Source organism: Nocardioides sp., assembly GCF_030019515.1.
Lineage (GTDB): Bacteria > Actinomycetota > Actinomycetes > Propionibacteriales > Nocardioidaceae > Nocardioides.
On the sequence record NZ_JASEEQ010000012.1, the window covers coordinates 1 to 55,984 of the forward strand.

Annotated in this window: 55 protein-coding genes (1 of these 55 cut by a window edge); 31 read left to right on the forward strand and 24 right to left on the reverse strand. The window is 73.8% G+C overall.

The window, feature by feature from the left end:
- Window positions 1-130: 130 nt before the first annotated feature.
- Window positions 131-694: a TetR family transcriptional regulator gene (locus tag QMC84_RS16220; RefSeq protein ID WP_300376443.1), complete on the forward strand. Its 564-nt coding sequence runs from the start codon at window positions 131-133 to the stop codon at window positions 692-694.
- 91 nt (window positions 695-785) lie between these two features.
- Here the strand turns inward: QMC84_RS16220 and QMC84_RS16225 are convergent, their stop codons facing one another.
- The gene (locus QMC84_RS16225) at window positions 786-1,631 is read right to left on the reverse strand and encodes a GTP-binding protein LepA (RefSeq protein ID WP_300376445.1); all 846 of its coding nucleotides are present in this window, start codon (window positions 1,629-1,631) and stop codon (window positions 786-788) included.
- 229 nt (window positions 1,632-1,860) lie between these two features.
- Here QMC84_RS16225 and QMC84_RS16230 point away from each other — a divergent pair, with 229 nt between their 5' ends.
- The 3 genes from QMC84_RS16230 (at window position 1,861) to QMC84_RS16240 (ending at window position 3,968) form a co-directional block, all read left to right on the forward strand.
- Window positions 1,861-3,294, forward strand: coding sequence for an MFS transporter (locus QMC84_RS16230; protein WP_300376447.1), 1,434 nt, complete (start codon window positions 1,861-1,863; stop codon window positions 3,292-3,294).
- A gap of 119 nt (window positions 3,295-3,413) precedes the next feature.
- Window positions 3,414-3,596, forward strand: coding sequence for a hypothetical protein (locus tag QMC84_RS16235; protein WP_300376449.1), 183 nt, complete (start codon window positions 3,414-3,416; stop codon window positions 3,594-3,596).
- A 105-nt stretch (window positions 3,597-3,701) separates the two neighbouring features.
- On the forward strand, window positions 3,702-3,968 hold the full coding sequence (locus tag QMC84_RS16240) for a hypothetical protein (RefSeq protein WP_300376451.1): 267 nt from the start codon (window positions 3,702-3,704) through the stop codon (window positions 3,966-3,968).
- 184 nt (window positions 3,969-4,152) lie between these two features.
- On the opposite strand, the gene purU is transcribed toward QMC84_RS16240, so the two are convergent.
- Complete coding sequence (purU, locus tag QMC84_RS16245; protein ID WP_300376453.1) at window positions 4,153-5,001, reverse strand: formyltetrahydrofolate deformylase; 849 nt, start codon at window positions 4,999-5,001, stop codon at window positions 4,153-4,155.
- 101 nt (window positions 5,002-5,102) lie between these two features.
- Between purU and QMC84_RS16250 the strand changes: the two genes are divergently transcribed.
- The 4 genes from QMC84_RS16250 (at window position 5,103) to QMC84_RS16265 (ending at window position 9,855) form a co-directional block, all read left to right on the forward strand.
- Complete coding sequence (locus QMC84_RS16250; protein ID WP_300376455.1) at window positions 5,103-6,329, forward strand: M15 family metallopeptidase; 1,227 nt, start codon at window positions 5,103-5,105, stop codon at window positions 6,327-6,329.
- A gap of 68 nt (window positions 6,330-6,397) precedes the next feature.
- Window positions 6,398-6,775, forward strand: coding sequence for a DUF5655 domain-containing protein (locus QMC84_RS16255; RefSeq protein WP_300376457.1), 378 nt, complete (start codon window positions 6,398-6,400; stop codon window positions 6,773-6,775).
- A 34-nt stretch (window positions 6,776-6,809) separates the two neighbouring features.
- Window positions 6,810-7,772 (forward strand): NADPH:quinone oxidoreductase family protein, encoded by a 963-nt coding sequence (locus QMC84_RS16260; protein WP_300376459.1) that lies wholly within the window; start codon window positions 6,810-6,812, stop codon window positions 7,770-7,772.
- A gap of 133 nt (window positions 7,773-7,905) precedes the next feature.
- Window positions 7,906-9,855: a M13-type metalloendopeptidase gene (locus QMC84_RS16265; RefSeq protein ID WP_300376461.1), complete on the forward strand. Its 1,950-nt coding sequence runs from the start codon at window positions 7,906-7,908 to the stop codon at window positions 9,853-9,855.
- Between the two features lie 117 nt (window positions 9,856-9,972).
- Here the strand turns inward: QMC84_RS16265 and QMC84_RS16270 are convergent, their stop codons facing one another.
- Window positions 9,973-10,545 carry a hypothetical protein gene (locus QMC84_RS16270; RefSeq protein ID WP_300376463.1) on the reverse strand — a complete coding sequence of 191 codons (573 nt, stop codon included), beginning with the start codon at window positions 10,543-10,545 and terminating at the stop codon, window positions 9,973-9,975.
- A gap of 125 nt (window positions 10,546-10,670) precedes the next feature.
- On the opposite strand from QMC84_RS16270, the gene QMC84_RS16275 reads away from it, so the two are divergent.
- Both QMC84_RS16275 and QMC84_RS16280 read left to right on the forward strand, forming a co-directional pair.
- Window positions 10,671-12,830 carry a DEAD/DEAH box helicase gene (locus QMC84_RS16275; RefSeq protein ID WP_300376465.1) on the forward strand — a complete coding sequence of 720 codons (2,160 nt, stop codon included), beginning with the start codon at window positions 10,671-10,673 and terminating at the stop codon, window positions 12,828-12,830.
- A 155-nt stretch (window positions 12,831-12,985) separates the two neighbouring features.
- On the forward strand, window positions 12,986-13,657 hold the full coding sequence (locus tag QMC84_RS16280; protein ID WP_300376467.1) for a hypothetical protein: 672 nt from the start codon (window positions 12,986-12,988) through the stop codon (window positions 13,655-13,657).
- On the opposite strand, the gene QMC84_RS16285 is transcribed toward QMC84_RS16280, so the two are convergent.
- The 4 genes from QMC84_RS16285 to QMC84_RS16300 all read right to left on the reverse strand — a co-directional run bounded on the left by QMC84_RS16285 (window position 13,641) and on the right by QMC84_RS16300 (window position 19,385).
- Window positions 13,641-14,957, reverse strand: coding sequence for an acyltransferase (locus QMC84_RS16285; RefSeq protein WP_300376469.1), 1,317 nt, complete (start codon window positions 14,955-14,957; stop codon window positions 13,641-13,643). The two genes, QMC84_RS16280 and QMC84_RS16285, sit on opposite strands and share 17 nt — an antisense overlap.
- Window positions 14,954-16,909 (reverse strand): glycosyltransferase family 2 protein, encoded by a 1,956-nt coding sequence (locus tag QMC84_RS16290; protein ID WP_300376471.1) that lies wholly within the window; start codon window positions 16,907-16,909, stop codon window positions 14,954-14,956. Before QMC84_RS16290 ends, QMC84_RS16285 begins: the two co-directional genes overlap by 4 nt.
- A gap of 389 nt (window positions 16,910-17,298) precedes the next feature.
- On the reverse strand, window positions 17,299-18,798 hold the full coding sequence (locus QMC84_RS16295; protein WP_300376473.1) for a DHA2 family efflux MFS transporter permease subunit: 1,500 nt from the start codon (window positions 18,796-18,798) through the stop codon (window positions 17,299-17,301).
- Window positions 18,799-18,896: 98 nt separating this feature from the next.
- Window positions 18,897-19,385, reverse strand: a complete 489-nt coding sequence (locus QMC84_RS16300; protein ID WP_300376475.1) for a glutathione peroxidase — start codon at window positions 19,383-19,385, stop codon at window positions 18,897-18,899.
- Window positions 19,386-19,532: 147 nt separating this feature from the next.
- Here QMC84_RS16300 and QMC84_RS16305 point away from each other — a divergent pair, with 147 nt between their 5' ends.
- Complete coding sequence (locus QMC84_RS16305) at window positions 19,533-22,265, forward strand: DEAD/DEAH box helicase (RefSeq protein ID WP_300376477.1); 2,733 nt, start codon at window positions 19,533-19,535, stop codon at window positions 22,263-22,265.
- On the forward strand, window positions 22,265-22,924 hold the full coding sequence (locus QMC84_RS16310) for an SWIM zinc finger family protein (RefSeq protein ID WP_300376479.1): 660 nt from the start codon (window positions 22,265-22,267) through the stop codon (window positions 22,922-22,924). Before QMC84_RS16305 ends, QMC84_RS16310 begins: the two co-directional genes overlap by 1 nt.
- Window positions 22,925-22,941: 17 nt before the next feature.
- Here the strand turns inward: QMC84_RS16310 and QMC84_RS16315 are convergent, their stop codons facing one another.
- The 4 genes from QMC84_RS16315 to trxA all read right to left on the reverse strand — a co-directional run bounded on the left by QMC84_RS16315 (window position 22,942) and on the right by trxA (window position 24,707).
- The gene (locus QMC84_RS16315; RefSeq protein WP_300376481.1) at window positions 22,942-23,490 is read right to left on the reverse strand and encodes a TetR/AcrR family transcriptional regulator; all 549 of its coding nucleotides are present in this window, start codon (window positions 23,488-23,490) and stop codon (window positions 22,942-22,944) included.
- A gap of 155 nt (window positions 23,491-23,645) precedes the next feature.
- On the reverse strand, window positions 23,646-23,909 hold the full coding sequence (locus tag QMC84_RS16320) for a metal-sensitive transcriptional regulator (RefSeq protein ID WP_011753637.1): 264 nt from the start codon (window positions 23,907-23,909) through the stop codon (window positions 23,646-23,648).
- 1 nt (window position 23,910) lies between these two features.
- Window positions 23,911-24,306 (reverse strand): DUF302 domain-containing protein, encoded by a 396-nt coding sequence (locus QMC84_RS16325; protein ID WP_300376485.1) that lies wholly within the window; start codon window positions 24,304-24,306, stop codon window positions 23,911-23,913.
- Window positions 24,303-24,707 carry a thioredoxin gene (gene trxA / locus QMC84_RS16330; RefSeq protein WP_300376487.1) on the reverse strand — a complete coding sequence of 135 codons (405 nt, stop codon included), beginning with the start codon at window positions 24,705-24,707 and terminating at the stop codon, window positions 24,303-24,305. Before trxA ends, QMC84_RS16325 begins: the two co-directional genes overlap by 4 nt.
- A gap of 124 nt (window positions 24,708-24,831) precedes the next feature.
- On the opposite strand from trxA, the gene QMC84_RS16335 reads away from it, so the two are divergent.
- The 9 genes from QMC84_RS16335 to QMC84_RS16375 all read left to right on the forward strand — a co-directional run bounded on the left by QMC84_RS16335 (window position 24,832) and on the right by QMC84_RS16375 (window position 37,021).
- A complete protein-coding gene (locus QMC84_RS16335; RefSeq protein WP_300376489.1) occupies window positions 24,832-26,988 on the forward strand; it encodes an MMPL family transporter in 2,157 nt (718 codons plus the stop codon).
- 24 nt (window positions 26,989-27,012) lie between these two features.
- Entirely contained in the window at window positions 27,013-27,180 is a 168-nt protein-coding gene (locus QMC84_RS16340) for a hypothetical protein (RefSeq protein WP_300376491.1), read from the forward strand.
- A 158-nt stretch (window positions 27,181-27,338) separates the two neighbouring features.
- Window positions 27,339-28,928: an HYR domain-containing protein gene (locus tag QMC84_RS16345; RefSeq protein ID WP_300376493.1), complete on the forward strand. Its 1,590-nt coding sequence runs from the start codon at window positions 27,339-27,341 to the stop codon at window positions 28,926-28,928.
- A 167-nt stretch (window positions 28,929-29,095) separates the two neighbouring features.
- A complete protein-coding gene (locus QMC84_RS16350; protein WP_300376766.1) occupies window positions 29,096-30,616 on the forward strand; it encodes a carboxyl transferase domain-containing protein in 1,521 nt (506 codons plus the stop codon).
- Window positions 30,617-30,624: 8 nt separating this feature from the next.
- On the forward strand, window positions 30,625-32,547 hold the full coding sequence (locus tag QMC84_RS16355) for a biotin carboxylase N-terminal domain-containing protein (RefSeq protein WP_300376494.1): 1,923 nt from the start codon (window positions 30,625-30,627) through the stop codon (window positions 32,545-32,547).
- On the forward strand, window positions 32,547-33,494 hold the full coding sequence (locus QMC84_RS16360) for a hydroxymethylglutaryl-CoA lyase (RefSeq protein WP_300376496.1): 948 nt from the start codon (window positions 32,547-32,549) through the stop codon (window positions 33,492-33,494). Before QMC84_RS16355 ends, QMC84_RS16360 begins: the two co-directional genes overlap by 1 nt.
- A gap of 99 nt (window positions 33,495-33,593) precedes the next feature.
- Entirely contained in the window at window positions 33,594-34,691 is a 1,098-nt protein-coding gene (locus tag QMC84_RS16365; protein ID WP_300376498.1) for a hypothetical protein, read from the forward strand.
- Window positions 34,692-34,709: 18 nt separating this feature from the next.
- A complete protein-coding gene (locus tag QMC84_RS16370; protein WP_300376500.1) occupies window positions 34,710-35,810 on the forward strand; it encodes a hypothetical protein in 1,101 nt (366 codons plus the stop codon).
- Window positions 35,807-37,021 (forward strand): hypothetical protein, encoded by a 1,215-nt coding sequence (locus QMC84_RS16375; RefSeq protein ID WP_300376502.1) that lies wholly within the window; start codon window positions 35,807-35,809, stop codon window positions 37,019-37,021. The genes QMC84_RS16370 and QMC84_RS16375 overlap by 4 nt, the downstream gene beginning before the upstream one ends.
- Here the strand turns inward: QMC84_RS16375 and QMC84_RS16380 are convergent.
- Window positions 36,982-37,686: an EcsC family protein gene (locus tag QMC84_RS16380; protein WP_300376504.1), complete on the reverse strand. Its 705-nt coding sequence runs from the start codon at window positions 37,684-37,686 to the stop codon at window positions 36,982-36,984. The two genes, QMC84_RS16375 and QMC84_RS16380, sit on opposite strands and share 40 nt — an antisense overlap.
- A 151-nt stretch (window positions 37,687-37,837) precedes the next feature.
- On the opposite strand from QMC84_RS16380, the gene aat reads away from it, so the two are divergent.
- Window positions 37,838-38,521, forward strand: coding sequence for a leucyl/phenylalanyl-tRNA--protein transferase (gene aat / locus QMC84_RS16385; RefSeq protein ID WP_300376768.1), 684 nt, complete (start codon window positions 37,838-37,840; stop codon window positions 38,519-38,521).
- The gene (locus QMC84_RS16390) at window positions 38,518-39,081 is read left to right on the forward strand and encodes a hypothetical protein (RefSeq protein ID WP_300376506.1); all 564 of its coding nucleotides are present in this window, start codon (window positions 38,518-38,520) and stop codon (window positions 39,079-39,081) included. Before aat ends, QMC84_RS16390 begins: the two co-directional genes overlap by 4 nt.
- Before the next feature lie 132 nt (window positions 39,082-39,213).
- Here QMC84_RS16390 and QMC84_RS16395 read toward each other — a convergent pair whose 3' ends face one another.
- Genes QMC84_RS16395 through QMC84_RS16405 form a run of 3 tightly spaced genes read right to left on the reverse strand, consistent with a single transcriptional unit; the run spans window position 39,214 to window position 40,688 of the window.
- Window positions 39,214-39,549: a rhodanese-like domain-containing protein gene (locus tag QMC84_RS16395; protein ID WP_300376508.1), complete on the reverse strand. Its 336-nt coding sequence runs from the start codon at window positions 39,547-39,549 to the stop codon at window positions 39,214-39,216.
- Between the two features lie 19 nt (window positions 39,550-39,568).
- Complete coding sequence (locus tag QMC84_RS16400; RefSeq protein ID WP_300376510.1) at window positions 39,569-40,435, reverse strand: DNA-formamidopyrimidine glycosylase family protein; 867 nt, start codon at window positions 40,433-40,435, stop codon at window positions 39,569-39,571.
- Between the two features lie 52 nt (window positions 40,436-40,487).
- Window positions 40,488-40,688, reverse strand: coding sequence for a hypothetical protein (locus tag QMC84_RS16405; RefSeq protein ID WP_300376512.1), 201 nt, complete (start codon window positions 40,686-40,688; stop codon window positions 40,488-40,490).
- Between the two features lie 93 nt (window positions 40,689-40,781).
- On the opposite strand from QMC84_RS16405, the gene QMC84_RS16410 reads away from it, so the two are divergent.
- From QMC84_RS16410 to QMC84_RS16430, 5 genes are all read left to right on the forward strand, one after another.
- Window positions 40,782-41,036, forward strand: a complete 255-nt coding sequence (locus tag QMC84_RS16410) for a hypothetical protein (RefSeq protein WP_300376514.1) — start codon at window positions 40,782-40,784, stop codon at window positions 41,034-41,036.
- Between the two features lie 143 nt (window positions 41,037-41,179).
- Window positions 41,180-42,382: an ATP-binding protein gene (locus tag QMC84_RS16415; protein ID WP_300376516.1), complete on the forward strand. Its 1,203-nt coding sequence runs from the start codon at window positions 41,180-41,182 to the stop codon at window positions 42,380-42,382.
- Window positions 42,383-42,503: 121 nt separating this feature from the next.
- Window positions 42,504-42,872 carry a VOC family protein gene (locus tag QMC84_RS16420; protein ID WP_300376518.1) on the forward strand — a complete coding sequence of 123 codons (369 nt, stop codon included), beginning with the start codon at window positions 42,504-42,506 and terminating at the stop codon, window positions 42,870-42,872.
- Entirely contained in the window at window positions 42,869-43,663 is a 795-nt protein-coding gene (locus tag QMC84_RS16425; protein ID WP_300376520.1) for a glycerophosphodiester phosphodiesterase family protein, read from the forward strand. Before QMC84_RS16420 ends, QMC84_RS16425 begins: the two co-directional genes overlap by 4 nt.
- Window positions 43,664-43,863: 200 nt before the next feature.
- The gene (locus QMC84_RS16430) at window positions 43,864-44,802 is read left to right on the forward strand and encodes a DUF5926 family protein (RefSeq protein ID WP_300376522.1); all 939 of its coding nucleotides are present in this window, start codon (window positions 43,864-43,866) and stop codon (window positions 44,800-44,802) included.
- A 126-nt stretch (window positions 44,803-44,928) separates the two neighbouring features.
- On the opposite strand, the gene QMC84_RS16435 is transcribed toward QMC84_RS16430, so the two are convergent.
- The 8 genes from QMC84_RS16435 to QMC84_RS16470 form a co-directional block, all read right to left on the reverse strand.
- Window positions 44,929-45,825 (reverse strand): hypothetical protein, encoded by an 897-nt coding sequence (locus QMC84_RS16435; protein WP_300376524.1) that lies wholly within the window; start codon window positions 45,823-45,825, stop codon window positions 44,929-44,931.
- Window positions 45,826-45,845: 20 nt separating this feature from the next.
- Window positions 45,846-46,865, reverse strand: coding sequence for an adenylate/guanylate cyclase domain-containing protein (locus QMC84_RS16440; protein WP_300376526.1), 1,020 nt, complete (start codon window positions 46,863-46,865; stop codon window positions 45,846-45,848).
- Window positions 46,866-47,008: 143 nt separating this feature from the next.
- A complete protein-coding gene (locus QMC84_RS16445; protein ID WP_300376528.1) occupies window positions 47,009-47,383 on the reverse strand; it encodes a cyclic nucleotide-binding domain-containing protein in 375 nt (124 codons plus the stop codon).
- Window positions 47,384-47,657: 274 nt separating this feature from the next.
- Window positions 47,658-48,881 (reverse strand): arginine deiminase, encoded by a 1,224-nt coding sequence (locus tag QMC84_RS16450; RefSeq protein ID WP_300376530.1) that lies wholly within the window; start codon window positions 48,879-48,881, stop codon window positions 47,658-47,660.
- Between the two features lie 18 nt (window positions 48,882-48,899).
- Window positions 48,900-49,490, reverse strand: coding sequence for a TMEM165/GDT1 family protein (locus QMC84_RS16455; protein WP_300376532.1), 591 nt, complete (start codon window positions 49,488-49,490; stop codon window positions 48,900-48,902).
- Entirely contained in the window at window positions 49,490-50,692 is a 1,203-nt protein-coding gene (gene larC, locus QMC84_RS16460) for a nickel pincer cofactor biosynthesis protein LarC (RefSeq protein ID WP_300376534.1), read from the reverse strand. Before larC ends, QMC84_RS16455 begins: the two co-directional genes overlap by 1 nt.
- Window positions 50,689-51,375 carry a nickel pincer cofactor biosynthesis protein LarB gene (gene larB, locus QMC84_RS16465; protein ID WP_300376536.1) on the reverse strand — a complete coding sequence of 229 codons (687 nt, stop codon included), beginning with the start codon at window positions 51,373-51,375 and terminating at the stop codon, window positions 50,689-50,691. The genes larC and larB overlap by 4 nt, the downstream gene beginning before the upstream one ends.
- A gap of 143 nt (window positions 51,376-51,518) precedes the next feature.
- A complete protein-coding gene (locus QMC84_RS16470; RefSeq protein ID WP_300376538.1) occupies window positions 51,519-52,382 on the reverse strand; it encodes a prephenate dehydratase in 864 nt (287 codons plus the stop codon).
- Window positions 52,383-52,526: 144 nt separating this feature from the next.
- On the opposite strand from QMC84_RS16470, the gene QMC84_RS16475 reads away from it, so the two are divergent.
- Entirely contained in the window at window positions 52,527-52,931 is a 405-nt protein-coding gene (locus tag QMC84_RS16475) for a DUF4446 family protein (RefSeq protein WP_300376540.1), read from the forward strand.
- Between the two features lie 20 nt (window positions 52,932-52,951).
- The gene (locus tag QMC84_RS16480) at window positions 52,952-53,419 is read left to right on the forward strand and encodes a nitroreductase family deazaflavin-dependent oxidoreductase (protein ID WP_300376542.1); all 468 of its coding nucleotides are present in this window, start codon (window positions 52,952-52,954) and stop codon (window positions 53,417-53,419) included.
- A 311-nt stretch (window positions 53,420-53,730) separates the two neighbouring features.
- On the opposite strand, the gene QMC84_RS16485 is transcribed toward QMC84_RS16480, so the two are convergent.
- On the reverse strand, window positions 53,731-55,305 hold the full coding sequence (locus QMC84_RS16485; protein WP_300376544.1) for a diacylglycerol kinase family protein: 1,575 nt from the start codon (window positions 55,303-55,305) through the stop codon (window positions 53,731-53,733).
- A gap of 134 nt (window positions 55,306-55,439) precedes the next feature.
- On the opposite strand from QMC84_RS16485, the gene serS reads away from it, so the two are divergent.
- Window positions 55,440-55,984, forward strand: partial view of a serine--tRNA ligase gene (gene serS, locus QMC84_RS16490; RefSeq protein ID WP_300376545.1) — the 5' portion only. The gene runs 730 nt beyond the window's last position; only the first 545 of its 1,275 coding nucleotides appear in the window; it begins with the start codon at window positions 55,440-55,442; its stop codon lies beyond the right edge, outside the window.

Below are 55,984 nucleotides of genomic sequence, written 5' to 3' on the forward strand. Positions count from 1 at the left end.
GAGGCAAGCCGCCGATCAGCCGCCTGCTACCAACCTGATGGCCGGGTACACCTAGCGCCGCGACAGCCGCCGGCAGGGGGCGGGCCGGCCGCCGCCGAGAGCCGAGGCGGCCGCCTCCTAGACTCGGGTGGTGCCCCCGACCACGCGCTCGCGGATCGTCGACGCGGCGGTCGCCATGACCGTCGAGGCGGGCTGGTCGCGGGTCACGATGGCCGCCCTCGCCGAGCGGGTCGGCGTGAGCCGGCAGACGGTCTACAACGAGGTCGGCACCAAGCCCGGTCTCGCGGAGGCGATGATCCACCAGGAGCTGGACCGCTTCCTGGGCGTCGTCTCGGCGGCCTTCGACCAGCACCCCGACGACCTGGTGGGCGCCGTCCGGGCGGCCTCGGCCGGCGTGCTCGAGCTCGCCCAGGACAACAGGCTCCTGCACGCCGTCGTCTCCGCCACGCACGGCGCGGACACCGAGCTGCTGCCGCTGCTGACCACCCACGCCGAGTCGCTGCTGACGGCGGCGAAGCTGGTCGTCGCCGACCGGCTGACGCCGTACCAGCTCGGGCTCGAGGGCCGGCGGTTGGAGGCGGCTATCGACATGGTCGTCCGGGTCGTGCTCAGCCACGTGATGCAGCCCTCGGGCAGCCCGGACGGGACCGCGGACGACATCGCCTGGATCGCCGCCCGGGTGCTGCGGGCGTAGACCCGTTCAGGCAATACCTGCACTTCTCGGCCGAAACTTCGGCCTAGGAGTACTGGTTTCCCCGGGTACCCGGGGAAACCGACACCGGCCGCTAGGCCGCCCGCTCCGCGGCGTCGCGGAAGGCGCGGGTGACGTACGGCGGGACCTTGAGGCCGCGGCGGTGGGCCCAGAGCAGGTCGCGCTCGACCCGCGAGATCTGCTCGGCGAAGCCGTCGGTGTCGCGGTCGATCCCGAGCGTGCGCATCACCGCGCCGAAGTCCGCCGCCTGGACCGCGTCGTTGGCCCCGACGGGGGCGAACGAGAAGCGTCGCATCCGGCGTACCAGCCAGCGCTGCCAGCCCGCCAGCTCGGCCCACAGCCCGCGGGCGGAGAGCTGGTAGAAGGCGTAGTGGCCCGGCTCCTGCCGGCGGATCGGTGCGATCACCGTCTCGGCGACCGCGCGCTCGCCGAGCTCGACGACGCCGTCGTGGAGCAGGTTGTAGGCCAGGACGGCCGACCGCTCGGTGGCCATGCCGGTGAGGTAGTAGAGCATCCGGCACACGTCCTGGAAGGGGTCGAGGTGGGCGAGCGCCCCCAGCACCTTCATCTTCACGCCGACCGAGGTCAGGTCGGTCTGCGCCGGTGGGCGCCCGAGGTGGACCTGGAGCCGGTCGAGGATCAGCCCGTGCTGGATCTCCTGGGGCTGCCACACCTCGGCGTAGAAGCGGCGGTCGATCTCCGGCGGGGTGGGCAGCAGCGTGGTCAGCTCCAGGACGTTGCGGTCGACCTCGAGCTCGACCCGCGCCATGTAGTCGAGGACGTGGCCGAACCGGTCGGCGAGCAGGTCGGGACGCCGGACGGTGAGGTCCACCGTGTCGAGATCGATCGGTGGGTGCTCGAGGCCGAGGCGGTCCACGTGGTCGTGGAGCCGCGCCTCGGTGGTTGACGCACGGGACATTGCAGGATCCTAGGTGGGGGTGCGGGTTGCCTACATCAGGGATTCCCCTGATCTCGTAGGAGCCTGCCGAACAATCCGCGCGGCTACGCGACGACCGGTGGCGCGTTGGCGGCGTTCGCCTCGGTCGACGTGACGCTGCCACGACTTCCCTCGGCGGCCTGGCCACCGCACGCACCGGTCGCCGCGCGCGGTCGCCCGTCTTGTCCGTCAGTCTCCTAGGGTGTTCGTCGTGGGCGACCCCGCCGGATTGGCCGGACCCGATGGCGTCCGACTCGGTACGTCGACCGGGCGCGCCGTCGTCCTCGCAGCGGTCCTCGGCTCGGGGATGACGATGCTCGACGGCACCGTGGTCAACGTCGCGCTGCGCACCATCGGCGAGGACCTGGACGCCTCGCTCGCCGAGCTGCAGTGGATCACCAACGGCTACCTGCTCTCGCTGGCCAGCCTGATCCTGCTGGGCGGCTCGCTGGGCGACCGGTTCGGCCGGCGGCGGGTGTTCGTGGTCGGCACGGTGTGGTTCGCGGTCGCCTCGCTGGCCTGCGGGGTCGCGCCGACCCCGGAGGCACTGATCGTCGCGCGGATCCTCCAGGGCGTCGGCGCCGCGCTGCTCACGCCCGGCAGCCTGGCGATGATCCAGGGCGCGTTCGTGCGGGACGACCGTGCGCAGGCGATCGGCTCCTGGTCGGGTTTCACGAGCATCGCGGCCGCGCTCGGGCCGCTGGTCGGCGGCGCGCTGGTGCAGTACGCGAGCTGGCGCTGGATCTTCCTGGTCAACCTGCCGATCGCGACGCTCACCGTCGTCGTCGCCCAGCGTGCGGTCCCCGAGACGCTGGACCCGGACGCCCCGCGGCGCTTCGACGCCCTCGGGGCCGTCCTGGCCGCGCTCGCCCTCGGTGGCCTGACCTACGCGCTGATCGAGTGGGGTGGCGCCCTCGCACCCTGGGCCGTGGTCGTCACCGTCGTCGCGGCCGCGGCGTACGTCGTCGACGAGCGCCGCAGCGACCATCCGATGCTGCCGCTCGGCGTCTTCGCCGACCGCACGTTCTCCGCCGCCAACGCCATGACGCTGGTCGTCTACGCGGCGCTCGGCGCGGTGCTGTTCTTCCTGGTGCTGCAGCTGCAGACCGTGACCGGGTACGGCGCGCTGGGCGCCGGCCTGGCGACCCTGCCGATCACGATCTGCATGCTGCTGCTCGCCTCGCAGGGCGGCCGGCTGGGCAGCCGGATCGGACCCCGCATCCCGATGACCGTCGGCCCGCTGGTCATGGCCGCGGGCACCCTGCTGCTGCTGCGCGTGGGCGCCGGGTCGTCGTACTGGAGCGACGTCCTCCCCGGGCTGGCGGTCTTCGGGCTCGGGCTGGCGCTGATGGTCGCGCCGCTGACCGCGACCGTGCTCGCCGCCGTGGCCGACGAGCACGCCGGCATCGCGAGCGGCGTCAACAACGCGGTCGCCCGCGCCGGCTCGCTGCTGGCGGTGGCCGCGCTCCCGGCCGTCGTCGGGCTGCGCGGTGAGGAGTACGCCGACCCGGTGGTCTTCGACGCGGCCTACGACTCGGCCACCCTCGTCTGCGCCGCGCTGCTCGCCCTGGGCGGCGCCGGGTCGTGGCTGACCATCCGCGACCCGGGCATCGGCGAGTCCGCTGCGCCACGGGCCGAGGGCTAGCGGGCCACGGAGCGGAGACTCGCATCCGCACCCGTCGGGGAAGCCTCAGGAGCGTCGGTGTGACGCCGATCGGGATGGGTACGAGGTCCCGACGGGACCGATCCCGGGAGGGAGTCGAGATGGCCACGACGCTGGCGGCGCCGGAGCGGCACGCACGACCGACCACGGTGCCCTCGGCCCGCAAGCGTCGGGTCGCCGTCCGCCCTGCGGACCTGGTCGACCTGATGGCGCGGCGACCCGACCTGGTCGGCGTCTACACGCCGGCCGACGTCGCCGTCGAGGCGATCCGCTGGTCGGTCTGACCGCCTGACGGTTACCGGACTAGGTCGCTAGACTTAGCCCGGTCGGGCCGCCCCGGCGCTCACCGCGGGAGGCCGGCACCGACACCACGGGGAGGAGACGCGACGATGACGGCCACCATCACGGCCACGACGCTGGAAACGACGGGCACGACATCGGTGATGACACCGATGACGAGACCGGCGACGAGAACGCTCAGCACCGAGCCGCACCAGGTCCGGCGCACCGGGGAGCTGCCGGACGCGGTCGCCAAGGAGGTCCGCGCGGCCGCCCGGGTCCGGGACCTGGTCGACCTGATGGCCCGGCGTCCCGACCTGGCCGGCGTCTACGGCGCGGCCGACCTGGCCGCCGAGGCGGTGCGCTGGACCGCCTGAGCGATCAGGCTCATCCGGGACGCCACCGGTCGTCGAGGTCCGGCGGCGTGCTGGCACCTGAGCCTCGAAGCCCCGGGAGCGGAGGCAGGGCGGCGAGGCCCGGCGTCGGCGTCGGGCGTCGGCGGCGGGGATCTCGACAGGCTCGATCAGCGGTGCGCCGCTCGATCGACCGTGCCCCGCCCGATCAGCGGAACACGACGGTGCGGTGGCCGTTGAGCAGCACCCGGGACTGGGCGTGCCACCGGACCGCGCGGGAGAGCACCTGCGCCTCGACGTCGCGGCCGGCCGAGACAAGCTGCTCCTGGTGGTGGGTGTGGTCGACCCGCATCACGTCCTGCTCGATGATCGGGCCCTCGTCGAGGTCGCTGGTCACGTAGTGCGCGGTCGCGCCGACCAGCTTGACCCCGCGGTCGAACGCCTGGTGGTAGGGCCGGGCGCCCTTGAAGCTGGGCAGGAACGAGTGGTGGATGTTGATCGCCCGGCCGGACAGCTCGCGGCACAGCCCGTCGGAGAGGATCTGCATGTAGCGGGCGAGCACGACCAGGTCGACGTCGAGCTCGCTCACGAGCTCGAGGAGCCGCTCCTCCGCCTGCGCCTTGGTGTCCGGGGTGACCGGGACGTGGTGGAACGGAACGCCGTACGACGCCGCCATCGCCGCGGCGTCCGGATGGTTCGACACGATCGCCGGCACCTCGATGCCCAGCGACCCGGTGCTGGTGCGGAACAGCAGGTCGTTGAGGCAGTGCAGGTCCTTCGAGACCAGGATCAGCGTTCGGTACGGCGCCGCCGCGTCGTGCACGTCGAAGCGCATCTCGAACTCCTCCGCGACCGGCGCGAACTCCGTGCGCAGGGTGGCGGCGTCGACGGCGCCGGGCACGTCCACGGCGATCCGCATGAAGAACCGGCCGCTGAGCGGGTCGCCGAACTGCTGGCTCTCGGTGATGTTCGCGCCGCGCTCCACCAGGAACCCGGTGACGGCGTGCACGATGCCGGGGCGGTCGGGACAGGACAGGATCAGCACGAGCTCGGACACGGGGGACAGTCTCCCATCGCGGTGGGGAGCCCGCACCGTGCGGGCGCACGACCGGACCGGCGGCGCCGCCCGACGACGTACCCTGACCGGGGAGGGATGTGATGCGAGTCGGGCGCGCGCGGGGTACGGCGGTGCTGGGAATCGGCGCGCTCCTCGGTGCTCTCACCGCCGGCTGCACCGGCTCGTCCGAGCGGGGCGACCCCGCGCCGAGCGGCTCCGCGACCGCGACGGCGGCCGCTGGCGGCCAGACCGCGTCGCCCGCCCTCGACCCCGCCCATGCTGTCGACCCACCGGGCCGGCGGACCGGCCTGATCTCACCGCCGGACATCGTCGCCTCCGGGTCGAAGACCATCGCCCCCGGCCGGGTGCGCGCGATCGAGCGGCTCGACGGCGTGGTCGACGTGGAGCAGGTCTCGATGGTCCAGGTGGTCGTCGAGAACCGCGCCCTGAGCATCGCCGCGGTCGACCCCGCGACGTACCGCAACTTCGTCACCAACGCCGACAGCGCCAAGACGGACGACGTCTGGGACCGGGTCGCGGGCGGGGAGCTGGCGCTGCGGCCGGCGCTGCAGAAGCGGGCCCCGATCGACGAGGACGGCTTCCTCAAGCTCGGCAGCGCGGAGGATGCGCCCGAGGTGCACGTCGGCGCCTACGCGCAGCAGTCCTGGCTGGTCGACGCGGTCGTCAACGAGACCTGGATCCCCACGCTCGGGATGACCGAGGGCAACGCGCTGCTGATCCGCACCGGGGGGACCTCGCCGGAGACGCTGCGCAAGCCGATCCAGCGGATCCTGCGTGGCACCGGGGCGGCGCCGCAGATGACCGACGTGGTCGCCCGCGAGGGCCTCGACCCGGGCGCCGTGCAGACGGTCGTGGTGGTCGGCTCGATCGCCGACGCCATCGGTACGTTCCGCTACACCGTCCTCGCCGGCGGCCGGATCGCCCCCGACCCGGCGTGGGTCGCCTCGCACATCGCGACCAAGACGGTCCCGATCCTCGGCAGCGTCACCTGCAACCGGCTGATGTTCCCCCAGCTCGAGGCGGCGCTGCGCGACGTGATCGCGCAGGGCCTCACCGACCAGATCCATCCGGGCGAGTACGCCGGCTGCTACTACCCGCGCTTCATCGCCGGGACGACCACGCTCTCCAACCACGCGTTCGGCCTCGCCCTCGACCTCAACGTCCCCGGCAACCAGCGCGGCACCGTCGGCCAGATGGACCGCGGCGTGGTCGCGATCTTCAAGCACTGGGGCTTCACCTGGGGCGGCGACTGGGCCTACACCGACCCGATGCACTTCGAGATGAACCGCCTGGTGCAGCCCCGGTGAGCGGCTGGGTGCATGGCTGGGTGCATGGCCGGGTGCATGACCGGGTGCATGGCCGGGCGAGCGGTCCGGTGCCGCGGACGCCCGCGGAGCTCTTCGGCGCCGACGAGGCCGCCCTGGCGGCGTACCGGATCGTGCACGAGACGCTCGCCGCGTGGGGAGGCTGCGAGGAGCGGGTCGGCCGCAGCCAGCTGGGCTTCCGGCGGGGCCGCGGCTTCGCGTGGCTCTGGAACCCGCGCCCGTACCTGCGGCACCCCGCGGCGGACGTCGTGCTGAGCTTCGCGCTCGACCACGAGCTCGCCTCGCCGCGGGTCAGGCAGACCGTCCGCACGTCGGCGCTGGACGTCGTGCACCACGTCGACCTGATCGACCCGGCGACCGACCTGGACCCCGAGCTGCTCGGCTGGCTGCACGAGGCCTACGACCGGGCGGGCGACCCCCGGGACTGAGCCCGCCGGTCCCGGGGGCACTAGCCTCGGGCCCATGCGCGCCGCCCAGGTCATCGACACCACCGGTCCCACCGACGTCGTCGTCCGCGACGTCCCCGAACCGACGCCCGGACCCGACGACGTGCTCGTCGAGGTGCACCGCGTCGGCATCTCGTTCCCGGACCTGCTGCTGAGCAAGGGGGAGTACCAGCTCAAGCCGGAGGTCCCGTTCACCCTCGGCGCCGACTTCGCCGGCACCGTGGTCAGCGGCGGGCCGTTCGAGCCGGGCCAGCGGGTGGCCGGCGTGAACGGGTACGGCGGCGCCGCCGAGCTGGTCTCGAACCCGGCGCAGTTCACCTTCGCGCTGCCCGACCACGTCTCGTTCGACGAGGGCGCGGCGCTGCCGATGAACTACCTCACCGCGCAGTTCGCGCTCGCCGAGCGCGGGGGCTTGCGGGCCGGCGAGACGGTGTTGGTGCACGGCGCGGCCGGCGGTGTCGGGACGGCGTCGATCCAGGTCGCGAAGGGGTACGGCGCGCGCACCATCGCCGTCGTCAGCACCGAGGAGAAGGCCGAGGTCGCCCGGGCGGCGGGGGCCGACGCCGCCGTACTGCTCGAGGGCTTCAAGGACGCCGTCCTCCAGCTCACCGACGGACGCGGCGTCGACCTGGTCGTCGACGTGGTCGGTGGCAGCGCGTTCACCGACTCGCTGCGCGCGCTGGCGACCCAGGGCCGGCTGCTGGTGGTCGGCTTCGCCTCCGGGCAGGGCATCCCCGAGGTCCGGGTCAACCGACTGCTGCTCAACAACGTCGACGTCCGCGGCGTCGGCTGGGGCGCCTTCGCGACGACCCGGCCCGGCTACATGCAGGAGCAGTGGGCCGAGCTGCTCCCGATGCTGGAGTCGGGGGTGGTCAAGCCGCCGATCGGTGCGACGTACGACCTCGACGACGTCGCCCGCGCGCTGACGGACATGGATGAGCGCCGCACCCTCGGCAAGTCGGTCGTGCGGGTCCGGTAGCCGGCGGGTCTCCCGTCGAGAGACGTGAAGTGGCTGGGTTCCGGCGTCCGGAGCAGCCACTTTACGTCTCTCGACGACGGGCTGGGCGCGCACCCGAGGCATGCCCGGCCGCCCTGCGGCTACTGTCGTCGCCGTGAGCATTCTCGACGACGCCCGGGCAGGTATGAACCCCTCGATCCGGCCCCAGGACGACCTGTTCGGCCACGTCAACGGCCGCTGGCTGGACGAGACCGACATCCCGGCCGACCGGTCCAGCTGGGGACCGTTCGTCCAGCTCGCCGACATCGCCGAGGCCCAGGTCCACGAGATCATCGAGGACCTCGCGCGGCAGGTCGCCGCCGGCGAGCCGGTCGACGACGACGCCCACAAGATCGGGGACCTGTTCGCGTCGTTCATGGACGTCGAGACGATCGCGCGCAAGGGCCTGCGCCCGGTCCGGCCGCTGATCGAGGCGGTCGCCGGGCTGCGCGACGTCCGCGACCTCGCGGCCTTCCTCGGGGAGTTCGAGCGGATCGGCGGGCACGGCATGTTCGGGTCCTACGTCGACACCGACTCGAAGGACTCCGACCGCTACCTGTTCAACCTGGTGCAGGGCGGGCTGGGGCTGCCCGACGAGTCCTACTACCGCGACGAGAAGTTCGCCGAGATCCGGGAGAAGTACGTCGCCTACCTCACGACCCTGTTCGGCCTGGGCGAGCACCCCGACCCGGCGGCCGCAGCCGCGACCGTGCTCGCCATCGACACCCGGCTGGCCGCCGGGCACTGGGAGCGCGCCGAGACCCGCGACGTCCAGAAGACCTACAACCTGCTGACCAAGGCCGAGCTGGTCGAACTCGGCCCGGCCTTCGACTGGGACGCCTACGTGACGAACCTCGGCGGCAACGAGGAGACGCTCGCGGAGGTGTGCGTGCGGCAGCCGTCGTACTTCACCCACCTCTCGACGGTGCTCGAGGAGGTCCCGCTCGACGAGTGGCGTGAGTGGCTGCTCGCGCACGTCCTGCGCGCGGCGGCCGCCTACCTCACCGACGACTTCGTCGAGGCGAACTTCGACTTCTACGGCCGCACCCTCAGCGGCACGCCCGAGCTGCGCGCCCGCTGGAAGCGCGGGGTCGCCCTGGTCGAGGGCGCGATCGGCGAGGCGGTCGGCAAGGAGTACGTCGCCCGCCACTTCCCGCCGCACTCCAAGGCGATGATGGACGACCTGGTCGCGAACCTGCTGGCCGCCTACCGCCAGTCGATCTCCCGGCTCGACTGGATGACCGAGGAGACCAAGCAGCGCGCGTACGAGAAGCTCGAGACGTTCCGGCCCAAGATCGGCTACCCGGAGAAGTTCCGGGACTACTCCGCGCTCCGGGTCAGCCGCGACGACCTGCTCGGCAACGTCGCCGCCGCCTCCGCGTTCGAGACCGACCGGCAGCTCGCCAAGATCGGCTCGCCCGTGGACCGCGACGAGTGGTTCATGCTGCCGCAGACCGTGAACGCCTACTACAACCCGGGCACCAACGAGATCTGCTTCCCTGCCGGGATCCTCCAGAAGCCGTTCTTCTCCCCGGACGCCGACGACGCCGAGAACTACGGCGGCATCGGTGCTGTCATCGGCCACGAGATCGGGCACGGCTTCGACGACCAGGGGGCGCAGTACGACGGCAGCGGGAACCTGCACGACTGGTGGACCCCGGACGACAAGGCGGCCTTCGAGGTGAAGTCGAAGGCGCTGATCGAGCAGTACGACGGCTTCGAGCCCCGGTCGCTGCCCGGGGAGCGCGTCAACGGCGCGCTCACGGTCGGCGAGAACATCGGCGACCTCGGTGGGCTGACCATCGGGCACACCGCCTACCTGATCGCCCGCGGCGGCAGCGCGCCGACCGAGGACCGACGCAAGGTGTTCCTGAACTGGGCGTACTGCTGGCGGACCAAGCGGCGCAAGGAGCAGGAGCAGCAGTACCTCACGATCGACCCGCACTCGCCGGCGGAGTTCCGCGCGAACATCGTGCGCAACCTCGACGAGTTCCACGAGGTGTTCGGCACCGCCCCCGGTGACGGGCTGTGGCTCGACCCGGAGGACCGCGTCCGCATCTGGTAGCCGCGGCTCGCCGTAGCGCTCCGGGAGGTCATGCGGGGGGTGCTACCTGCGGCTCCGCCCGCATGACGTCCCGCGGCTCCGACCAGGCCGGCAGCCGGCCGCGGAAGCGGCACCGGCTCACTCGAAGCGCAGGACCGACATCGTCCAGTCGTCGATCCAGCCCGAGTCGGTGCTCGAGTTGCCGGTGGTGCTGGCCTGGATCGCCAGGATGTGGGTGCCCTTGCCGATCCTGGTGCAGAACTGGGCGGAGTCGCCGTGGTAGCTCGCCTCCGAGGTGAACGCGAACGGGCTGCCGTTGTCGGCGTACGGCGCGGCCGGCACGCCGTCCTTGTGCAGCTCCAGGCTCATCCAGCCGCTGCCGGTGTAGTAGGTCTCGGCGGTGAACGTGACCAGGACGGTGTCGGTCCCCTTCGGCGGCCCGGTGAGCGCCACCTGGGCGCCGGTCACCGCGACGTCCGCCCCGGCGGTGCCGGCGAACGAGAACGGATCGGCGGAGAGCCGGGTGCTCAGCTTCTTCAGGGCGCCGCCGTCGCACTTGACGGGGGCGGTGGCCTTGGCGACCACCCGCTGGCCCACGGGGGGAGCGGGCCGGTCGGAGCTGGCCGTGCTGGTGGTGGTGGCACCGCCGACCAGACCGAGGGTGGCGAGGCTGGCGACGGCGGCGAAGGCGAGGGTGCGCTGGTTGCTCATCGGTGCTCCTGCTGGTGGGGCGGCCCGCCCGTACGAGCCGCGTCGGACCTGAGGAGGAGGGACGGGTGACCTCAGATACGCGTCCGCGAACGGCGTTGTCCGACCCCGCTGGTAGACAGGGTCGAGTGAGTGCACCTGCCGAGACCGACGTACGCCGCAGCGCGGAGGCGCACCTGCGCGCGCTCGTCGGGCCGCGGCCCGGTGAGCCGGACCCGGTCCTCCGCGAGGACCAGTGGGCCGCGATCGAGGCGCTCGCCGTGCACCGCCGCCGCGCGCTCGTGGTGCAGCGCACCGGCTGGGGCAAGTCCGCGGTCTACTTCGTCGCGACGCTGCTGCTGCGCGAGCAGGGTGCCGGCCCGACTGTGATCGTGTCGCCCCTGCTGGCCCTGATGCGCAACCAGATCGCGGCGGCCGAGCGGGCCGGCATCCGTGCGGTCACGATCAACTCCACCAACATCGAGGACTGGGAGCTGATCCACGAGGCGATCGCGGCCGGGGAGGTCGACGTGCTGCTGGTCAGCCCCGAGCGGCTCAACAACCCCGGCTTCCGCGACGAGGTGCTGCCTCGGCTGGCCGCGACCTGCGGGCTGCTGGTCGTCGACGAGGCGCACTGCATCTCCGACTGGGGCCACGACTTCCGCCCCGACTACCGCCGGATCCGCACCCTCCTCGCCGACCTGCCCGACGGCATCCCGGTGCTCGCCACGACGGCCACCGCCAACTCCCGGGTCACCGCCGACGTCGCCGAGCAGCTCGGCGCCGGCCACGGCTCGATGGGCGACGTGCTCGTGCTGCGGGGCTCGCTCGACCGCGAGTCCCTGCGGCTCGGGGTGGTCCGGCTGCGGACCGCGGAGCAGCGGCTCGCCTGGCTCGCGGACCACCTCGCCGAGCAGCCCGGGTCGGGGATCATCTACTGCCTGACGGTCGCCGCCACCCAGGAGATCGCCGACTACCTGCGCTCGCGCGGCCACCAGGTGGCGGCCTACTCCGGGCAGACCGACACCACCGAGCGGCACGCGCTCGAGCAGGACCTCGTCGAGGGGCGGGTCAAGGCGCTGGTCGCGACCAGCGCCCTCGGCATGGGCTTCGACGCGACCCTCGGCTTCGTCGTCAACATGGGGGCGCCGCCCTCGCCGGTCGCCTACTACCAGCAGGTCGGGCGCGCCGGGCGCGGCACGAGCGAGGCGACGGTCGTGCTGCTGCCGGCGATCGAGGACCGTGACATCTGGGCCTACTTCGCGTCCCTCGCCTTCCCGCGCGAGGAGCAGGTGCGCCGCACCCTCGAGGTGCTGGCCGCCGAGGGCCGCCCGCTGAGCACGGCGACCCTCGAGACCTACGTCGACCTCAACCGCACCCGGCTCGAGACCATGCTCAAGGTGCTCGACGTCGACGGCGCCGTACGCCGCGTCCGCGGCGGCTGGGAGTCCACCGGCCGCGAGTGGTCCTACGACGAGGACCGCTACCGCCGCGTCACCGAGGCGCGCCAGCGCGAGCAGCAGGCGATGCTCGACTACATCGCCACCGACGCCTGCCGGATGCGCTTCCTGCGCGACCAGCTCGACGACCCGGATGCCGAGGAGTGCGGGCGCTGCGACAACTGCGGCGGGCTGGCGCTCTCCGCGGAGGTCTCGGCCGCGGCGCTCGAGGAGGCCGGCGCGCGGCTGGCCCGGCCCGGGGTGGTCGTCGCGCCGCGCAAGATGTGGCCGACCGCACTGGCCAATCTCGGCATCGAGCTCAAGGGCAAGATCGCCGAGGGCGCCGACGAGGGCCGCGCGGTGGCCCGGCTCACCGACCTCGGCCACGGCCAGGCGCTGCGCCAGCTCTTCGCGCCCGCGACCCCGGACGGGCCGGTGCCGGTGCCCCTGGTCCGCGCGGTCCTCGAGGTGCTCGGCGACTGGCGGCCCCCGGTCGACGCGATCGTGGTCGTCGAGTCGCAGACCCGGCCCGGCCTCACCGCCGACCTGGCGGCCGGGCTGTCCCGCCACCTCGGCGTGCCCGTCCTCGGCCGGTGGGCGATCGTCAACCCGGACGTGGTCCCCGGGCAGGGCGCCGCCAACTCGGCACAGCGGGTCGCCGCCGTGGGACGGCGCTTCGCCCTGCAGGTCGATCAGCAGGTCGATCAGCAGGCCGAGCAGCAGCAGGCGGACCAGCCGCTGGACGGACTGCGGGTGCTGCTCATCGACGACCGCACCGACACCGGGTGGACGCTCACGCTCGCCGCCCGCGCCGTACGCCGGGCCGGCGCCGCGGAGGTCCGGCCGCTGGTCCTCGCCACCACCACGTAGCCCCGGTCGGGTCGCCGGGGAGGCGGTACCACCACGCCGTTCCTAGCGTGGCAGGGCCTGCGGACCGACCCGGAGGGCTGGTCGCGGCGGGTCGTCGGGTTCCTCGACGACGCCCTGGCCGCGTCCCGCTGAGCCCGGTGCGGCAGGCTGGTCGCATGACCCACGAAGACGGCCGGCAGGACGACGATCACCGGGCCGCTGAGCTGGGCGACCGGCTGGCCGCCTGGCTCGAGGAGCTCGGCCTCGGCGCGCACCTGGCCGCGGCCGGGTTGCCGACCTTCGAGCGCGACGAGCAGGGCCGGGTCGCGTGGACCGACCCGAACACCGGCCTGCCGATGACCAGCGTGCAGCTCGAGGATCTCGAGCAGCTGCTGCGCAGCCAGGGCTCCGACCCGCAGCACGCCGTACCGGTGCAGCTGGTGCAGATCGCCCGCCGGGCGCGGGTGCGCCAGGAGCTGGTCGACAGCCCCTGGTACGACTACGAGTCGCTGGCCGAGCTGCGCGGCACCTCCGTCGACGCGACCCGGTTCGCGGTGCACAAGGCCGGCGGCGAGCACCGACTGCTCGTGGTCGCGGTCGACGAGCGCACCCTGGTGCCCGCCTTCCAGCTGACCCCCGAGGGCAACCTGCGGCCCGAGCTCGGGCCCGTGCTCGAGCCGCTGCTCGCCGCCCGGATGGATGCGTGGCAGGCGTGGGCGTGGCTCACCCGGCCGGCCGGGCTGCTCGGCGGCGAGGTCCCCGAGCGCGCGGCTGCCGACCCCGAGCTGGCCGAGGTCGTGCAGCGCGCGGCCGCCCGGCTGGCCGAACGGGTCAGCGCCCGGCCCTGACCGCGCGGCTCTCCGCCCCGCCGGCCGCGCCCCTGGCCTCCGAGCTGTCGTCGAGGGCGTCGAGGTCATCGAGCACGTAGTGCTCGTAGTAGTCACGCGGCCGCCCGGAGCGGTCCATCGTGGCCAGCAGCCGCAGCCCGGCCGCCTCGACGGTGCGGGAGCTGAGCCAGGCCAGCGCCGTGCTCGGCACGGCGACCAGCACCGCGGACCAGAGGAAGAACGAGCCGGACCGGGCCTCGGGCAGCAGCCCGTGCGAGCCCAGGAGCCGCATCACCGGCTCGTGGATGAGGTAGACGCCGTACCCGAGGGAGCCGACGAACGCCAGCGGCCGCCACTCGAAGGCCCGCGACCAGGGACCCTCGTGCAGCACGATCCCGGCCAGCAGCGTCGCCACCGCCGCGGAGTAGAGCGGGTGCCACCACTCGCTGAGGGCCGGTACGTCGAAGGGCCGGCTCAGCACGAGTACGCCGAGCGCCACCAGGCCGACGAGGCCGAGGGCCGCCCGCGACCTGCGGCCCAGCCGGACCCCGGCCGCGACCAGCACGCCCAGGCCCATGCCGAGGGCGAAGTCGACGCCGCGCGACGGCGCGGAGTACCAGACCGACCAGTTCTCGGGGTCCTGGGTCGTCAGCACCGTGGCCCAGAGCAGGTAGCCGACCCCGACGGCCGCGCACAGGACCGGCAGCGCCGAGGCGATCGCGAGCCGGGCCGGCCGGCTCTCGCGGCCGCGCACCGCGCGGTTGACGAGCGGGACCGCGAGCGCCATCAGCACGTAGAAGTGGAACTCCACGGCCAGCGACCAAGCGGGCCCGTCGGTCCAGAAGATGTACTGGTCGCTGTAGATCTGCGTGAACGTCAGGTGCGTCACCAGGTCCTGCCAGTGCCCGGGCAGGGTGGGGTTGGTGACCGCCCAGACCACGAGCACGATCGTGGCGTACAGCGGGAACAGCCGCGCCATCCGGCGCAGCAGCAGCACCCGGCCGGGCCGGCCGGCGGCGCCGTCGGCGCAGGCCCGGGCCACCGGGAGCCACAGCACCAGCCCGGAGAGGACGAAGAACATGTCCACGAACAGGTCGGTGCCCAGCATCAGCTGGTGGGCGGTGCCCGACCAGGGCCAGGCGGACTCCGGCCCGGTCCGGTTGTGCTGATAGGCGTGGAAGACCACGACGCAGAGCGCGGCCAGCCCGCGCAGCCACCCGAGCGGGTACTGCGGGCGGCGGCCGGCGCCGGCGGGCGCGGTCGGGGCGCTGACCGCGTCGGTCTGCTCGCGGGTCAGGGTGGACGTGCCGGACCCGGTCATGCCGTCACCTCCAGATCGCTGCGTCGGTCGCCGGGGTCGCTGGTGTCGGTCGGGTCGGTGCTGCCGGTGCTGCCGGTGCTCGCGGCGCTGCGCGGGGTGACGACCCAGCGCCGCTCGCCGCGCAGCTGCTTGAGGTGGGCCACCCGGTTCACCACGTTCTTCAGCTCGGTGTAGAAGAGGAGGTTGGCCAGCGCCGCGCCGACGAACCAGCGGCGGTGCCGCCGTACGTCGGGAGCGGCCAGCCGCCACGCCGCCGCGGTCTGCAGCGGGCCGGAGACCGTCGTGAAGAGCGTCAGCAGCAGGAACATCGGCGAGCTGAGGTCGAGGCCGCCGTCGCGCCAGGCGTAGAAGCCGAGCAGCGGCCACGCGGTGAGCGCGACCCAGGGGTAGGCCTCCCGCCAGCCGAGCAGGTAGAGCACGCCGAGCCGCTGGCGCACGGTGAGGACCGGCGAGCGGAGCACTGTCCACAGGTGCCGGCAGGAGACCTGGAACCAGCCCTGCGCCCACCGCAGCCGCTGGTTCCACAGCGTGCGCGGGGTCTCGGGGGCGAGCTCGTGGCTGACCAGGCCGGGGTCGTTGACGATCCGGCCGCCCGCCTCGAGCACCCGGACCGACGCCTCGATGTCCTCGGTGAGGAACGAGCCGCGCAGCCGGATCCGCTCGAGCGCGGAGGAACGCCAGTAGCCGTTGGAGCCGCCGAAGATGCCGAAGCCGAACAGCCGGGCGCGCCCGGGGTGCGCGACGGCGTAGATCTGCTCGAACTCGACGGCGACCAGCCGGGCGAGCGCCGAGTCGGCGCCGTTGCGGATCACGCAGTGCCCCTGCACGACGTCCGCGCCGTCGGCGATCCAGCGCCAGGCACGGTCGAACGCGCCCGGCATCGGGTGATGGTCGGCGTCGAAGATGCCGACGAACTCGCCGTCGGCGACCCGGAGCGCGGCGTTGACATTCTGCGCCTTCGAGGTGCTGTCGGGGACCTTGAGCACCAGCAGGTCCGGGTGCCGCGCGCCCAGCGCGGCGAGGTCCTCCTCCACCGCGAGCCGGACCGGGGTGTTGTAGGCGAGGACCACCTGCAGGCCACCGGCGTACTCCTGGGCGAGGAACTGCTCGACGGTCTCGAGGATCGTGTCCGCCTCGTTGGGCAGGTACGCCGCGATCACGGCGGTGGCGCGTGGTGCGGGCGCGTCCGGCGGGGCCGGCGGCAGCTCGGGGTCGACGGCGTGCGAGCACTCGGCCCAGATCAGTGCGGCCGTGCCGGCGAGTGCGGTGACCAGGGTCCAGTACACGACGCCGGAGAGGTCCAGGCCAAGGCTGTAGAGCCCCACGAGCGCGAGGAACGGGACGACGGCGACGCCGACGGTCGCGAGCAGCACCTGGCGGCCGGCGGTCCAGAGGTTGACCCGGGGGCGGCGCCGGCGCACGTGGGCGCCCTGGAGGCGGGGCTGCAGGTCGCGCTCGCGCACCGACTCCGCCGCGGCGTCGGCGGCATGCCGCTCGGCCTGCGCGGGGTCCTGCTTGCGGGAGATGTGCGCCCAGCCGACGCCGAGGTCGACGACGCCCGCCGGGTCGTCCCGGTCGGCGAGGGCGTCCAGCACCTCGACGGCGTGGTAGGCCATCTCCTGCAGCCGCGCCGGCCGGGCCGCGCGGTCCTCGCGGCGCAGCCGCAGCGTGAGCCGGTCGTCGCCGGTCGCGGCGACCAGCTCGCCGGGCTGCAGGAAGCGGGTCAACCGCTCCGCGGCCGCGCGGACCACCTCGGCGGGCGGCCGGATCCGGGTGGTGACGTCGTTGCCGGGCAGCGCCCACACCGGGTCGATGACCGCGACGATCTCGCGACGCTGAGGGCGCGGCAGGACCAACCGGCTGTGGACCGGTGACGAGACGACCTCGTCGGGGGAGCCGACCCGGCCGTGCGCGGGCGCGGTCGGTGAGCGGCGGTCGAGGGTGAGGGACACGGCGGGACCTTTCGGTTCGGGCGGACGCGCACGTCCCGGGTCGGCGGGTGGGTGCGCGGGCGGACGACGCCGGCGCGGCCGGGCCTGGCGGTGCGCAGGGGTAGGTCGGCGGGTGCTCGGCGGGCGGTCGGCGGGTGCTCGCCGGGCGGTCGGCGGGACCGTAGGAAAGGCGCGCTGCGTGAGTCGCGCTCGTCCTCCACCGTGTCGAGGTCGGGCCCGCGATTGCAAGCCGAGGCCGGGGTGGTTCGCGTCACGAGACCGCCGTCACGCGCCGGGGCCCGCTCAACGGCCCGCGCGCTCACCGAACTCTCACGTCGCTCTCAGGTGGACCCGGAGTAGAACGCGTTCTAGTAACCGCCGATCGCCGGGCGGGTGCTGGTCCGAGGCGGCTAGTGGCCGGCGCCGAGGGTCGGGTCGGCCGGGACGACCTTGCGGCGGGGCAGGAAGAACGCCGGCACCAGGACCAGCGCGACCATGACCGTCGCGACCACGAACACGTGGGCGAACGCGTCGGCGAGGCCGGCGACGAAGCCGACGGGGTCGGTCGGGTCGAGGTCGATGGTGCCGTTGGTGAGCAGCACCGAGAAGACCGCCGTACCGATGGAGGCGGCGACCTGCTGGACGATGTTCATCAGCGTGGAGCCGCGGGCGATCGTGTGCTCGCGCAGCGTCGCGAGCGCGGCGGACATGATCGGCATCATCGTGCCGCCCATGCCGAGGCCCATCACGAACAGGGCGGCGAGGAGGTAGGCGTACGACGTGCCCTGGTCGAGCTGGGTGAACATGCCCATGCCGACCGTGATCACGGCGATGCCGGTCAGCACGATCTTGCCGGGACCGATGCGGTCGGCGAGCACGCCCGCGATCGGCATCGTGATCATCGCGCCGATGCCCTGCGGCGCCAGCAGCACACCGGCGCCGAGCGCGTCCTCGCCGCGCACCGACTGGAAGTACAGCGGGAACAGCAGGCTGGCGCCGAAGAACGCGATCGCGAACAGCGACATGGCCAGCACGGCGGCCGTCATCGTGGGGTTGCCGAACAGCCGCAGGTCGACCAGCGGGTGGAGGTTGCGGTGGTTGAGGGCCCAGGGCACGAAGGCGGCGATCAGCAGCAGGCCGACGAGCGCGGGAGCGACCACCTCGGTCGTCCAGAGGGTGCCGTGCTCGTCGCGAGCCCCGGGGATCGAGGAGACGCCGTACAGGAACGCGGCGAGGCCGGGTGAGAGCAGCAGCATGCCGAGCCAGTCGAAGGTCTCCGACGGCTCGACGTGGTCGCGCGGCAGCACGATGGCCGCGTAGGCCAGGGCGCCGATCCCGATCGGGAGGTTGATCAGGAAGATCCAGTGCCAGCTCGCGGAGTCGATCAGCGCGCCGCCGAGGATCGGGCCGAAGATCGGGCCGAGCAGCATCGGGATGCCGAGCACCGCCATCACCCGGCCGACCCGCTCCGGGCCGGCGGCCCGGGTCAGGATCGTCATGCCCAGCGGCATCAGCATGCCGCCGCCGATGCCCTGCAGCACTCGGAAGGTCACCAGCATCTCCAGTGACGTGGCGGCCGCGCACAGCACGGACCCGGCGGTGAACAGGAGGACGGCGAGCAGGTAGAGGCGCTTGGTGCCGAACCGGTCGGCGGCCCAGCCGGTCAGTGGGATCACGCTGGCCAGCGCCAGCGTGTAGCCGGTCATCGTCCAGGCGACCTCGGCCGAGGTGGCGTCGAACTCGCGCTGGAAGGTCTGCAGCGCGACCGAGACGACCGTGATGTCGAGGATCGACATGATCGCGCCGAGCACGACCACGCCGGCGACCATCAGCACCCGGCGGTCGAGGCCCTCGGGAGGGGCGTCGGTGGCTGGGGCCTGGGCGGTGTTCTCGTCCTGGGTCTCGGTCACCGGACGAGGCTAGGTGGGACCCCTCGACGGCCGCACCCTACTTTCGGCTGGCGCTGGTGTGCGCTCGATCACCAGCGGAGTGCAAGGTGCCGGTGGGCTCAGGTCAGCTGGGCCTGCACCGCGGCGGCCAGGCGCGGGTCACCGGGCTCGACGCCGGGACTGAACCGGGCCAGTACCCGGCCGGTCCCGTCGATGAGGAACTTCTCGAAGTTCCAGGTGATGTCGCCGCTCTCGCCGGACTCGTTCGGGGTGTCGACGAGGGCCTGGTAGATCTCGTGGCGGTCCTCGCCGTTGACGTCGATCTTCTCGGTCATCGGGAACGTCACGCCGTACGTCGCGGAGCAGAACTCGGCGATCTCCTCGGCCGTCCCCGGCTCCTGCCCGCGGAACTGGTTGCACGGCAGGCCGACCACGGTGAAGCCGTGACTGGCGTGCTGCTCGTGCAGCTCCTCGAGCCCGGCGTACTGCGGGGTCAGGCCGCACTTGCTGGCGACGTTGACGAGGAGGGCCGGCCGGCCGCCGGTGATCTCGCCCAGCGTGCTCGCGGTCCCGTCCAGGCGGGCGATCTTTGCCTCGAGGATGCTCATGCGGCCAGGCTACGTGGCGGCCCGAGCAGGACGGTCGGCGTCTCCGAGTACGGTCGCACCGTGACCAGCCGACGAGACCGGACGCACCTTGGTGCGGCTGCGGGTGGGCGCCCGATGAGCGACGGATGAGCGCCGGATGAGCGCCGGATGAGCTTCGTCCCGGTCACCGGGCCGGCGACGTTCCGGGTCGCCGATCCGCCCCGCGAGGGGGTCGTCGAGTTCACCGACGACCGGCGCACGGTGAGCCTGCCGATCCGGGCGGCGCTGCCGGTGCTGACCAAGGCCCGCTCGCGCGACGACCTGCATCCGAGCGTCGGCGTGCTGTCGGGCGCCGCGCTGCTCGCCCTGCGCCTGGTCGCCGCGGGCAAGTTCGCCCCGGCGGGGAGCCCGCCCGCGTGGCGGGTCGCGGGCCTGGACGCCGACGACGAGCAGCGGATCGCGATGCTCGCGCGCACCCGCCCCGAGGACGAGCAGCTGGTCCGCGACCTGCTCGACGCGGTCGCGGACGCGATGCCCCGCACCCAGCCCCGCGTCGAGCCCGGCACCCAGTCCGGCGCCCAGCCGGGCCGGGCCGTCTCCCGCGAGCGCCGACCGACGTTCGAGGAGCGCCTCCAGGCGCGGTTGGCGCGCCACCAGCGCGTCGACGCGCGCGACCTGCCGCAGCTGGTCACGGTCTCGCTGCGGGTCGAGGCCGACGAGGAGGAGCTGGTCGCGGGCGCCGTACGCCTGGTGCCGCAGGCGCACGACGAGCAGAACCCGCTGCACCTGTGCGACCTCGCCCTGCTGTGGACCGGGACGCCCGAGGAGCACGGCTTCGGGGAGCGCGCCCGCACGCACGCCACGATCGCGCTCCGCGCCGCCGCCGACGCCTGGCCGGTGCTCGACCGGCTGCTGGAGCTGCGGGTGCCCGACCAGCTCACGCTGGACAGCGACGAGCTGGTCAGTCTGCTCGACGACGGCGTCGGGGCGCTGCGCGCGGCCGGCGTCGACGTGCTCTGGCCCCGGGCGCTCGGCCGCGACCTCACGGCCACGACGGTCCTCGACCGGGCCACCCCGATGACCCGGGAGGAGCCGCTCAACGAGCCGGTGCTCGGCACCGAGGCGCTGTTCGCGTTCAACTGGCAGATCGCGCTGCACGGTGACCCGCTCACCGCGGAGGAGATGGACCGGCTCGCCACGTCGGCGTCACCGCTGCTGCGGCTGCGCGGCGCCTGGACGGTGGTCGACCCGGCGATCGCGCGGAAGGCGAAGAAGCGGCTGGTCCGCACCGTCAGGCCGGCCGAGGCGGTCGCCGCGGCGCTCACCGGCACGGTCCAGATCGCAGTCCCGGGTGGCGAGCCGAGCGAGCACGACGTCGTCGTCGGCGCGTCGCTGCTGAAGGTCCGGGACCGGCTGCTCACCGCCGCGACCCGCGAGCCGGTCGAGCCGCCGGCCGCGCTGCGGGCCACGCTGCGCGACTACCAGCGGCACGGGCTCACCTGGCTCGCCGAGATGACCTCGCTCGGGCTCGGGGCCTGCCTGGCCGACGACATGGGCCTGGGCAAGACCGTCACGCTGATCGCGCTGCACCTGCACCGCGCCGAGCGCGGGCGCCGGGGCCCGACCCTGGTGGTCTGTCCGGCCAGCCTGCTCGGCAACTGGGAGGCCGAGGTTCGCCGGTTCGCTCCCGGCACGCCCGTCGTCCGGTTCCACGGCGGCGCCCGCGACCTCCCCGGCGACCTCCCCGGCGACGAGCGGCGCGGCGCCGGCGCCGGGTTCGTCCTGACCACCTACGGGACGATGCGGCGCGACGCCGAGGCGCTCGGCGCGGTGCGGTGGGACCTCGTGGTCGCCGACGAGGCGCAGCACGTCAAGAACCCGCGTACGGCGACCGCACGGGCGCTCCGGTCGATCGAGAGCGCGGCCCGCGTGGCACTCACGGGCACGCCGATCGAGAACGACCTCACCGAGCTGTGGGCGATCCTCGACTGGACCACCCCCGGCCTGCTCGGCAGCCGCAATGCCTTCCGCAAGGCGTGGGCGGCGCCGATCGAGTCCGGCCGCGAGCCCGCCACGGCCCACCGGTTCGCGGACCTGATCGGGCCGTTCCTGCTCCGCCGCCGCAAGTCCGACCCGGGGATCGCCCCGGAGCTCCCGGCGAAGACCGAGACCGACCACCCGCTGCGGCTGACCCGTGAGCAGGTGGTGCTCTACGAGTCGTTCGTGCGGGACACGATGGCGCGGATCGAGCGCGCCGACCCCCGCGACCCCGTCGCGCGCCGTGGCCTGGTGCTGACGCTGCTCACCGGCCTCAAGCAGATCTGCAACCACCCCGACCACTTCCTCAAGCGCTCCGGGGCGAGGCTGTCGGGCCGGTCGGAGAAGGTCGACCTGCTCGACGAGCTGGTCGGCACCGTGCTCGCCGAGGACGGGGCCGTGCTGGTGTTCACGCAGTACGTCGCGATGGCGCGGCTGCTGGAGGGCCACCTCGCGCGCGCCGGCGTACCCCACCAGCTGCTGCACGGCGGCACCCCGGTCCGCGAGCGGGAGGCGATGGTCGAGCGGTTCCAGGCGGGCGAGGCACCGGTGTTCCTGCTCTCGCTCAAGGCGGGCGGCACCGGCCTCAACCTGACCCGCGCCGACCACGTCGTGCACGTCGACCGGTGGTGGAACCCGGCGGTGGAGGAGCAGGCGACCGACCGCGCCTACCGGATCGGGCAGACCAAGCCGGTGCAGGTGCACCGGATGATCACCCGCGGCACCGTCGAGGAGAAGATCGCCGAGCTGCTGACCCGCAAGCGGGCGCTCGCCGACGCGGTGCTCGCCCGCGGCGAGGCGGCGCTGACCGAGCTCAGCGACGACGAGCTGCGCGACTTCGTGGCGCTGCGCCGGGACGACTGATGACCGCGACCGTGCTGCACCCGCGGGTCGCGCCCCGGCGCGCGATGGCGCGGGCGACCACCTGGTGGGGCAAGGCCTGGGTGCGGGCCGTCGACGAGGCGGCGTACGCCGAGGCCGACCTGGTGGCGAGCCGGGCCCTCGCGCGCGCCGGCCAGGTGGGGCAGATCGCCACCGAGCCGGGCCGGTTCGTCGCCGCGGTCGAGGACCGGCACGGGCTGTGGACCGTCGAGGGCACGGTGCCGGTGCTCGGCGCCGCCGACGTCGCGGCGCTCGTGGAGACCGTGGCCGCCGAGTCCGGGCGGATCGCGGCACTGCTGGCCGGCGAGCTCCCGCACCGGCTGGTCGAGCACGCCGAGGAGGCCGGCGTCGAGCTGCTGCCCTACGGCGGCGAGCTGGGCTCGTCGTGCACCTGCGAGCACTGGGTGGACCCGTGCGTGCACGCCCTCGCCGTGCTCCACCAGCTCGCGTGGTTGGTCGACGCGGATCCGTTCGTGCTGCTCCAGCTGCGCGGGCTGCCGCGCGACGAGCTGCTGCTCCGGCTGCACGAGCGTGCCGGGACCCGCGTGGCCGAGCCCGACGGCGACGACGAGGCGGACCTCGAGGCGGCCGTGGAGGCCGCCCTGTACGCCGCACGGCTGCTGGCGGACCCGCTCGGCTGAGGCTTGGCGGAGGGCTCTCAGCCGACGTCGAGCGCGCCCAGGGCCATCCGGCTGAGCAGGTCGCGCATCGCGGTGTCGGGGAGCAGCCCGCTGTGCGGCGTGGAGTTGATCAGGCCGAACGCCGCGTGCGCCATGGACCGCACCGTCGCGAGGTCGAGACCGGGATCGTCGAGGCGCAGCTGGCCGGCCCACAGGTCGACGTACTCCCGTTGGAGGGTGCGCACGCGCTCGCGGGCCTCCTGCGGCAGCGCCTCCCAGTCGCGGTCCTGGACCACGATCAGCGCCCGGTGCCGCAGCGCGAAGTCGACGTGCCAGTCGACCAGGGCGGTGAGCGCCGGGCGCGGCCCGGCTGCCGCGGCGACCCGCTCGGTCCCCACCCGCAGCAGCTCCTCGCTGATCGCCACGAGCATCTCGGCCAGGACCGCCTGCTTGGACGGGAAGTGCTTGTAGAGCGCCGGCCCCGAGATCCCGCACGCCGCCCCCAGGTCGGCCACCGAGACCCCGTGGTACCCGTGCGTCGCGAACAGCTCGGCCGCGGTCGCGAGGATCTGGTCGCGGCGGCTCATGGGTCCAGGTTAGTGCCCGTTAACCGCGGGGGGTCGATCCTGGCGTCGGTTTCCCCGGGTACCCGGGGAAACCAGTACTTCTAGGCCGAAGTTTCGGCCGAAGAGTGACAACTTCCCCGGGTACCCGGGGAAACCTGCGCCCGGCGGGGCCGCCCTCACGCGAGCGAGAGGAAGAGCTTCTCCATCTTCTTCGCGTCCAGGCTGTCCAGGCCGTCGCCGGTGGTGAGGCACTGCTGGAGGCCGGTGGCGACGATCGCGAAGCCGGCGCGGTCCAGGGCACGGGAGACGGCGGCGAGCTGGGTGACGACGTCCTCGCACTCGCGGCCCTCCTCCAGCATCCGCAGTACGCCGGCCAGCTGGCCCTGGGCGCGCTTGATCCGGTTGATGACCGGCGTCATCTCCTGCGGGTCGAGCTCCATGTCAGTGCTCCTCGGTCAGGGCGGCCAGGGCCGCGGACAGCCGCTCGCGCGCCTCGGCGGCGACCTCGGCGAGGCCGGCGCCTGCCAGGGCGGTCATCGCGTCGGGGTCGAACGCCTCGACGACCGTCGAGTCCGCGCCGACCGAGCGGACCACGACGTTGCAGGGCAGTACGGCCGCGATGGAGGGGTCGACCTCCATCGCCCGGTGCGCGAGCTGGGGCCGGCAGGCGCCGAGGATCACCTGCGGGGGTACGTCGACGCCGAGCTTGGCCGCCAGCGTCGCCCGGATGTCGATCTCGGTCAGGACCCCGAAGCCCTGGTCGGCCAGCGCCTCGCGGACCTCGGCGACGGTCTCGTCGTACGGCCGCTCGACCGTCGTGCTCAGCGTGTAGCTCACAGCTCGCTCCCCTCGGTGTGGTCGTGCTCGTGGTCGTGCTCGGGGTGCTGGGCGGCGAGCTGGGCGCGGACGTCGTCCATGTCGAGCTCGCGGACGGCGCCGATCACCTGCTCCAGCGCGGGGGCCGGCAGGGCGCCCGGCTGGGCGAAGACGAGCACGCCCTCGCGGAACGCCATCAGCGTCGGGATCGAGGTGATCTGCGCGGCCGCGGCGAGCTCGCGCTCCGCCTCGGTGTCGACCTTGCCGAACACCACGTCGGGGTGCTTCTCCGACGCGGCCTCGAAGACGGGGGCGAACTGGCGGCACGGGCCGCACCACGAGGCCCAGAAGTCGACCAGGACGATGTCGTTCCCGGTCACGGTCTCCTCGAACTTCGCGGCAGTCAGCGCGGTGGTGGTCATGGGCTCTCCTCTGGTCGTCCCGGGAATACGATACCCCCCGGGGTGTTATGGTTCCGAACGGCGGATACCCCCTGGGGTATTCCGGACATGGCCCGAATCCCCTGAGAGTGAGAGTTCTATTCCCATGCCCACTTTGACGACGCCCCCTGACGTCGACCCCGAGATCGGCTACCGGCCCGGCCCCCTGGGCCGGCTCGGCGTGTGGGTCACCCATCACACCCGAGCCACCGCCGTCGTGTGGCTGCTGGTCATCGTCGGCCTCGGCGCCTTCGCGCCGAAGGTCGAGGCCGAGCTGTCCGGCGCCGGCTGGCAGGCCGACGGCTCGGAGTCCGTGGCCACCCGCGAGCTCGCCCAGGAGCACTTCGGCGGGAACGCCAGCTCGGCGATCCAGGTCGTCGTGCACAGCGCGAAGGTCCCGCTGGACAGTGCCTCCGGGCAGCGGATCCTCGACCGGGCGACCGCCATCCTCGAGGACGACCCGCGGATCGCCGAGGTCGTGCAGCCGCAGCCCGGCGCCACTCTGAGCGAGGACGGCCGTACGGCGGTCCTGCTCGCCGGCGCCGCCGCCGACCCGAACGACATGGTGCGCGCCGCGGACGACCTCAAGGGCCCGCTCCAGGATCTCTCGACCGACGGCATCCAGGTGAACCCCACCGGCGCCTCGCTGCTCTGGTCGGACTTCAACGAGGCCAACCTGGACGCGATGCTGAAGTCGGAGATGTTCTCCTGGCCGGTCACCCTCGCGATCCTGGTGCTCGCCTTCGGCGCCCTCGTCGCCGCGGGGCTGCCCCTGATCCTCACCCTCGCCGGCCTGGTCGCCTCTGCCGGCTCGCTGGTGCTGATCAACCAGGTCGTCCCGGTCTCCATCTGGGCGATGAACTTCGCGATGATGTTCGCGCTCGCGCTGGGCATCGACTACGCGCTGTTCCTCGTCGTGCGCTTCCGGGCGGCCCGGATGGGCCACCACGAGAGCCCCCGCCAGGCGATCGCCGAGACCATGGACACCGCCGGCAAGGCCGTGCTGCTCTCCGGCGCCACGGTGCTGATCTCCCTGTCCGCGGTGATGCTCGTGCCGTCGCCGTCGTTCCGATCGATGGCGGGCGGGATCATGCTCTCGGTGATCTTCGTGCTCGCCGCGACGCTCACCCTGCTCCCGCTCGTGCTGCACCTCCTCGACGAGCGGATCAACAAGCTCTCGCTGCCGTGGGTGCACACCGGCGAGCACCGGTCCCCGAAGTTCGCGGCCTGGGGCGAGCGCCTGTGGAAGCGCCCGATCGTGTTCGGGCTGGCCGCGCTCGTGGTGCTGCTCGCCCTGGCCGCCCCGATCCTCGGGCTGAAGACCGCGATGCCCTCGATCAAGGTGCTGCCCGACGAGGCCAGCGCCCGGGTCGGCTACGACCTGGTGCAGGAGAGCTTCGGCGAGGGCGCCCCCGGCACCCTCCAGGTCGTGGCGGCCGGCGCCGACGCGGAGGCGACGTACGACGCCCTCACCGCCGACCCGGGCATCGCCGCGGCGATGCCGGCCATGCCCGCCGCGGACGGCACCGACCACGTGCTGATCCAGGCCGTGCCGACCGTCGACCCCTCCGACCCGGAGCTGGGCGAGACCGTCGACCGGCTGCGCACGGACCTGCCGGAGTCGGCGGTCGTCGGCGGGGCCGCGGTCGAGAACCTCGACCTGAAGTCCCAGCTCGACGAGTCGACCCCGCTGGTGATCGGCGTGATCCTGGCGCTCGGCTTCCTGCTGCTGCTGGTCGCGCTCCAGGCGCCGCTGATCGCGCTGCTCGGCACCCTGGCCAGCCTGCTCTCGACCGCGGCGGCCTTCGGCGTGGCGCGGCTGATCTTCCAGGAGGGCTGGGGCTCGGGCCTGCTGGGCTTCGAGAGCCAGGGCTTCCTCGACGCCTGGGCGCCGGTGTTCTTCTTCGCGATGATCTTCGCGATCGCGATGGACTACACGGTCTTCCTGCTGGCCTCCGCGAAGGAGCACTTCGAGCACACCGGCGACCCGAAGGACGCGATGGTCGGCTCGCTCGCCCACTCCGGACGGGTGATCTTCGCCGCCGGGGCGGTCATGGTCGCGGTCTTCTTCACGTTCGCGCTGTCCGGGCCGCTGCCGCCGAAGGAGATGGGCGTGGTGCTCGGCGTCGCCGTCCTGCTCGACGCGTTCCTGGTCCGGCTGGTGCTGCTGCCCGTGCTGCTCCGGCTCACCGGGCGCGCCGCCTGGTGGGTGCCGCGCTGGCTCGACCGGGTGCTCCCCGACGTGCGCTTCTCCCACAGCTGACCCCAACGGAAAGGTTCCACCACCATGTGTCATCGCATCACCTGTCGCCGCTGCGGCAAGGCCAGCTGGGCCGGCTGTGGGGCGCACGCCACCCAGGTCATGGCCGGGGTCCCGAAGGCCGACCGGTGCCAGGGACACGAGGGCGAGCCGCCTCTGCCCGGGCTGATCAGCAGGCTGCTGGGCCGGGCCTGAGCTCGGGCCCGAGGTGTGGCGCGGGGGCGGGTGACCGCCCTCGCGCAATGCCCCGAGGGGTGGTGCGGGCTGGCCCGTCCGGGTCATGTCGACCGGACGGCCGGCGTCCCTAGCGTCGAGGACCGCGGCACAAGCCGCCTTCTCGGAGGGATATCACCATGCAAGTCACCAGGCCACTCACCAGGCATCTCACCACCTCTCGGGCGATCGTGTGTCGCCTGGTCCCGGCGGCCGTGGGTGCCGCCGTCCTCGCGACCGTCGCCTCGTCCGCGGCGCTCGCCGCTCCGGGGGTGACCCCGGCGCTGTACACCGACGCCCTCGACCCGGGCACGTCGGTGACGATCACCAAGACGGTGGAGACACCGCCGATCCCGCCACGTCCGGACATCGTGTTCATGGCCGACACGACCGGGAGCATGGGCGGAAGCATCGCCAACGTCCGCACCAACGCGAACGCGATCCTCGGCCAGATCCAGGCGGCGCAGCCCACCGCCCGGTTCGCGGTCGCGGAGTACAAGGACGAGTCCGACGGACCGGCCGCCGTGTTCCGCGTCGATCAGCAGCTCACCGACAGCACCGCCGACGTCGTCACCGGCATCAACGCCTGGTCGGCCTCCGGCGGTGGCGACGCCCCCGAGGCCTGGATCGGTGCGCTCGGCCGGATCCCGTCGAGCATCGACTTCCGCCCCGACGGCACCCGGGTGCTGGTGATGTTCGGTGATGCGCCCAGCCACGACCCGTCCCTCGGCTTCACCCTCGGCTCCGCCACCTCCGGCCTGCAGGCCAGCGGCGTTCGGGTGATCGCCATCGACGTGCCCGGCACCGCCGGCGGCCTCGACGCGCTCGGCCAGGCCACCCACGTCACCTCCCAGACCGGCGGCTCACTGGCCGCCGCCGACCCCGACCAGGTCGCGAGCACGATCCTCAGCGAGCTGCAGAACCTGCCCGCCGTGGTCACCCACGACACCACCTGCGACCCCGGGGCGTCGCTGTCCTTCGACCAGGCCAGCCGCACCGTCACCTCGGGTGACAGCACGTCCTTCGACGAGACCATCAACCTCGCCGGCGACGCCGTGCAGGGCAGCGTGCTCACCTGCACCACGCGGTTCCTCGTCAACGGGGAGCTGCCCGGACCGGAGTTCGTCCAGACCGTCGAGATCACGGTCAACGACGTGACCCCGCCGGTCGTGACCGTCGAGAGCAAGACCGTCGAGGCCACCGGGCCCAGCGGCGCGACGGTGTCCTACACCTCCTCCGCGACCGACAACGTCGACGGTCCGCTCACCCCGGCCTGCGCGCCGGCCTCCGGCAGCCTGTTCGGGCTCGGCGCCACGACCGTGACCTGTGCGGCCACCGACGCGGCCGGCAACACCGGAACCGGGACCGGGACGATCACCGTCGTCGACACCACCCCGCCGACGGTCGGGTGCCCGGAGGCGGAGAACCCGGGCGGCCACGTGCCCGGCTCGCACAACGAGGACGGGTTCTTCCGGCTCGACGCCAGCGACGTCGTGGACGCCGACGCGGACGTCTACCTGCGCGACACCGGCAGCGGCACGGTCTTCGGGCCGTACGCGTCGGGGCAGCGGATCAAGTACACCGAGAACGGCGCCACCCCCTCGGTGAAGACGATGCCGAGCGGCATCCTGCACATCACCGGCACCGGTGACGCCGAGGTGTACGCCGTCGACTTCAGCGGCAACGCCTCGGCACCGGTGGCCTGCCTGGTCCCGCAGCCTCCCAAGTAGCGCCAGGCAGCATCCGGGCAGCACCCGGCACCCGCGGGTGCTGCCCGGCCCGGAGTCTCGGGGGCGTCCGCCCCGGGGGGTTGATCCCCCCGGGGCGGACCCCTGTGCGCCCGGTCGGACGGGTGGACCCGCAGGTTAATGATCGCTAACCTGTGGGGGTGAGCCACATGAAGGAGCTGGTCGACGAGCTGCGTGAGCGGCTCGCGCTGGCGCGCCAGGGCGGGAGCGAGAAGGCCCGCCGCAAGCACACCGACCGGGGCAAGCTGCTGGTGCGCGACCGGGTGGACCGGCTCCTGGACCCCGGCAGCCCGTTCCTGGAGCTCAGCCCGCTCGCGGCCGACGGGATGTACGGCGGCGCCGTACCGTCCGCCGGCGTCGTCACCGGCATCGGCCGGGTGAGCGGACGCGAGGTCGTCGTGGTCGCCAACGACGCCACGGTCAAGGGCGGCACCTACTACCCGATGACGGTCAAGAAGCACCTGCGCGCCCAGACCATCGCGGCCGACAACCGGCTGCCGTGCGTCTACCTGGTCGACTCCGGCGGGGCGTTCCTGCCGATGCAGGACGAGGTCTTCCCCGACCGCGAGCACTTCGGCCGGATCTTCTTCAACCAGGCCAACCTCTCGGCGCGCGGCATCCCGCAGATCGCCAGCGTGATGGGCTCGTGCACCGCGGGCGGCGCCTACGTGCCGGCCATGTCCGACGAGACGGTGATCGTGCGGAACCAGGGCACGATCTTCCTCGGCGGCCCACCGCTGGTGAAGGCCGCGACCGGTGAGGTCGTGACCGCCGAGGAGCTCGGCGGCGGCGACGTGCACGCGCGCACCTCCGGCGTGGCCGACCATCTGGCCGACGACGACGCGCACGCGCTTGCGATCGTGCGCAGCATCCTCGAGACCGTGGGCCCGCGCCCGGCCGTGCCGTGGGAGGTCCGGCCGGTCGAGGAGCCGCACGAGGACCCGACCACGCTCTACGACGTAATCCCCGCGGACACCCGCACGCCGTACGACGTCCGCGAGGTGATCCGCCGGGTCGTCGACGGCAGCCGGTTCCACGAGTTCAAGAAGCTGTACGGCGAGACCCTGGTCACCGGCTTCGCCCGGATCTGGGGCCACCCGGTCGGCATCGTCGCGAACAACGGCATCCTCTTCAGCGAGTCCTCCCTCAAGGGCGCCCACTTCATCGAGCTGTGCAACCAGCGCGGCATCCCGCTGGTGTTCCTGCAGAACATCACCGGCTTCATGGTCGGCAAGGAGTACGAGAACGGCGGGATCGCCAAGGACGGCGCCAAGCTCGTCACCGCGGTCGCCTGCTCGGTGGTCCCGAAGTTCACGGTCGTGATCGGCGGCTCGTTCGGAGCCGGCAACTACGGCATGTGCGGGCGCGCCTACGACCCGCGCTTCCTCTGGATGTGGCCGAACGCCCGGATCTCGGTGATGGGCGGCGAGCAGGCCGCCTCGGTGCTCGCCACCGTGCGGGGCTTCGACGACCCGGCCGAGGAGGAGGCGTTCAAGGCGCCGATCCGCGAGCAGTACGAGACCCAGGGCTCGCCGTACTACTCCACCGCCCGGCTCTGGGACGACGGCATCATCGACCCCGCCGACACCCGCCGCGTCCTCGGCATGGGGCTCGCCGCCGCCGCGAACGCGCCGGTGCCCGAGCCCTCCTACGGCATCTTCCGCATGTGAGGCATCCGATGAAGACACTCCTGGTCGCCAACCGTGGCGAGATCGCCCTGCGGGTGATGCGCACCGCCCACGCCATGGGCATCCGGACCGTCGCGATCTACACCGACCTCGACCGCACCGCCCCCCACGTGCGCGCGGCCGACGAGGCCCAGCGCGTGGACAGCTACCTCGACATCGAGGCCGTGGTCGCCGCGGCCCGGGCGGCGGGTGCCGACGCGGTGCACCCCGGCTACGGCTTCCTGTCCGAGCGGTCCGCGTTCGCCCGCGCGGTCGAGGACGCCGGGCTCACCCTGGTCGGCCCGAGCGCGGCCGTCATGGACGCCATGGGCCGCAAGGACGCCGCGAGGGAGATCGCGGTCGCCGCCGGCGTACCGGTCGTGCCCCGGGGCGAGGACGCGGCCAAGAGCTGGCAGGGCCCGGTGCTGGTCAAGGCCGCCGCCGGTGGTGGCGGCAAGGGCATGCGGGTGGTGCGCGACGAGGGGGACCTCGCGGAGGCGCGGGCCGCCGCGGCCCGGGAGGCGCTCGGCGCGTTCGGGGACGACACCCTGCTGATCGAGAAGTACGTCGAGCGCGGCCGGCACATCGAGGTGCAGATCCTCGGCGACGCCCATGGCAACGTGATCCACCTCTTCGAGCGCGACTGCTCCACCCAGCGTCGGCACCAGAAGGTCCTGGAGGAGGCGCCGGCCCCGACGATCACCCCCGAGCTGCGCAGCCGGATCACCCAGGCCGCCGCCGACCTGGCCCGGCACGTCGGGTACGTCAACGCCGGCACGGTGGAGTTCCTGCTCGACGAGGCGACCGGCGACTTCTACTTCCTCGAGATGAACACCCGCCTCCAGGTCGAGCACCCGGTCACCGAGCTCATCACCGGGCTGGACCTGGTCGAGCTCCAGCTCCGGGTGGCCGCCGGCGAGCCGCTGCCGATCACCCAGGACGACGTCACCGCGACCGGCCACGCGATCGAGGCGCGGGTGTACGCCGAGGACTCGTTCGCCGGGTTCCTGCCCCAAGCCGGGCGGACGTCGATCGTGCGCTGGCCGGCCGGGGTCCGGGTGGACCACGCGCTGGAGCCGGAGCAGGTGGTCAGCACGTCGTACGACCCGATGCTCGGCAAGATCATCGTGCACGGGCCCGACCGCGAGGCCGCCCGCCGGGCGCTCGTCGACGCCCTCGACCGGACCGCGATCCTCGGCCTGACCACGAACGTCGGGTTCCTGCGCGCGCTGGCGGCGGGCGAGGAGTTCCGCGACGCCACCATCGACACCGCCTGGCTGGACCGCCACGAGGTGCCGCGGCCGGACGACGAGCTCCCGCGCGTGCTCGTCGCCTGGGTGAGCGCGATGCTCGCGGCGCTCTCGGGCGACGGGCAGCCGTTCCAGGCCGACGGGTGGCGCTCCGGCGCCGACCCCGCGCCGACCATCGTCGAGCTGGACCGCCCGGTCGTCGTCGACCGGTTCGCGGGTCGCGTCGACGGCCGTCCGGTGCGCCACGTGTTCGCCGCCGGCCCGCTCGATGACCCCGTGCTGACCCTCGAGGTGGACGGGCGGGTGCACTCCGCGGTCGTCAACGTGCAGCCGCACGTCGCCGAGGTCGTCCACCGCGGGCAGCGGTTCGTCTTCGAGCGTCCCGACGTGTTCGGCGACCACGCGGCCGACGTCGGCGACGGCGCGATCGCCGCCCCGATGCCGGGTACCGTCCTGGACGTCCGCGTCGAGCCCGGCGCGACCGTCGCCGCCGGCGACGTGCTCGGCGTGCTGGAGGCGATGAAGATGGAGCTGACCCTCAAGGCACCCTTCGACGGCATCGTCAGCCAGGTCGGCGCCACCACCGGCGCGCAGGTCGCCCTCGGGGCCCGGCTGTTCGTGGTCGAGCCGCACGCCGAGGCGGCCGAGGGCGCAGCGGCCGCCGAGCGAGTGGTGGCGAGCTGATGCGCACCCCCGCCGTCGTACCCGCGCTGCCGGTCGCGGCCGTGCCGCTGCCGGACCGGGTGACGATCTACGAGGTCGGCCCCCGCGACGGCCTGCAGAACGAGAAGGCCCTGGTCCCGACCGACGTCAAGGCGGAGTTCGTACGCCGGCTCCTCGCGGCCGGCCTGCCCGTCGTGGAGGCGACCAGCTTCGTCCACCCCACGTGGGTGCCCCAGCTCGCCGACGCCGCCGAGCTGATGGCGCTGCTCGGGCCGGCCGGGCGGGACTGCCCGGTGCTGGTGCCCAACGAGCGCGGCCTGGACCGGGCCCTCGAGCTGGGCGCGCGGCACGTCGCGATCTTCGGCTCGGCCACCGAGACGTTCGCACAGAAGAACCTCAACCGCAGCCTGGACGAGCAGTTCGCGATGTTCGAGCCGACCGTGCGCCGGGCCCGCGACGCGGGCCTGGACGTCCGGGCCTACGTCAGCATGTGCTTCGGCGACCCGTGGGAGGGCGCCGTGCCGATCGAGCAGGTCGTCGGCGTCGGCAAGCGGCTCTTCGACCTCGGCGCCAGCCAGCTCAGCATCGGCGACACCATCGGCGTCGGCACCGCCGGCCACGTCACCGCCCTGGTGCGCGCCTTCGACGAGGTCGGCCTCGGGACCGACCGGCTCGCGATGCACTTCCACGACACGTTCGGTCAGGCCCTCGCGAACACCTACGCGGCCCTCCAGGCCGGCATCACCACGTTCGACGCGAGCGCCGGCGGGCTCGGCGGCTGCCCGTACGCCAAGAGCGCCACCGGCAACCTCGCCACCGAGGACCTGGTGTGGATGCTGCGCGGCCTCGGCATCGAGACCGGCGTCGACCTCGAGGAGGTGGCCGCCACCAGCGTCTGGATGGCCGCCCACCTCGGCCGGCCCAGCCCGTCGGCCGTGGTCCGCGCCCTGGCGCCGTCGGCGACCTGATCCGGGAGTGGCCGGCCCCGGCGGCTGTCCGGCGTCACATGGAGGCGGGCCGGAGGCCCAGCCGCGCGGGCCCCGCTCGGCCTGCGGCACAATCACAGCATGAGCCGGAAGGTCTACCTGCACATCGGTGCGCCGAAGACGGGGACGACCTACCTGCAGGACCGGCTGACCCTGAACGCGAGGACGCTGGCGGAGCACGGGGTGCACTTCCCGAGCGGCTCGCCGCTGGTGAGCCCCGGGCTGTTCCAGTTCCGGGCCGCGCTCGACCTGCTCGGCCAGGACTGGGGCGGGCCGCCCGGACACGCGGACGGCAGCTGGGACGGGCTGGTCCGCAAGGTGCGACGCCGCTCCGGGACCGTCGTGATCAGCCACGAGATCCTCGCGCCCGCCGCGCCGGGGCAGGTGGCGCGCGCGATGCGCGACCTGGCCGGCAGCGAGATCCACGTCGTCTACACGGTGCGCGACCTGGCCCGGCAGCTGCCCGCCGCCTGGCAGGAGAGCATCAAGCAGGGCCGGCGGTGGAGCTACCGGCGCTTCCTCGACCGGTTCGAGAAGGGCCGCAGCTGGTTCCACCGGGCCTTCGACGTCCCGCGGGTCCTCGGCACCTGGGGCGCCGGGCTGCCGCCCGAGCGGGTGCACGTCGTCACCGTCCCGCAGACCCGGGTCCAGACCCAGCACGGTGACCAGCTCTGGCTGCGCATGTGCGAGGTGCTCGGCATCGACCAGGCGTGGGCGCCCCTGGACAGCGACCGCTCCAACCGCTCGCTGGGCATCGCCGAGACCCAGGTCATCCGCCAGCTCAACCGCCGCATGGACCGCGCCGCGCGCCGGGAGTCGACGTACGACGCGCTGATCCGCGACATGCTCGCCCAGGGCGAGCTGGTCAAGCGGGAGTCGGCCGCCGTGCGGCTGCCCCCCGAGCGCTTCGCGTGGGTCGAGGAGCGCGCCGAGCGGTGGATCGAGTGGATCGAGGGCAGCGGGGTGCACGTCGTCGGCGACGTCGACGAGCTGCGTCCGGTGCGCCCGGAGGAGGGCGAGCGCTGGCGCGACCCCGACCGGGTGCGCGCCAAGCGGCAGCTCGTCACCGCGCTGGACGCCCTGGCCGCGATGACGCGGGAGGCGGCCCGTCGGCCCGACCCCGAGCGGCAGCTGACCACGCGCGTCCTGGCGCAGGCCCAGCGGCTGCGCGACCGATGAGCGACCGGTGACCGGTCGGTGAGCCCGCGCGGCGGCGAGGACACCCCCGGGGTGCGGCGCGCCTGGGGCTGGGTCGCCCACCTCCAGCAGGGCGGTACGACGCCCTGGCGCGACTGGGCCGAGGAGGGCCGCCCCGGCGGCCGGGTCCTCCCCGGCGCCCAGCAGCTCGAGCTGCTGCGCCGGCTCAACCTGGCCGGACGCCCCTCGGCCGATCTCGCCGGCCGCGTGCTCGAGGCGAGTGCGCCCGGCCGCGGCCGCCCCGACCTCGAGCTCGAGGGGGCCGTCGACGCGCTGGCGTTCGGGCCGCCCCCGGTGGACCCGGCGGGCCTGCCCGACGACGAGCTGCTCCGGGTCCTCGCGAGCCTGCTCGCCGACGACCTGGCGGCCGCGGGGCTGCCCGAGCAGCGGCGGCCCCGGTCGCCCCGGTTCTGGCGCACCCGCTACCGGCTCGTGGGGGACCCGGTGCTCGCCGACCCGGCGCGGGCCGAGCTCGTGGCCCGCGGCCGGCCCCCGGGCGGGCGCGGCTCGGTCGTGCTCGTGCTCGGCGCCGACCTCGGCACCATGCTGGTGCACGCCTGGACCGCGCGCAGCTTCGCCGAGGGCGGTCCGTCCTGGCGGGACTGGCTCGAGCCGCTGGCCCGGCGCCGCGCCCTGCCGCCGCGTGCCGACCTGGCCGGGACCGCCCGGGCCTGGGCGTCGCGCGTCGGTCCCGAGCGGGTCCGGATCGTGCTCGACCCCGCCGAGCTGCCCCGCCTGGTAGGGGTCCGCCGTCCGCTGCCCGGCCCGCCCGCGCTGTCGGCCGACGGTGTCGACCTGGCCCGCCGGGTCGGCCAGGTGCTGGGGCTGCTCGCCGTACCCCCGCGCCGCCAGAGGCTGCTGCGCGACGCGCTGCGGCCCCGCCTCCTCGCCGTGCCCGGCCCGCCCCTCACGGTCCCGGCGGAGCACCTCGACTGGGTCCACGCGCGAGCGGTGCGGGTGCGCGCCACACTGCTCCGGGCTGGCTACGCTGTCCACGGCGACCTGGACAGCCTGCTGCCCGTCGATCGCACCGGCGTCCCGGAGCCCTCCGACGCCGGAGTACTGGCGCTGGGGATGCGCCTCCTACTGGAGAACACGTGAGCACGCGGGTCCTGTTGCACGTCGGTACGCCGAAGACCGGCACGTCGTACCTGCAGGACGTGCTGTACCGCAACCGGCGCACGCTGGCCGCGGCGGACATCCTCTACCCGGCCGACCGCTTCGACGCCCACTTCCTCGCCGCGCTCGACCTGATGCGGCTGCCCTGGGGCGGCCTCGAGGCCGAGGCGGTCGGCGCCTGGGACCGGCTCGCCGACCGGGTCCGCGGCCACCACGGCACCGCGATCATCAGCCACGAGATCCTCGCGACCGCCTCCCGGTCGCAGGCCGGCCGGGCCCTGGAGTCGCTCGGCCACGGCGCCGGCGCGGAGGTGCACCTGGTGCTGTCGGTGCGCGACCTGGTCCGGCAGCTCCCCGCGGAGTGGCAGGAGAACGTCAAGCACCGCCAGGCGCTGACCTACGGCACGTTCCTCGACCAGGTGCGGGATCCGCAGCGGGAGAGCCGGATCGCGAGCTGGTTCTGGGGCGTGCAGGAGATCCCGGACATCCTCAACCGGTGGGGCCACGACCTGCGGCCCGAGCGCATCCACGTGGTCACGGTGCCCCCGGCCGGCGACCCGCACCAGCTGCTCTGGAAGCGGTTCAGCCTGGTCTTCGGGCTCGACGGCCTCGACCTCGACCTCGAGGCGGAGCGGGCCAACCCCTCGCTCGGTGCGCCGGAGACCGCGCTGCTGCGTCGGGTCAACCGGGCCGCGAACCGGGAGCTCAACCCGAGCGACTACCGGCCGCTGGTGCGCGAGCTGCTCGCCCACCAGACGCTGTCCAGGCGGACCCGGTCGCCGCGGCTCGCGCTGCCGCCCGACGTGCACCCCTGGACGCAGGAGATCACCCGTTCGTGGGTCGCCGACATCGAGGAGCGCGGCTACGACGTGGTCGGGGACCTGCACGACCTGATGGGCGCGCCGCCGGTCACGCAGTACGCCGACCCCGACCACCCGGCCGAGAAGCAGGTCGCCGCGGCGGCCGTCGACGCGATCAAGGCGCTGCTGCTCGAGGGCGCCCGGCTGCGCCAGTCCGAGGAGCGGCTGCGCCAGGAGCTGCGCGACACCCAGGTCGCGCTCGAGCGGTCCTACCTGCGCCCGACGTACCGCTGGCGCGAGAAGGTGGTCCGCCGCCTCCAGGGCGGCGCGGTCGGCCGGTGGCTGCTGGCGGGCTACCGTCGGGTGCGCGGGCGCAGCTCGCGGTCGGCGTAGCGGCCGATCCGCCAGGTCGCCAGCCCGTCGGCACCCATCCCGAACGCCCCGCCGACCACGGGGGTGCGCCGCGCGACGGTGATCGCCAGGCGCTTGCCGGCCACCCGGGTGACCAGGTCCGAGGTGACCTCGGCGGAGAGCACCCGGTCCAGCTGCGGGTCGTGCACCGGTGCGGTGGCGATCGCCATCGGCGGCGCCGGCAGCTTGCGCTCCTTGACCAGCCGGTCGACGGCGTCCCCGCCGAGCATGCAGGCCAGCACCGCGTTGCGGACCCGGGCGTCCTCGAGGTCGTAGCCGCGCAGGTGCGCGATGCCCGCGACCATCCGGGCCTGGATCAGCGCGAGCCCGGTGATGTTCGCCGGGATCGCGAACGCCGCGGTGACCACGCCGCCGACACCGGTGAGCAGGCCCTGGGCGCCGGCGTACCGCACGTGGTTCTCGATCACCTCGCGCACCGCCCGCTTCACGTCGCCGTGCTGCTCGCGCAGCTGCTTGTCGGCCGCGGCCGCCGCGGCCGGCAGCGGACCGGCGCCGCGGATCGCCCGGTCCAGGGCCTCGCGGACGAAGGACGCCGTCAGGTCGGGGGCCAGGTGCGGCACCCGCGGGGCCAGGTGCTTCTCGACCATCCGCCCGCCGATCCCTCCACGGATCCCCTTGGCGCTCATGCGCCGATCGTACGGACCGTGCGGCTACGGTCGTCTCGTGCCCGTGGAGCCGCCGCCGTCGCGCTGGGCGTTCGCCGAGCCGTCGACGTACGACGGCCCCGACGGCCCCGACGGCCCCGACGGCCCCGACGGCCCCGACGACCTGGTCGCGATGGGAGCGGACCTGGAGCCGGGCACGCTGCTGGCGGCGTACCGGCGCGGGCTGTTCCCGATGCCGTCGGGGCGGCCGGGCGACCCGATGGCGTGGTTCTGCCCGGTGCGCCGCGGCATCGTCCCGCTCGACGGGCTGCGGGTCTCGCGGTCGTTGCGGCGGGCGACCCGCGACTTCGAGATCCGGATCGACACCGCGTTCGACGAGGTCGTCGCGAGCTGCGCCGACCCGCGCCGCTCCGGCGGCTGGATCGACGAGGACGTCCGGACGGCGTACGGCGCGCTGCACCGGCTCGGCTGGGCGCACTCGGTCGAGGCCTGGCGCGAGGGCCGGCTGGCCGGCGGGCTGTACGGCGTCGCGATCGGCGGGCTGTTCGCGGGCGAGTCGATGTTCCACCGGGAGCGGGACGCGTCGAAGGTCGCCCTGGTGGCGCTGGTCGGGACGCTGAGCGACGCGTGGGCGGCCGACCGGCTGCTCGACGTGCAGTGGCTGACGCCGCACCTGGCCTCGCTCGGGGCGGTCGAGGTCCCGCGCGCGGCGTACCTGCGCGGCCTCGCGCGGGCGCTGCAGCTGCCCCTCCCAGGGGCCTTCTCCTCTGTCGCGCCGGCCCTCGGCGGGTGGAGCATGGGCGCACCGGACGGGCCGGAGCCCGACGGACCACCGAGACGGGAGACGGACAGATGACACGAGCACTGATCCTGCGACGTGGCGCCGCGGCGGTGGGCCTGACGCTGATGGCCGCACTGACCGCGTGCGGGGGCAGCGACGGCGGCTCGGGCGCCCAGGCGCCGGACGACGCGTCGACCGACGACTTCTGCGAGGGCTTCAACGGGCTGTTCGCGAAGGTGCTGTCCCAGGCGACCTCCGGCGACTCCTCCGCGGTGATCTCGGCGCTCAAGGACTGGGCGGCCGACATGGAGGACATCGGCACGCCCGGCGAGATGCCCGACGACGCCCGGCACGGCTTCGAGCTGTTCGTCGAGCAGGCCAAGAACCTGGACGAGGACGCCACCTTGGAGGACCTGCAGAACCTCGGTGACGACTTCAGCGAGGAGGACCAGGCGGACGGGGAGGCGTTCAGCACCTGGACCACGGACAACTGCCCGCTCGACATCCCCGGCATCAGCTCCTCGGACCTGCCGAGCATCGACCCGTCGGACCTGCCGAGCGTCGACCCCTCCGAGATGGAGTCGATGATGTCCGAGCTCGAGTCGCAGATGAGCGAGCTGACCGAGAGCCCGTAGCTTCCGCGCCGATCCGCCCGCCCCGCAGGTAACGCCGGGTCATGGGATCTGGGCACCCCCTTGCAGCAGGGTCACCAGATCCCGGGACCCCGCGTTACAAGGCGCGGGGTCGCGGCGCTTCGTCGGCTCGGCTCAGACCACCTGCGGAGGCTGGCCGGTGCCGCTCACCATCGGCCGGCCGGCCGCCTCCCAGTCGAGCAGCCCGCCGGCCAGGTTGACCGCGTCGTGGCCCTGCTGCTGGAGCCAGGCCACCGCCTGGGCGGACCGGGCGCCCACCCTGCAGACCACCAGCGTCTGCGCGTCGGGCAGCTCGAGGTGGCGCAGCGGCAGCAGCGCGAGCGGGATGTGCACGGCGCCCTCGATGTGGCCCTGCTCCCACTCGGCGGGCTCGCGGACGTCGAGCACCACGAGCCCGTCGGGCAGGGGGTGCGGCACGTCGGCGATCGGGACGGTCGGGACCTGGGTCATCGGGCTCCCTTGCTCGGGGCTACTTCAGCAGCTTGCTGAGGCGTCGGTCGGCGAGCGGCTTGCCGCCGGTCTGGCAGGTCGGGCAGTACTGCAGGCTGGAGTCGGCGAAGGACACCTCGCGGACCGTGTCGCCGCACACCGGGCAGTCCTGGCCGGCGCGTCCGTGCACCGCGAGGTGGGTCTTCTTCTCGCCCTTCAGCTCGCTCGCGGCGAGCCCGCGGGAGCGCTCGACCGCGTCGCCGAGGGTGGTGCGGAGCGCGTCGTACAGGACCTGCAGGTCGTCGTCGGTGAGGGTGCCCGCAGGCTTGTACGGCGACATCCGGGCGGCGTGCAGGATCTCGTCGGAGTAGGCGTTGCCGATGCCGGCGATGGTGCCCTGGTGTCGCAGCACGCCCTTGAGCTGCTTGCGGCCCTCGCGCTCGAGGATCTCGCGCAGCCGGTCGATGGTGAACTCGTCGGTCAGCGGGTCCGGCCCGAGGCTGGCGATGCCGGGGACGTCGCGCGGGTCGCGGACGACGTACATCGCCAGGCTCTTGCGGGTCCCGGCCTCGGTGACGTCGAGCCCGGACTGGTCCTCGAGGACGATGCGGACCGCGAGCGTGGACTTGGTGCTCGGCTTGGGCGGGATCGTCGGCACCTCGTCGCGCCAGCGCACCCAGCCGGCCCGGGCCAGGTGCAGCACGAGGTGCAGGCCGGAGGCCTCGATGTCGAGGAACTTGCCGTGCCGGGTCACGTCGTCGACGAGGGTCCCCTCGAGCGCGGACACCGGCGGGTCGAAGGTCTTGAGCGCGCTGAACGCGGCGATGTGGATCTTGGCGATGGCGTGGCCGTCCAGCCGGCCCCGCAGGTCGAGGGCCAGGGCTTCCACCTCGGGCAGCTCGGGCACGCGGCCGAGTCTAGGGCTTGGCCGGGTGCGCCGACCGGCCCAGCCGGCCGCCTCAGAGGAGCGCGATGCTCAGCGCCGCGAGGGCGACCAGGCCGACCAGGCCGAGGGTGAGCGCGAAGGTGGCCGCGACCCGCATGGTGCTGGTGTGGTCGATCTCGCCGGATCGGTAGGCGACGGTGCGCAGGATGCCCACCGGCAGGGCACCGAGGGTGACGATCAGGGCGATGCCCCAGGCGATCTCCAGGGTGCTCATGGTGCCCCGGTGCCCCGAACGCCCCGCGGCCGAACCGCTCGCGGTGGATGCGAACCGGTGACAGGCCGCGACCAGCGGGAGCATCATGGTCAGGTGCCCGCCGTACGCCCGCTCCCCGAGACGGGGTCGATCTTCCTCGACGCCCGCGGCGGCGACCGCGCGCTCCGGGTCTCCTGGCACCAGGACGCCGGCCTGGTCGTGCTCTCGCTGTGGCGCGACAACGTGTGTGCGGGCTCGTTCCGCCTCGCGATCGACGAGGTGCCCGAGCTGATCGACATGCTCCGCGCCGGCCTGGTCCGCTCCTACGAGCAGGCCCGCGACCGGCTCGGCTCGGCCGAGTCGGCCTGACCGGTCCACCTGGCAGCCGGAGCCCGCACGACACGCCGGCCGCCTCGGCGTGACGTGCGGGGTTCGGCTGCCGACAGCCGAACCCCACCGCCCCGCGGCGCGTTGTCTACGAAATCCGCTAGACAGGCGGATACGGTCCTGACATGGACCCGATCCGCAACCCGTACGCGCCCGGGGCGGGCCAGCGACCGCCGGAGCTGGCCGGTCGCGACCGTGAGCTCGACCAGTTCGAGGTGACCCTGGAGCGGGTGGCCGGCAACCGGCCGGAGCGGAGCATGGTGCTCTCCGGGCTGCGCGGGGTCGGCAAGACCGTGCTGCTCAACGCGCTGCGTGGCCAGGCGGTACGCCGGGCCTGGGGCACCGGCAAGATCGAGGCGCGACCCGACCAGAGCATCCGGCTCCTGGTCGCCCAGGCCGTGCACGCCGCGATCCGCGAGGTCGCGCACCGGCACCGCGACCCCGACCGGGTCGACGCGGTGGCCGGCGTCCTGAAGAGCTTCGCGCTGCGCACCGGCGTCGACGAGCGCCGCGCCGCGTCCCGGGCCGGGACCCGCTGGACCCCGCCGGTCGACGTACCGGCCACCCGGGGCCGTGCGGACTCCGGCGACCTCGAGCTCGACCTGGTCGAGCTGTTCACCGACGTCGCAACCCTGGCCGGCGACCTCGGTGTCGGGGTCGCCCTGTTCGTCGACGAGATGCAGGACATCGCGCTGCCCGAGCTCGCCGCGCTCTGCGGCGCCTGCCACGAGATCAGCCAGCAGGGTGCGCCGCTGATCGTCGTCGGCGCCGGGCTGCCGCATCTGCCGGTGGCGCTCGCCGCCTCGAAGTCGTACGCGGAGCGCCTGTTCCGCTACGTCTCGGTCGACCGGCTGCCGCGCCCGATGGCCGACCGCGCGTGGCGGGTCCCGGCCGGCAGCGAGGGCGTGACGTTCGAGGACGACGCGCTCGACGAGCTCTACCGGCTCACCGACGGCTACCCCTACTTCGTGCAGGCCTACGGCAAGGTCACCTGGGACGCCGCGGTCGGCTCACCGATCCGGGTGGCCGACGTGCACGCCGCCGCGCCCGAGGCCGAGGCGGAGCTCGCCGTCGGCTTCTTCGGCGCCCGCTACGACCGGGCCACCCCCGCGGAGCGCGACTACATGACCGCGATGGCCGACCTCGGCGCCGAGCACGGGGACGCCGCCGTCGCCACCGCCGACATCGCCCGGCACCTGGCCCGCAAGCCGCAGTCGCTCTCACCCGCCCGCGACGGACTGATCAAGAAGGGCCTGGTCTACTCCGCCGAGCGGGGGAGCGTCGCGTTCACCGTGCCGCACTTCGGCAAGTTCCTGCGCTCGCGCTGACCGCCGGGGTCCGGGCCGTGGGCTCCAGGACGCGCCCCGGCGCGTGCTCAGGCACCCGACCCGACCGGCCACGCCGCCCACGTGCTGTCGCGAACCAGCCCTCTCCTGAGACGATCTACGAGTGGATCTCGTCCAGATCGCGCAACGGGCCGACGACCTCGAGCGGGCGACCGCGTTCTACACGATGCTGCTCGGCAGCCCGCCCACCGCGACGTACGACCCGCCGGGCCTGGTGTTCTTCGACCTCGCCGGCGTACGGCTGCTGATCGAGCGGGGCGCGCCGAGCTCCACGCTGTACCTGCGGGTCGAGGACATCGACGCCGCCGTGGCCCGGGTCCGCCGAGCCGGGGCCGAGGTCGCCTCGGAGCCGCACGTCATCTTCACCCACGCCGACGACACCCTCGGCCCCGGCGGCACCGACGAGTGGCAGGCCTTCGTCCGCGACTCCGAGGGCAACCTCGTGGGCCTGGTCGAGCACCGCGCCCGGTGAGGCCCCAGATCGTCGCCCACCGCGGCGCGAGCTACGAGAACGCCGAGCACACCCTCGGCGCCTACATCGCCGCCCTGAACGCCGGAGCCGACGCCGTCGAGTGCGACGTGCGGCTCACTGCGGACGGGCACCTGGTCTGCGTGCACGACCGCGACCTCCGGCGTACGGCGCGGACCCGCGGGCTGGTCTCCACCATGGAGCTGGCCGAGCTCGACCAGCTCGACTTCGCCTCGTGGAAGAACCCGTGGGCCGACCTCGACGACGAGGCGCCGCTCCGCGACGAGCGCCTGGACCGGGTGCTGACGCTGCGCACGCTGCTCGAGACCGTCGCCGACTACGACCGCCCGGTGGAGATCGCGATCGAGACCAAGCACCCCACCCGGTACGGCGGGCTGGTGGAGCGGCGCCTGGTCGAGCAGCTGCGCCACTTCGGCTGGGAGCGGCCCGGGTCGCCGGTCCGGGTGATGAGCTTCTCCTGGACCGCCCTGCAGCGGACCGAGCGGCTGGCCCCCGGCATCCAGCTGGTGATGCTGCTCGAGCGGGCCCGCAACTGGCCGGCGCTGCGCCGACTGATCGGGGCGGACTGGCTGGTCGGCCCCGGCATCGACGAGCTGATGGACCACCGGTGGCTCGGGCCCCGGATCACCTGCAGCGGCCACGACCTGCACGTCTGGACCGTGAACACCCCGCCCGAGCTGGACCTGTGCCTGGAGCTGGGGGTCGCGGCGGTGATCACCGACCGGCCGGCGTACGTGCGCGACCTGCTCGACCAGCGCGAGGCTGACTCCTAGTCGCGACACGCGGTTGTGACCTCGTGCCGGCGCGCTGGTCTCGACCCGCAGTCTCGGGTCTTGCTCGCTGACCACCGGCAACCGATCCGCTGACGTGGCTCGGGTCTCGACACGGCGGTCGCGGCTTCGTGCCTCAGCCGCGCGCCTCGCTCGACCACCATCAACGGACCCGCTGGCGCGGCTCCGTTAGGGTCGGGCGCATGGCGAAGAAGTCCCGCACCAAGGCCCGCGACCAGCAGCCTGCCGCCGGGGAGGTCGGGCCGCGGCAGCCCTGCCCGTGCGGGTCCGGCAAGCGGTACAAGGCCTGCCACGGCGCGGCGGGCGGGGCGCCGGCGCCGTTCGTCAACCGGCCCTTCGAGGGCCTGCCGTCGGAGTGCGACATCGTCGCGATGCGGGAGCTGGTGCCCTCGGCCACCGCTCCGCTCACCCTGGTCGACGACGTCGACCGGTCCGTGCAGCTGTGCACCCTGCTGCCGATGGCGGCGCCGGCGATGGTGCGCGACAGCGGGGAGATCTGGCTCGGGCTCCAGGTCCAGCACAACTTCGGCGACCCTGCGCGCGACCTCGGTGCGGTGCTGACCAGGGCGCTGAGCGCCGATGCCGGCATCGTCGGACTCACCGACCCTCCGGGCGAGGGCCCGCGCCTGCAGGACCTCGTCACCGGGGACCGGCTGGCGGTGACGGTGCACGACGGGTTCGAGTTCTGGATCGGTGACGTCGCGGAGAGCGAGCGGGCCGGGATGGCCGCCGCGCTCGAGCAGGCCAACACCGCGGCCCTGCCGACGGCCCGACTGACCACGGTCGAGGCGGCGTACTGGACGAACGTCGGCACCAAGGAGCACCTGCGCTGGGTGATGCCGGAGCCCGAGGACCGGCTGCTCGACGCGCTCGCGCGGCTGCACGCCGCGGGGAGGGACGGCCTGGTCGAGGGCTCGCGCTTCGTCGGGATGTTCCGCGCGCACGGGCTGCTCGCGCCGGTGTGGGACCTCCCGCTCGGCACCGGCCCGGAGCCGCTCGAGGAGCCGGCCGAGCGGTTCGCCGCCGACCTCGCGAAGGCTCTCGCCGACACCTCCGACCTGTCCGCCGACGAGCGGGCCGCGCGGTCCGGGCTCGCCAACCGGCAGGTCACCATCAGGTAGAACCTGGCCGCCGCGCGGATCCGGGGGAGGACGGCGGCGTGTGGGAGTTGTCTGACCCGCGGCGGGGACGTAGATTCGCAGCGCTCGGTCGTTGTCGTGTCCCCCGTCGACAACGGCCGAGCCTTTTCATGTGCGCAGGCCCGCTGCGAACGCGCCGGCGTTGCCCGGCAGCAGGTCCAGGTAGAGCCCCGGCTCGATCAGCTCGACCTCGCTGACGACCAGCCGGCCGCCGTGGTGCAGCAGGTCGACCCGGGCGTACGCCGGCGACGCGCCGCACCGCTCGCCGGCCGCGGCGACGGCCCGCTCGGCGAGTGCCGCGGCGTCGGCGTCGAGGGCGACGGGCGTCGTGGTGCCGCCGTACTCCTCGTGGACCCGGACGTCGGCGGGGGGCGCGACCTTGCGCAGCTGGGAGACCGCCCGGCCGGCGAACACGAAGACCGACGCCTCGCCCTCGGTGCGGACCGAGGCCACGAGCGGCTGGACCAGCCAGGGCCCGGCGGTCAGCCCGGAGAGCCGGAGGTCGTCGGTCCGCTCGGCCACCACGACGCCGACGCCGGACGCGCCGACCCGCGGCTTCACGACCACCGCCCCGTGCTCCGCGAGCGCCGCCGTCAGACCGGTCAGGAGACCGTCCGCGGGCACGTCGATGGTGGGCACCACCGGCACGGCGTCGGCGAGGTCGAGCAGGTAGCGCTTGTCGGCGTTCCAGCGCAGCACCTCGGGGGCGTTCACCAGCCGGGTCGTGGCCGCCACCCGGTCGACCCACGCCAGGAACTCGGGCAGTCGGCGGTGGTAGTCCCAGGTGGAGCGGACGACGACGGTGTCCGCGCTCGACCAGTCCACCACCGGATCGGTCCACACCGCCCACTGCGCCTCGATGCCGACGTCGGCGAACGCCCGGCGCAGCAGCTCCCCTCCGTCCTCGCCGCGCGGCACCAGCTCGAAGGTCGCGAGCAGCACCGAGCCCACCGAGCTCACTGGGCTCACGGGGTCGACGGGGTGGGCGGGGTCGGTGGGGTGCACCGGGCCATCCTGGTGCACCGTCACTCGGCGCGGCGCAGTACCCAGGGCTGCAGGCGGGAGTAGCCCTTGACGGAGACCCGCCGCATCCTGCGGAAGGCGTACGGCGTCCCCGCGTCCTCGCCACCGGCCTCTTCGCCGGCCTCTTCGCCAGCAGTGTCCGCGACCGCAGCGCCGGCCGCAGTGCCTCCGGTCGCGGCGATGGCCGCGGCGGCGGCCGCGTCGCCCGCCGTCTCGCCGGTGGGGTCGCCGGTGGGGTCGCCGTCGCCGGTGCGGCCCGAGAGCGCCGCGTAGCAGCCGTCGTCGACCAGTACCGTGCCCGGCCGGGCCACCGAGGTGAGCCGGGCGGCGACGTTGACCGTCGGCCCGAACACGTCACCGAGGCGGCTGACCACGTCGCCGTACGCGATCCCGGCCCGCACCGCCGGGAACGGGTCCGCCTCGTCCGCGCCGCGCGCCGTCAGCCGGAGCGCCGCCTCCGCGGCGTCGACCGGCCGGTCCGCCACGAAGAGGACCTCGTCGCCGATCGTCTTGATGATCCGGCCCCCGTGGTCGACCACGACCCCGGTCGCGGCGTCCTCGAACTGCTCGAGCCAGCCGACCAGCTCGGCCTGGTCGAGGGCCTTGCTGCGCGAGGTGTAGCCGACGATGTCGACGAAGCACACCGCCAGCGGGCTGACCGGGGTGGCCGCGGACTCCACCGCCAGCGCGCGGCCGGTGGCGCTGGCGAGGTGGCGGCGCCACACGTAGCTCTGCAGCGCCTCGACCCGGGGCAGCACCGACTCGGCCAGCTCGGCCAGCCGGCGCTCCGGGTCGGCGTCGGCCACCGCGATGTCGGCGAGCAGGCTGGTCTGCCACTCGGCGAGCCGGGCGTAGCTGCGGCCCCAGGTGCGCACCAGCGCCGCCTGCGAGTCGGGGCCGAGGATGCCGAGCTCGATCAGCTCGCGGGTCAGCCGCAGCGCCTCGACGTCGGCCTCGGTGAACGCGAGGTCGGCCGGCCCGGTGCGGGCGAACCCCAGCAGCCGCCACAGCTGCTCGGCCACCTCGATCGGGACGTCGGCCCGCTCGGCGACCTCGCCGCGGGTCAGGTGGGGGAGCGCCCCGAGGAGCAGCTCCTCGACGGTCTCCTCCGCCCCCGCGAGGGCCGCGGGCCGGTCGGGCGGAGGCTGTTCGGGCGGCAGCTCGGTCAGTTTCGGCCGAACCGTTCCACGGCCACCGCCTCGAGCGCCGACCTGAAGGACGGCATCTCGTCGCAGAGCCGGCGTACCGCGTCGTCGGTGAAGTGGATCAGCTCCAACGGGGTGAGCGCGACGATGGAGGCCGTGCGCAGGGAGCGGTTGACGATCGCGGCCTCGCCGACGATCTCGCCGGCGCCGAGCTGGGCGATCTCCTCGCCGTTGTGGCGCACGGACACGGTGCCGTCGAGGATGAGGTACGCCTTGTCGGCGGGCGTCTGCTCCCAGATCGGGGACCAGCCCTGGGGCAGGTGCACGCGCGTGCCCGCCGCGGCGATGCGCGCGATCTCCTCGGGCGCGAACGCCTCGTAGAACGACTCAGCCATGTATCCGCCTCTCGCGGTCGGTCCTCCCGGGGCGGATCCTTCCCGAGCCTCGCGTCCGTGTAAACGGTGGATGCGGTCCGGTCTTGTCACTGCGGCTCGCGAATCCCCGCGGCCAGTCCCCACGCACCTGACGCATCCGTCGTCCGGTCGCGCTCCCACGAGCAGTTGCGTCAGGTGCGCGGGGAACGACGCCCCCCGGCGGCAGGAAATGCCCGCGGTTGGTGACCAAACGACAACAGGGTCGGACCCGCGGCAGGCCCGGCGAGGCCAGCCCCTACCCCACCGGCAGCGGCTCGCGGACGATTGGGCAGCTCATGCAGCGCGGCCCGCCGCGGCCCGAGCCGAGCTCGGAGCCGGCGATCCGGACCACCTCGATGCCGGCCTCCTCGAGGCGGTCGTTGGTCTCGTCGTTGCGCTCGTAGGCGACGGCCACCCGCGGCGCGAGCGCCAGGGTGTTGTTGCCGTCGTCCCACTGCTCGCGCTCGGCGGTGACCGGGTCGAGGCCGGTGTCGATCTGGTGCAGGGTGTCGATCCCCATCGCCTTGGCGGCCGCGACGAGGAACGGCTCGGGGCCGGCGACCGCGAGCACCAGGTCGCGGTCGTCGTCGGCGCGCTCGGCGAGGGTGACGGCGTACGCCTGCAGGGAGTCGGCGATGTTGGGGTACATCACGATCTTGTCGACGTCGACCATCGTGCACACCGTGTCGAGATGCATGGTCGCGCGCTCCTGGGCGATGGGTACGGCGAGCACCGTGTGCGCGAGGTCCGCGTGGAAGACCTGGCGGGCGAACCGCTCCGCGCCGGCCGGCGTGGTCCGCTCGCCGACGCCGACCGCGATCACGCCGGGCGCGAGGAGCAGCACGTCGCCGCCCTCGACGTGCTCGTGGTGCCAGCCGTGGATCTTGCGGGTGCCGCGGAACCGCGGGTGCTCGGTGTAGATGAGCTCGGTGAGCTGGGTCTCCCGGGCGCGGGCCGGCATCGCCAGCGAGGTCACCGCGACCCGGTCGCGGACCCAGACCGAGGAGTCGCGGGTGAACAGCAGGTTGGGCAGCGGGTCGATGAGGAAGTCGTCGCGCGCCAGCAGGGAGGTCACCAGGCCCAGGCCGCCGCGGACCTCGTCGTTACGGATACCAGCGGTCAGGTACGCGGTCAGCTCCGCGGGGCCCGCGTCGTGCAGGAGACCGTTGAGGTAGCCGCGCATGGTGTCGCCCAGGTGCAGGCCCGCCAGCGCCGTCGTGATCGCGTGGTCGCGGGCGGCCTCGCTCGCGAACGTCTCGGTCAGCAGGTCGGTGAGGTAGAGCACCTCCACGTCCCGGGCCCGCAGCGCCTCGGCGAACGCGTCGTGCTCCTCCTGGGCCCGGCTCACCCACGGGATGCCGTCGAACAGCAGCCGGTCGTTGTTGCGGGGGGTCAGTCGCTTCAGCTCGTTGCCGGGCCGGTGCAGCATCACCGTCTGGAGCGTGCCGACCTCGCTGTCGGCGCCGTGGGGAGAAGCCATGCTGAGACTCTAGTGAGTTCAGGTGAGGAGCTCGTAGGCAGTGAAGGCCGCCAGCGTCAGGCAGACCGCCGCGCCGACGTAGTGCAGCACGTGCAGGGACACGAAGCGCTGGAGCTGGCGCCCGGCCAGCACGGCCAGGCCACTGACGACCAGCAGCGCGCCGAGGGCGCCGGCGAACACCGAGAACGGCTGCTCGTACTTGGCCACCAGCGAGATCGTGAGCAGCTGCGACAGGTCGCCCCACTCGGCGGCGAAGAGCACCACGAAGCTGGCGACCACCGCCCGCAGGCCGTGCACGTCGCGGTCGGTCGGCGGGGTCTCCTCGGCTGCGGCCTGCTGGTGTCCACGGCCCTCCCGGATCAGGATCACCGCCCCGGCCAGGAACATCAGGCCGGCGCCGGTGCGGACCGCGTCGTCGGGCAGGAACGAGACCGCATGGCCGAGCAGGACCGCCACCGTCGTCTGGACGGCGAACGCGAGGCCGACGCCGAGCCAGACCAGGATCGGGCGATAGCGGGTGGCCAGCACCAGCGTCGCGAGGAACGTCTTGTCGGGGAGCTCGACCACGAAGATGGCGAGGAAGGTCAGGCCGATGACGACCGGGTCCATCAGATCTCGTTTCGCTGGGTGAGGAAGGCGCGGCCGCGGGCGGCGGCCTCCGCGAGGACGTCGACGACCGGACGGCCGAGGGCGGCCGCGGCGCGCGCCACGTCGTCGTACTCCGGCTGGGCGTTGACCACGGCGCCGTCGTGGCGGGCCAGCTTGACCGCGACCGACTGCCCGGCGACGTCGACGGCGACGATCTCGCGCTCCAGCGCATGCTTGGCCAGCGGCTGCTCGCGCAGTCCGATCGTCGAGGTCTGCCGGAAGATCGCGGCCCGGACGGCAGGCGCCCGCCCCGTGTCGACGAGCGCGCTGAGCGTGTGCGCCGGGCGGCCCTTCTTCATCAGGATCGGCGTCAGCCACGCGTCCGAGGCGCCGGCCTCGAGGAGCGCCGCGATCACCGCCGGCCAGACCCGCGGGTCGAGGTCGTCGACGTTGCACTCCAGCAGCAGCGGCTGCTCGGTGGTCGAGGGGCGAGCGGGTCGCGCCTCGAGTCCGGCGCCGACGAACAGGCGCAGGACGTTCGGATGGCCCTCGGGGTCGCGGCCGCCGGCCCCGACGCCGATGGTGTCGACCGACATCGCCGGCTGCGGGCCGTATGCCGTCGCCAGCGTGGTCAGCAGCGCCGCGCCGGTCGGCGTGCAGGCCTCCGTGGTCGCGGCGCCGGCGTACGACGACACCCCGCGCAGCAGCTCGGCCACGGCGGGCGGCGGCACCGGCAGCGTGCCGTGCTCGGTGCGGACCGAGCCGGACCCGACGGCGACCGGGGAGACGGTCACCGCGGTGGCGCCGAGGTGGACGAAGCCGGCGGCGACCCCGGTGACGTCGGCGATCGCGTCCAGGCCGCCGACCTCGTGGAAGTGCACCTCGTCGGGGCTGGTGCCGTGCACGGCCGCCTCGGCGGTCGCGAGCCGCGCGAACGCGCGCAGCGCCAGGTCGCGGACGGCGTCGTCCAGGGCGGCTTTCTCCAGCAGCGCGCGTACGTCGCGCCAGGTGCGGTGCTGCGCCCGGTCGGCGACGTCCACGTGGCAGCGGGTCGCGGCCAGGCCGCCGCGACGGACGTCCTCGACGCGCAGCGTCACCGGCTCGGGCGCGACCGCGTCGACGGCGGCCTGCAGCACGGCGACCGGCACGCCCACGCCCACCAGGGCCCCCAGCAGCATGTCGCCGCTGGCCCCCGCGGAGGCGTCGACCCAGGCCGTCGTCACCGGGCGCTCCGGCGGGCGACGCGCGCCGCGTGCACGCCGGCGCCGTACCCGTTGTCGATGTTGACCACCGTGATCCCGGGCGCGCAGGAGTTGAGCATCGCGAGCAGCGCGGCGACGCCGCCGAGGGAGGCGCCGTAGCCGACGCTGGTCGGCACCGCGACGAGAGGTACGCCGGTGAGCCCGCCGACCACGGAGGGCAGGGCGCCCTCCATGCCGGCGACGACGACGAGGCAGTCCGCGGCGTCCAGGCGCTCGCGCACGCCGAGCAGCCGGTGCAGGCCGGCGACGCCGACGTCGGTGATCAGGTCGACCGCGGACCCGTGCACCCGCACCGTCAGCGCGGCCTCGGCCGCGACCGGCGCGTCGGACGTGCCGGCCGCCACCACGGCCACCGTGCCGTGGGTCTCGGGCAGCGGCCCGACGGTGACGGCGCGCGCGACCAGGTCGACGGTCGCCTCGGGCAGCGCCCGCGCGACGACGTCGAGGGCGTCGGCCGCGACCCGGGTGGCGAGTACGGCGCGCTCGGGGTGCTTCTCGTGCAGGGCGCGCAGGATCGCGACCACCTGGTCGGGCGTCTTGCCGGCGCCGTACACGACCTCGGGATCGCCCGTGCGGTGGGCGCGGTCGATGTCGACGCGCGCGAAGCCGAGGTCGGTCGTGCGCGGGTCCGCGGGCTGGTCCACGAGGGCGAACCTACTCGTTGACCTGCAGAGCACTCCTCGCCGCCGCCGGTTTCCCCGGGTACCCGGGGAAGTTGTCACTTGTGGGCCGAAACTTCGGCCGAGAAGTGCAGGCATTGCCCGACCGGTCCAGGCCGGCGGGTCGGCTAGGCGGACGAGACCTCGGCGCGGAACGGGTCGGCCGGGTAGACGCCGAGGACCTTGATGTCGGTGGTGAAGAACGCCAGCTCCTCCAGCGCGCGCTTGACCGCGAGGTCGTCGGGGTGCCCGTCGACCTCGGCGAGGAACTGGGTCGCGGTGAACTCTCCGCCGACCATGTAGCTCTCCAGCTTGGTCATGTTCACGCCGTTGGTCGCGAAGCCGCCGAGGGCCTTGTAGAGCGCGGCGGGCAGGTTGCGGACGTTGAAGATGAAGCTGGTGACCACCGGACCGTTGCCAGCCGGTGCCTGCACCAGGTCGGGGGAGAGCACCACGAACCGGGTGGTGTTGTGCTCCTCGTCCTCGACGTCCGTGGCCAGCACCTCCAGGCCGTAGATCTCCGCGGCCAACGGCGGGGAGATCGCGGCCAGGGTCGGGTCGCCCAGCTCGGCGACCTCGCGGGCGGCGCCCGCGGTGTCGCCCGCGATCACCGGCGTCAGGCCGTGCTCGCGGATCACCTTGCGGCACTGGCCCAGCGCGTGCACGTGGCTGTGCACGGTCGTGATCGTCTCCAGGGAGGAGCCCGGCACCCCGAGCAGGTGGAAGCGGATCCGCAGGAAGTGCTCGGCGATGATGTGGAGGCCCGAGCCGGGGAGGAAGTGGTGGATGTCGGCGACCCGGCCGGCGATCGAGTTGTCGATCGGGATCATCGCGAGATCGGCGATCGGTGCGGCCCCCGGGCCGCCCTCGACGGCGGCGAAGACGTCCTCGAACGACGCGCAGGGCACCGCCTCCCAGTCGGGGTAGTGCTGCTTGCAGACCTGGTGGGAGTTGGAGCCGGGCTCCCCCTGGTAGGCGATGCGTCGGGTCACGGCGCTCATCGTCCCACGCACCGGCCGACCGCCCGGGTGGGGTGTCCGCCGTCGATGCGTCCGCCCGTCGCGTCGGCCCCCGCGGCGCGCCAGGCCGGATCCGGTGGCCGGCCGGCGGAGGGGGCGCGACATAGTCTCGGGCCCGTGGAGATCCTGGCCGTGCTCGTCGCCGTCGTCGCGCTGCTGGTCGCCCTCGTGGTCGGTGCGGTGACCCTGCGCCGGACTGCGCCCGGCCGGGGCGAGGGAGTCGACGCCCTGCCCGAGGACGTGCACGGCCTGCGCCGGGAGGTGGCGGCGCTGCGGGCCGAGGCCGCGGCCGCACTGCGCCACCTCGCGGTGGTGCGCTACGACGCGTTCGGTGACATGGGTGGCCACCTGTCCTGGTCGCTGGCGCTCCTCGACGACAGCGGCGACGGCGTGGTGCTCACCTCGATCCACGGCCGCAGCGACGCCCGGACCTACGCCAAGAGCATCCGTGGGTGGCGCTGCGACCAGCAGCTCTCGCCCGAGGAGCTGGAGGCGGTCGAGAACGCCCGCCCCCGGGGCTGAGCGGCGCCTATGCTCCGGCCATGAACCCGCTGCGGTGGCTGGCACTGCGCCTGGGGGCACAGCCCTGGCTGCCGCGGTTCGACCGCGTGATCGTCGGTCTCGACCTGACGATCCAGCGCCTCACCCGCGGCCGGCTGGACCTGCTCACCTTCGCGGGACTGCCCGAGCTGCTGCTCCAGGTCCCGGGGCGGCGTACCGGCGTGCTGCGGTCGACGCCGCTGCTGTGTGTCCCGCAGGGCGACGGCTGGCTGGTCGCAGGCTCCAACTGGGGCGCCCCGACGCCGCCCGCCTGGGTCGCCAACCTGCTGGCGGCCGAGGAGCCGCTGGTCACCTTCCGGGGCCACACGGTCGCCGCCGACGCCCGGCTGCTGGCCGGCCCCGAGCGCGACGAGGCCTGGGCGGCGATGCTGCGGACCTGGCCGAACTACGCCACGTACGCCGCACGGACCGGCCGCGAGCTCCCGGTCGTCCGGCTCACGCCGCGCTGACCTACCGATCGCCGGGCCGGCGCGTCCTGCTCACCGGGAACTGTCGAGTCGGCGCGAAGTGCCCGCACCGTTCGCAGACTCGGTGGACAGAGCGGGCAAGATGCGCCGACTCGAGCCCCCTGGGCGGGCAAGATGCGCCGACTCGAGCCTCCTGGGCGGGCAAGATGCGCCGACTCGAGCCTCCTGTGCGGGCAAGACGCGCCGACTCGAGCCTCCTGGGCGGGCAAGATGTGCGCCGACTCGAGCTCCCTGGGCGGGCAAGATGCGCCGACTCGAGCCTCCTGGGCGGGCAAGATGCGCCGACTCGCGGTCTAGCGCGGGACGCGGACCAGCAGCCGGCCGTGGACGCAGGTCATCCGGAGCTCGCGGCCCGGGCCGATCGAGTCGCCGTCCAGCTGGCGGGGGGTGTCGGTGGCGGCGCGCACGACCACGGTGTGGCCGGTCATCCGGTTGATCAGGTCGTCGGTGCGCGGCCGCTTGGCCAGCACCCGGTAGGCCAGCGGGATCCAGGACAGGAACCGGTTCGGGTGCAGCAGCACCACGTCGAGGACGCCGTCGTCGATCGCGGCGTCCGGCAGCAGCGGCATCCCGGCCTGGAGGAAGCCGACGTTGCCGACCACGACGGTGCGGGCCCGGTGCCTGGTGAACGGTCCGTCGTCGACCGAGACCTCGACCCGGACGGCGGGGAACATCAGCGACTTGAGCGCGGAGAGCACGTAGGCCAGCCAGCCGACCCGCTTCTTGATGTCCTCGTTGACGCCCTCCATGATCGCGGCGTCGAAGCCCATCCCGGCCATCACCATGAAGTGGGTGTCCTCGAAGCCGTCGCCGGAGACCTCCACGAGATCGATCGCGCGGTCCTGGCCGGTGAGGGCGACGTCGATCGCCGCGCGCAGGTAGAGCGGGATGTCGAGGTTGCGCGCCAGCAGGTTCCCGGTGCCGGCGGGGATGATCCCCACCGGGATGCCGGTGCCGGCCAGCTCGGCGCAGACCTCGCGCACGGTGCCGTCGCCGCCGCACACCAGCACCAGGTCGGTGCCCGCGACGGCGGCGGCCTCGGCCATCCCGGTGCCGGGGTCCTCGATGGTCGTGTAGTGCCAGCTCGGCGCGGACCAGCCGGCCTCGGCGGCCATCGCGTTGACCAGCGCCTCGAACTGGCCGACGTCCTCCACCTTGATCGGGTTGAGGATCACCGCCAGCCGGTGCTCGGACCCGAAGACCTCCGCCAGCGGCTCGACGCTCGCGGCGTGGCTGCGGGGGAGCGGGCTCTGGATCACCACTCCCAGCAGCACGACGATCGCGCCGAGCAGCGCGCCGCCGACCACGTCGCTCGGGTAGTGGCGGCCGAGCAGCACCCGGTCGAGGCAGACGACCACGACGAGCACCGCGAGCACGGCGTACGCCGCGTGCCGGGCGCTGCGCCGCCGGACGAGCATCATCACCAGCACGGCGGCCACGCCCGCCAGCGCGACGATCGAGGAGGAGTGGCCGCTGGGGTAGGCGTTGCTGTGCAGCAGGTTCTCGGTGTTCTGCCAGTCCGGGCGGTGCCGCCCGAACACGCCCTTGAGCAGCGTGGTGGCGATCTTGGTGACCGCCAGCACGCCGACGGCGTACACCGCGGCCCGGCGGTGGTGCCGGACGAACAGGAGTACGGCGAGCACGCCGACGATGACCCAGGTGCCGATCGCGCCGAAGCCGATCTCGATCCACCGCAGCGGGATCCGCAGCCAGCGCTCGTCGACCGCCCACTGCTCGACACCCCGGCCGCGGTCGTCGATCGACGTCACCGGGCCCCAGCCGGTCTGCACGGCGGTCGTGACCAGGACGAACAGGACGAGGAGCGCCGCCGTCCAGGTGAGCAGGGTGGTGCGGGGGCGGTCGAGCACGGGCCCGAGTTTTCCATGCCGGGCGCCCGGGGAGGAATCGGTGCGGCTCGCGGTGTGCGGCCCGGATAGCCTTGCGACATGACCTCACCCCACGAAGTCACTCGCTGCGCTCCCGACTCCGCGGGGACCCCGAGATGATCGACCCGCGCGTCCTCCGAGACGAGCCCGACCGCGTGCGCGCCGCCCAGGCCAAGCGCGGTCTGTCCGACGAGGTCGTGGACCGGGCGCTCGCCGCGGACGGTGAGCGCCGCCGCGCGATCGCCGCGTTCGAGGCCAAGCGTGCCGAGCAGAAGCAGCTCGGCAGGCTGATCCCGCAGGCGAGCGGCGAGGAGAAGCAGGCACTGCTGGTGCAGACCAAGACCCTCGCGGCCGAGGTCAAGGAGGCCGAGGCAGTCCAGGGCGCGGCCGAGGAGACCTGGCAGGCCGCGCTGATGGGCATCCCCAACATCGCCGCCGAGGAGGCGCCCGCCGGGGGCGAGGACGACTACGTCGTGCTCGAGGAGATCGGCACGCCGCGCGACTTCGCGGCCGACGGGTTCGAGCCGCGCGACCACATCGAGCTGGGCCGGCTGCTCGGCGCGATCGACCTCGACCGGGGCGCCAAGGTGTCCGGGTCGCGCTTCTACTTCCTCACCGGTGCCGGCGCCGAGCTCGAGCTGGCGCTGGTCAACCTGGCGAT

What these genes read in the sequence shown, in the direction of transcription:
- QMC84_RS16225 (WP_300376445.1), bottom strand. Translation starts at nt 1,631, where the DNA reads ATGTCCCGTGCGTCAACCACCGAGGCGCGGCTCCACGACCACGTGGAC.
- QMC84_RS16235 (WP_300376449.1), top strand. Translation starts at nt 3,414, where the DNA reads ATGGCCACGACGCTGGCGGCGCCGGAGCGGCACGCACGACCGACCACG.
- QMC84_RS16240 (WP_300376451.1), top strand. Translation starts at nt 3,702, where the DNA reads ATGACGGCCACCATCACGGCCACGACGCTGGAAACGACGGGCACGACA.
- QMC84_RS16250 (WP_300376455.1), top strand. Translation starts at nt 5,103, where the DNA reads ATGCGAGTCGGGCGCGCGCGGGGTACGGCGGTGCTGGGAATCGGCGCG.
- QMC84_RS16260 (WP_300376459.1), top strand. Translation starts at nt 6,810, where the DNA reads ATGCGCGCCGCCCAGGTCATCGACACCACCGGTCCCACCGACGTCGTC.
- QMC84_RS16270 (WP_300376463.1), bottom strand. Translation starts at nt 10,545, where the DNA reads ATGAGCAACCAGCGCACCCTCGCCTTCGCCGCCGTCGCCAGCCTCGCC.
- QMC84_RS16280 (WP_300376467.1), top strand. Translation starts at nt 12,986, where the DNA reads ATGACCCACGAAGACGGCCGGCAGGACGACGATCACCGGGCCGCTGAG.
- QMC84_RS16285 (WP_300376469.1), bottom strand. Translation starts at nt 14,957, where the DNA reads ATGACCGGGTCCGGCACGTCCACCCTGACCCGCGAGCAGACCGACGCG.
- QMC84_RS16300 (WP_300376475.1), bottom strand. Translation starts at nt 19,385, where the DNA reads ATGAGCATCCTCGAGGCAAAGATCGCCCGCCTGGACGGGACCGCGAGC.
- QMC84_RS16305 (WP_300376477.1), top strand. Translation starts at nt 19,533, where the DNA reads ATGAGCTTCGTCCCGGTCACCGGGCCGGCGACGTTCCGGGTCGCCGAT.
- QMC84_RS16310 (WP_300376479.1), top strand. Translation starts at nt 22,265, where the DNA reads ATGACCGCGACCGTGCTGCACCCGCGGGTCGCGCCCCGGCGCGCGATG.
- QMC84_RS16315 (WP_300376481.1), bottom strand. Translation starts at nt 23,490, where the DNA reads ATGAGCCGCCGCGACCAGATCCTCGCGACCGCGGCCGAGCTGTTCGCG.
- QMC84_RS16320 (WP_011753637.1), bottom strand. Translation starts at nt 23,909, where the DNA reads ATGGAGCTCGACCCGCAGGAGATGACGCCGGTCATCAACCGGATCAAG.
- trxA (WP_300376487.1), bottom strand. Translation starts at nt 24,707, where the DNA reads ATGACCACCACCGCGCTGACTGCCGCGAAGTTCGAGGAGACCGTGACC.
- QMC84_RS16335 (WP_300376489.1), top strand. Translation starts at nt 24,832, where the DNA reads ATGCCCACTTTGACGACGCCCCCTGACGTCGACCCCGAGATCGGCTAC.
- QMC84_RS16340 (WP_300376491.1), top strand. Translation starts at nt 27,013, where the DNA reads ATGTGTCATCGCATCACCTGTCGCCGCTGCGGCAAGGCCAGCTGGGCC.
- QMC84_RS16345 (WP_300376493.1), top strand. Translation starts at nt 27,339, where the DNA reads ATGCAAGTCACCAGGCCACTCACCAGGCATCTCACCACCTCTCGGGCG.
- QMC84_RS16350 (WP_300376766.1), top strand. Translation starts at nt 29,096, where the DNA reads ATGAAGGAGCTGGTCGACGAGCTGCGTGAGCGGCTCGCGCTGGCGCGC.
- QMC84_RS16355 (WP_300376494.1), top strand. Translation starts at nt 30,625, where the DNA reads ATGAAGACACTCCTGGTCGCCAACCGTGGCGAGATCGCCCTGCGGGTG.
- QMC84_RS16360 (WP_300376496.1), top strand. Translation starts at nt 32,547, where the DNA reads ATGCGCACCCCCGCCGTCGTACCCGCGCTGCCGGTCGCGGCCGTGCCG.
- QMC84_RS16365 (WP_300376498.1), top strand. Translation starts at nt 33,594, where the DNA reads ATGAGCCGGAAGGTCTACCTGCACATCGGTGCGCCGAAGACGGGGACG.
- QMC84_RS16380 (WP_300376504.1), bottom strand. Translation starts at nt 37,686, where the DNA reads ATGAGCGCCAAGGGGATCCGTGGAGGGATCGGCGGGCGGATGGTCGAG.
- aat (WP_300376768.1), top strand. Translation starts at nt 37,838, where the DNA reads ATGGGAGCGGACCTGGAGCCGGGCACGCTGCTGGCGGCGTACCGGCGC.
- QMC84_RS16390 (WP_300376506.1), top strand. Translation starts at nt 38,518, where the DNA reads ATGACACGAGCACTGATCCTGCGACGTGGCGCCGCGGCGGTGGGCCTG.
- QMC84_RS16395 (WP_300376508.1), bottom strand. Translation starts at nt 39,549, where the DNA reads ATGACCCAGGTCCCGACCGTCCCGATCGCCGACGTGCCGCACCCCCTG.
- QMC84_RS16405 (WP_300376512.1), bottom strand. Translation starts at nt 40,688, where the DNA reads ATGAGCACCCTGGAGATCGCCTGGGGCATCGCCCTGATCGTCACCCTC.
- QMC84_RS16415 (WP_300376516.1), top strand. Translation starts at nt 41,180, where the DNA reads ATGGACCCGATCCGCAACCCGTACGCGCCCGGGGCGGGCCAGCGACCG.
- QMC84_RS16430 (WP_300376522.1), top strand. Translation starts at nt 43,864, where the DNA reads ATGGCGAAGAAGTCCCGCACCAAGGCCCGCGACCAGCAGCCTGCCGCC.
- QMC84_RS16445 (WP_300376528.1), bottom strand. Translation starts at nt 47,383, where the DNA reads ATGGCTGAGTCGTTCTACGAGGCGTTCGCGCCCGAGGAGATCGCGCGC.
- QMC84_RS16450 (WP_300376530.1), bottom strand. Translation starts at nt 48,881, where the DNA reads ATGGCTTCTCCCCACGGCGCCGACAGCGAGGTCGGCACGCTCCAGACG.
- QMC84_RS16455 (WP_300376532.1), bottom strand. Translation starts at nt 49,490, where the DNA reads ATGGACCCGGTCGTCATCGGCCTGACCTTCCTCGCCATCTTCGTGGTC.
- QMC84_RS16480 (WP_300376542.1), top strand. Translation starts at nt 52,952, where the DNA reads ATGAACCCGCTGCGGTGGCTGGCACTGCGCCTGGGGGCACAGCCCTGG.